General features: G+C 56.6%; 51 protein-coding genes (1 of these 51 only partly in view). 25 read left to right on the top strand and 26 right to left on the bottom strand.

The features are described 5' to 3' along the window. Window positions 1-369 precede the first annotated feature (369 nt). A complete protein-coding gene (locus ACR3E7_RS20255) occupies window positions 370-1146 on the bottom strand; it encodes an enoyl-CoA hydratase (RefSeq protein ID WP_480503836.1) in 777 nt (258 codons plus the stop codon). Window positions 1147-1183: 37 nt separating this feature from the next. Further along, window positions 1184-2161: an NAD(P)H-dependent flavin oxidoreductase gene (locus ACR3E7_RS20260; RefSeq protein WP_170783391.1), complete on the bottom strand. Its 978-nt coding sequence runs from the start codon at window positions 2159-2161 to the stop codon at window positions 1184-1186. A 480-nt stretch (window positions 2162-2641) separates the two neighbouring features. Here ACR3E7_RS20260 and ACR3E7_RS20265 point away from each other — a divergent pair, with 480 nt between their 5' ends. Then, a complete protein-coding gene (locus ACR3E7_RS20265; RefSeq protein ID WP_480503837.1) occupies window positions 2642-3511 on the top strand; it encodes a bifunctional allantoicase/(S)-ureidoglycine aminohydrolase in 870 nt (289 codons plus the stop codon). Here ACR3E7_RS20265 and bhcR read toward each other — a convergent pair. Next, window positions 3492-4340, bottom strand: coding sequence for an HTH-type transcriptional regulator BhcR (gene bhcR, locus ACR3E7_RS20270; RefSeq protein ID WP_170772054.1), 849 nt, complete (start codon window positions 4338-4340; stop codon window positions 3492-3494). The genes ACR3E7_RS20265 and bhcR overlap by 20 nt on opposite strands. Window positions 4341-4509: 169 nt before the next feature. Here bhcR and bhcA point away from each other — a divergent pair, with 169 nt between their 5' ends. The 4 genes from bhcA to bhcD all read left to right on the top strand — a co-directional run bounded on the left by bhcA (window position 4510) and on the right by bhcD (window position 8957). Continuing rightward, window positions 4510-5700: an L-aspartate--glyoxylate aminotransferase BhcA gene (gene bhcA / locus ACR3E7_RS20275; protein ID WP_480503838.1), complete on the top strand. Its 1191-nt coding sequence runs from the start codon at window positions 4510-4512 to the stop codon at window positions 5698-5700. Continuing rightward, window positions 5700-6668 carry a beta-hydroxyaspartate dehydratase BhcB gene (bhcB, locus tag ACR3E7_RS20280; RefSeq protein WP_480503839.1) on the top strand — a complete coding sequence of 323 codons (969 nt, stop codon included), beginning with the start codon at window positions 5700-5702 and terminating at the stop codon, window positions 6666-6668. Before bhcA ends, bhcB begins: the two co-directional genes overlap by 1 nt. A gap of 41 nt (window positions 6669-6709) precedes the next feature. After that, window positions 6710-7873 carry a 3-hydroxy-D-aspartate aldolase BhcC gene (bhcC, locus tag ACR3E7_RS20285; protein ID WP_170772052.1) on the top strand — a complete coding sequence of 388 codons (1164 nt, stop codon included), beginning with the start codon at window positions 6710-6712 and terminating at the stop codon, window positions 7871-7873. Between the two features lie 118 nt (window positions 7874-7991). Beyond that, window positions 7992-8957: an iminosuccinate reductase BhcD gene (bhcD, locus tag ACR3E7_RS20290; protein ID WP_480503840.1), complete on the top strand. Its 966-nt coding sequence runs from the start codon at window positions 7992-7994 to the stop codon at window positions 8955-8957. Between the two features lie 76 nt (window positions 8958-9033). On the opposite strand, the gene ACR3E7_RS20295 is transcribed toward bhcD, so the two are convergent. Then, on the bottom strand, window positions 9034-9519 hold the full coding sequence (locus ACR3E7_RS20295) for an ureidoglycolate lyase (RefSeq protein WP_170783383.1): 486 nt from the start codon (window positions 9517-9519) through the stop codon (window positions 9034-9036). Beyond that, window positions 9516-10928 carry an allantoinase PuuE gene (puuE, locus tag ACR3E7_RS20300; protein ID WP_480503841.1) on the bottom strand — a complete coding sequence of 471 codons (1413 nt, stop codon included), beginning with the start codon at window positions 10926-10928 and terminating at the stop codon, window positions 9516-9518. Before puuE ends, ACR3E7_RS20295 begins: the two co-directional genes overlap by 4 nt. Before the next feature lie 146 nt (window positions 10929-11074). Here puuE and uraH point away from each other — a divergent pair, with 146 nt between their 5' ends. Further along, complete coding sequence (uraH, locus tag ACR3E7_RS20305) at window positions 11075-11428, top strand: hydroxyisourate hydrolase (RefSeq protein WP_170772047.1); 354 nt, start codon at window positions 11075-11077, stop codon at window positions 11426-11428. Window positions 11429-11433: 5 nt separating this feature from the next. Here uraH and ACR3E7_RS20310 read toward each other — a convergent pair whose 3' ends face one another. Then, window positions 11434-12354, bottom strand: coding sequence for a LysR family transcriptional regulator (locus ACR3E7_RS20310; RefSeq protein ID WP_170783379.1), 921 nt, complete (start codon window positions 12352-12354; stop codon window positions 11434-11436). 99 nt (window positions 12355-12453) lie between these two features. On the opposite strand from ACR3E7_RS20310, the gene ACR3E7_RS20315 reads away from it, so the two are divergent. Continuing rightward, complete coding sequence (locus tag ACR3E7_RS20315) at window positions 12454-13686, top strand: urate hydroxylase PuuD (RefSeq protein ID WP_480503842.1); 1233 nt, start codon at window positions 12454-12456, stop codon at window positions 13684-13686. 59 nt (window positions 13687-13745) lie between these two features. Here the strand turns inward: ACR3E7_RS20315 and ACR3E7_RS20320 are convergent, their stop codons facing one another. Continuing rightward, window positions 13746-14654 carry a LysR family transcriptional regulator gene (locus tag ACR3E7_RS20320; protein WP_480503843.1) on the bottom strand — a complete coding sequence of 303 codons (909 nt, stop codon included), beginning with the start codon at window positions 14652-14654 and terminating at the stop codon, window positions 13746-13748. Window positions 14655-14807: 153 nt separating this feature from the next. Between ACR3E7_RS20320 and xdhA the strand changes: the two genes are divergently transcribed. The 7 genes from xdhA to ACR3E7_RS20355 all read left to right on the top strand — a co-directional run bounded on the left by xdhA (window position 14808) and on the right by ACR3E7_RS20355 (window position 23865). Next, complete coding sequence (gene xdhA / locus ACR3E7_RS20325) at window positions 14808-16271, top strand: xanthine dehydrogenase small subunit (RefSeq protein WP_170789244.1); 1464 nt, start codon at window positions 14808-14810, stop codon at window positions 16269-16271. A 14-nt stretch (window positions 16272-16285) separates the two neighbouring features. Further along, window positions 16286-18604: a xanthine dehydrogenase molybdopterin binding subunit gene (xdhB, locus tag ACR3E7_RS20330; RefSeq protein WP_480503844.1), complete on the top strand. Its 2319-nt coding sequence runs from the start codon at window positions 16286-16288 to the stop codon at window positions 18602-18604. A gap of 3 nt (window positions 18605-18607) precedes the next feature. After that, window positions 18608-19486, top strand: a complete 879-nt coding sequence (gene xdhC, locus ACR3E7_RS20335) for a xanthine dehydrogenase accessory protein XdhC (RefSeq protein WP_480503845.1) — start codon at window positions 18608-18610, stop codon at window positions 19484-19486. Window positions 19487-19529: 43 nt separating this feature from the next. Continuing rightward, window positions 19530-21131: a xanthine/uracil/vitamin C permease gene (locus tag ACR3E7_RS20340; protein ID WP_170783367.1), complete on the top strand. Its 1602-nt coding sequence runs from the start codon at window positions 19530-19532 to the stop codon at window positions 21129-21131. A 61-nt stretch (window positions 21132-21192) separates the two neighbouring features. After that, window positions 21193-22530: a guanine deaminase gene (gene guaD, locus ACR3E7_RS20345; RefSeq protein ID WP_480503846.1), complete on the top strand. Its 1338-nt coding sequence runs from the start codon at window positions 21193-21195 to the stop codon at window positions 22528-22530. Window positions 22531-22702: 172 nt separating this feature from the next. Next, window positions 22703-23452 (top strand): SDR family oxidoreductase, encoded by a 750-nt coding sequence (locus ACR3E7_RS20350; RefSeq protein WP_170772028.1) that lies wholly within the window; start codon window positions 22703-22705, stop codon window positions 23450-23452. Between the two features lie 17 nt (window positions 23453-23469). Beyond that, complete coding sequence (locus ACR3E7_RS20355) at window positions 23470-23865, top strand: ectoine synthase (RefSeq protein ID WP_480503847.1); 396 nt, start codon at window positions 23470-23472, stop codon at window positions 23863-23865. A gap of 55 nt (window positions 23866-23920) precedes the next feature. Here the strand turns inward: ACR3E7_RS20355 and ACR3E7_RS20360 are convergent, their stop codons facing one another. The 14 genes from ACR3E7_RS20360 to ACR3E7_RS20425 form a co-directional block, all read right to left on the bottom strand. Next, window positions 23921-24616 (bottom strand): RraA family protein, encoded by a 696-nt coding sequence (locus tag ACR3E7_RS20360; protein ID WP_480503848.1) that lies wholly within the window; start codon window positions 24614-24616, stop codon window positions 23921-23923. Further along, the gene (locus ACR3E7_RS20365; protein ID WP_480503849.1) at window positions 24613-25308 is read right to left on the bottom strand and encodes an alpha/beta fold hydrolase; all 696 of its coding nucleotides are present in this window, start codon (window positions 25306-25308) and stop codon (window positions 24613-24615) included. Before ACR3E7_RS20365 ends, ACR3E7_RS20360 begins: the two co-directional genes overlap by 4 nt. After that, window positions 25305-26429: a cobalamin-independent methionine synthase II family protein gene (locus tag ACR3E7_RS20370; RefSeq protein ID WP_170772020.1), complete on the bottom strand. Its 1125-nt coding sequence runs from the start codon at window positions 26427-26429 to the stop codon at window positions 25305-25307. Before ACR3E7_RS20370 ends, ACR3E7_RS20365 begins: the two co-directional genes overlap by 4 nt. A gap of 58 nt (window positions 26430-26487) precedes the next feature. Further along, complete coding sequence (locus ACR3E7_RS20375) at window positions 26488-27447, bottom strand: cupin domain-containing protein (RefSeq protein WP_480503850.1); 960 nt, start codon at window positions 27445-27447, stop codon at window positions 26488-26490. A gap of 148 nt (window positions 27448-27595) precedes the next feature. Then, window positions 27596-28585, bottom strand: a complete 990-nt coding sequence (locus ACR3E7_RS20380) for a nuclear transport factor 2 family protein (protein ID WP_480503851.1) — start codon at window positions 28583-28585, stop codon at window positions 27596-27598. Beyond that, window positions 28582-29625: a LacI family DNA-binding transcriptional regulator gene (locus ACR3E7_RS20385; protein WP_480503852.1), complete on the bottom strand. Its 1044-nt coding sequence runs from the start codon at window positions 29623-29625 to the stop codon at window positions 28582-28584. The genes ACR3E7_RS20380 and ACR3E7_RS20385 overlap by 4 nt, the downstream gene beginning before the upstream one ends. Beyond that, on the bottom strand, window positions 29625-30389 hold the full coding sequence (locus ACR3E7_RS20390; RefSeq protein ID WP_480503853.1) for an SDR family NAD(P)-dependent oxidoreductase: 765 nt from the start codon (window positions 30387-30389) through the stop codon (window positions 29625-29627). Before ACR3E7_RS20390 ends, ACR3E7_RS20385 begins: the two co-directional genes overlap by 1 nt. Continuing rightward, window positions 30389-31441 carry an ester cyclase gene (locus tag ACR3E7_RS20395; RefSeq protein WP_480503854.1) on the bottom strand — a complete coding sequence of 351 codons (1053 nt, stop codon included), beginning with the start codon at window positions 31439-31441 and terminating at the stop codon, window positions 30389-30391. Before ACR3E7_RS20395 ends, ACR3E7_RS20390 begins: the two co-directional genes overlap by 1 nt. Beyond that, a complete protein-coding gene (gene hisD, locus ACR3E7_RS20400; protein ID WP_480503855.1) occupies window positions 31438-32769 on the bottom strand; it encodes a histidinol dehydrogenase in 1332 nt (443 codons plus the stop codon). The genes ACR3E7_RS20395 and hisD overlap by 4 nt, the downstream gene beginning before the upstream one ends. An 11-nt stretch (window positions 32770-32780) precedes the next feature. Then, a complete protein-coding gene (locus ACR3E7_RS20405) occupies window positions 32781-33311 on the bottom strand; it encodes an ester cyclase (RefSeq protein ID WP_170755243.1) in 531 nt (176 codons plus the stop codon). Between the two features lie 4 nt (window positions 33312-33315). Beyond that, window positions 33316-34470, bottom strand: a complete 1155-nt coding sequence (locus ACR3E7_RS20410) for a carbohydrate ABC transporter permease (RefSeq protein ID WP_480503857.1) — start codon at window positions 34468-34470, stop codon at window positions 33316-33318. A gap of 1 nt (window position 34471) precedes the next feature. Beyond that, window positions 34472-35494, bottom strand: coding sequence for a carbohydrate ABC transporter permease (locus ACR3E7_RS20415; protein WP_170772004.1), 1023 nt, complete (start codon window positions 35492-35494; stop codon window positions 34472-34474). Window positions 35495-35561: 67 nt separating this feature from the next. Further along, entirely contained in the window at window positions 35562-36773 is a 1212-nt protein-coding gene (locus tag ACR3E7_RS20420) for an ABC transporter substrate-binding protein (protein ID WP_480503858.1), read from the bottom strand. 75 nt (window positions 36774-36848) lie between these two features. Further along, a complete protein-coding gene (locus ACR3E7_RS20425) occupies window positions 36849-37895 on the bottom strand; it encodes an ABC transporter ATP-binding protein (protein WP_480503859.1) in 1047 nt (348 codons plus the stop codon). A gap of 150 nt (window positions 37896-38045) precedes the next feature. Here ACR3E7_RS20425 and ACR3E7_RS20430 point away from each other — a divergent pair, with 150 nt between their 5' ends. Next, on the top strand, window positions 38046-39065 hold the full coding sequence (locus ACR3E7_RS20430) for a nuclear transport factor 2 family protein (protein WP_480504073.1): 1020 nt from the start codon (window positions 38046-38048) through the stop codon (window positions 39063-39065). Window positions 39066-39487: 422 nt separating this feature from the next. After that, complete coding sequence (locus tag ACR3E7_RS20435; RefSeq protein WP_480503860.1) at window positions 39488-40537, top strand: metallophosphoesterase family protein; 1050 nt, start codon at window positions 39488-39490, stop codon at window positions 40535-40537. 40 nt (window positions 40538-40577) lie between these two features. On the opposite strand, the gene ACR3E7_RS20440 is transcribed toward ACR3E7_RS20435, so the two are convergent. The 5 genes from ACR3E7_RS20440 to ACR3E7_RS20460 are packed head-to-tail and all read right to left on the bottom strand — an operon-like array spanning window position 40578 to window position 45670. Next, complete coding sequence (locus ACR3E7_RS20440) at window positions 40578-41504, bottom strand: hypothetical protein (RefSeq protein ID WP_170789261.1); 927 nt, start codon at window positions 41502-41504, stop codon at window positions 40578-40580. Window positions 41505-41507: 3 nt separating this feature from the next. Beyond that, window positions 41508-42815, bottom strand: a complete 1308-nt coding sequence (locus ACR3E7_RS20445) for a TRAP transporter large permease (RefSeq protein ID WP_170789262.1) — start codon at window positions 42813-42815, stop codon at window positions 41508-41510. A 4-nt stretch (window positions 42816-42819) separates the two neighbouring features. Next, on the bottom strand, window positions 42820-43356 hold the full coding sequence (locus ACR3E7_RS20450; protein WP_170771993.1) for a TRAP transporter small permease: 537 nt from the start codon (window positions 43354-43356) through the stop codon (window positions 42820-42822). 58 nt (window positions 43357-43414) lie between these two features. Further along, window positions 43415-44395: a TRAP transporter substrate-binding protein gene (locus ACR3E7_RS20455; protein ID WP_480503861.1), complete on the bottom strand. Its 981-nt coding sequence runs from the start codon at window positions 44393-44395 to the stop codon at window positions 43415-43417. Between the two features lie 33 nt (window positions 44396-44428). Next, window positions 44429-45670, bottom strand: a complete 1242-nt coding sequence (locus tag ACR3E7_RS20460) for an NAD(P)/FAD-dependent oxidoreductase (RefSeq protein WP_480504075.1) — start codon at window positions 45668-45670, stop codon at window positions 44429-44431. 94 nt (window positions 45671-45764) lie between these two features. On the opposite strand from ACR3E7_RS20460, the gene ACR3E7_RS20465 reads away from it, so the two are divergent. The 9 genes from ACR3E7_RS20465 to ACR3E7_RS20505 form a co-directional block, all read left to right on the top strand. Next, entirely contained in the window at window positions 45765-46463 is a 699-nt protein-coding gene (locus ACR3E7_RS20465) for a GntR family transcriptional regulator (RefSeq protein WP_480503862.1), read from the top strand. Beyond that, window positions 46463-47209 carry an aspartate/glutamate racemase family protein gene (locus ACR3E7_RS20470; RefSeq protein WP_480503863.1) on the top strand — a complete coding sequence of 249 codons (747 nt, stop codon included), beginning with the start codon at window positions 46463-46465 and terminating at the stop codon, window positions 47207-47209. The genes ACR3E7_RS20465 and ACR3E7_RS20470 overlap by 1 nt, the downstream gene beginning before the upstream one ends. Further along, window positions 47206-48333 (top strand): enolase C-terminal domain-like protein, encoded by a 1128-nt coding sequence (locus tag ACR3E7_RS20475; RefSeq protein ID WP_480503864.1) that lies wholly within the window; start codon window positions 47206-47208, stop codon window positions 48331-48333. The genes ACR3E7_RS20470 and ACR3E7_RS20475 overlap by 4 nt, the downstream gene beginning before the upstream one ends. Next, window positions 48333-50060 carry a thiamine pyrophosphate-binding protein gene (locus ACR3E7_RS20480; RefSeq protein ID WP_480503865.1) on the top strand — a complete coding sequence of 576 codons (1728 nt, stop codon included), beginning with the start codon at window positions 48333-48335 and terminating at the stop codon, window positions 50058-50060. The genes ACR3E7_RS20475 and ACR3E7_RS20480 overlap by 1 nt, the downstream gene beginning before the upstream one ends. Before the next feature lie 257 nt (window positions 50061-50317). Then, on the top strand, window positions 50318-51478 hold the full coding sequence (locus ACR3E7_RS20485; RefSeq protein WP_480503866.1) for a helix-turn-helix transcriptional regulator: 1161 nt from the start codon (window positions 50318-50320) through the stop codon (window positions 51476-51478). 212 nt (window positions 51479-51690) lie between these two features. After that, window positions 51691-53466: a di-heme-cytochrome C peroxidase gene (locus tag ACR3E7_RS20490; RefSeq protein ID WP_170789267.1), complete on the top strand. Its 1776-nt coding sequence runs from the start codon at window positions 51691-51693 to the stop codon at window positions 53464-53466. Window positions 53467-53514: 48 nt separating this feature from the next. Beyond that, window positions 53515-55800, top strand: coding sequence for a S8 family serine peptidase (locus tag ACR3E7_RS20495; RefSeq protein ID WP_480503867.1), 2286 nt, complete (start codon window positions 53515-53517; stop codon window positions 55798-55800). Beyond that, window positions 55800-56957 (top strand): trypsin-like serine peptidase, encoded by a 1158-nt coding sequence (locus ACR3E7_RS20500; protein WP_480503868.1) that lies wholly within the window; start codon window positions 55800-55802, stop codon window positions 56955-56957. Before ACR3E7_RS20495 ends, ACR3E7_RS20500 begins: the two co-directional genes overlap by 1 nt. Continuing rightward, window positions 56957-57671 carry the 5' portion of a trypsin-like serine peptidase gene (locus ACR3E7_RS20505; RefSeq protein ID WP_480503869.1) on the top strand. The gene runs 413 nt beyond the window's last position, so the window shows 715 of its 1128 coding nt (coding positions 1-715); its start codon is at window positions 56957-56959; its stop codon lies off the right edge, out of view. Before ACR3E7_RS20500 ends, ACR3E7_RS20505 begins: the two co-directional genes overlap by 1 nt.

Genomic DNA, 57671 nt, shown 5'->3' on the forward strand with positions numbered 1-57671 from the left:
GGAGCATGTCAGAAGGCCATTTCTGAGTGTTTACTCCCGCCGTTGCTTCACGATCCTCTGGAAGTAATGGACGCCGCCAGTATTGAAGAAACGCGCCAAGAGCGCGCGACTAACTCGCGCGCTCTTATGACTAATGGACGGCGTTCGCTCACATTGCCTAAACGTCGGAAAACGCGTGCCTCAGCGACTGCAAACACGAAGATGGTACGGATCAATTTAGTTCACAGGCTCGAGTGGTCTTTCCGCCTCACGCCTGTAGACGGTATCTACAGATCCCGGATTGCGCTCAATTCGCCATGACGACCCAAGTGTCCGAAGCCGACGCGAAGCACTTGGGTCGGAAATTTAAGACAAACAATCTTGGACTGACTATTTGAAGACCGGCTTTCGGTTTTCTGCAAACGCCTGAAAGGCTTCCTGAAATTCGCTATGATCAAGCTGAGCAGCAAAATCCGTCAACTCTTCGGTGACCCTTATCCAGACATCACCCGTAAGAGGGCGGCGCAGAAGCGCTTTGGTTTTCATCAAAGCGTTCGGTGGCAATTCACCAAGCTCGGAAACCGCGGCTGAAACCGTGTCTTCCAGATCCTCGGCGGCGACAACCCCACTGACAAGCCCGGTTTCAAGCGCAACTTGGGCAGAGAACATCCGGCCCAGAAGCAAAAGTTCCGCCGCTTTGGCCTGCCCCATCAGACGCGGCAGGATGTAGCTGGCCCCGGCTTCGGGTACCAGACCAAGGTTGACAAAAGGCAGACGGAATCGCGTGCCTTCGGCCGCATAAATCAGATCACAATGCATCAGCATTGTTGCGCCAACCCCGATGGCCACTCCTTCTACCTGTGCGACAATCGGCTTGGGGAATTTGATCAGCGCTTCAAGAAAAGCCACGACGGGCGGATTTTCACCAGAGGCCGAGTTGTGAAAATCGCTCACCATGTTGCCGCTGGTGAAATCACCGTCTGCACCGCGCAGCCAAACCACTCGAATTTCAGGGTCTTTGGCTGCGGTTGTCAGGGCTTCGGCCAGACCAAGATACATCGACCGATCGATCGCATTTTTTTTGCCGGGGTTCGACATCGTTATACGCAGGGTAGAACCCAGTTTCTCGGTCGCGACACCTTGCGTGGCTGTATTTTCGTTCGTCATTTTCGTTTCTTTCGCAGGTTTATTTTCGGGTTGTCTGTTAGGCAGCGTTATAGCCAGCCAGGCGTTCGCTGATGATCTGATCAGCCTCGGACATGACGCGGTCCAACAGCTCCTGGCAGGAAGGCACGTCATTGATCAGGCCAACAACCATGCCGCAGGACCAAGCACCGCTATCCATATCCCCGCCCTGCATGATACCCGGGTAGACACCGGCCACTTCGTCGATGATGTCTTCGAACTGAATTGTCTCACCCTTTTCTTTTTCCTTGGCCAGAATGCGCTCGACCGCCGGGTTGGTCATGACCCGTTCCGTGTTGCGCAGCGGGCGCATGACAAGGCGCGTGTCCAGTTCGGTCGCCGCGACGATGGCGTCCTTTACGTTCTGATGCACAGGCGCTTCCTTGGTGGCAACGAAACGCGTACCCAGATTGATACCCGACGCCCCCATAGCCAACGAAGCCACCAGTGAGCGGCCATCGGCCTGACCGCCGGACGCGACGAAGGGGATCTCCAACTCATCAGCGGCGCGGGGCAACAGGATCATGTTGGGCACGTCATCCTCGCCCGGATGCCCGCCGCATTCGAACCCGTCAACAGATACGGCATCGCAGCCGATTTCCTGCGCCTTGAGAGCATGGCGAACCGAGGTACATTTGTGGATCACCTTGATCCCTGCATCCTTAAGATACGGCATAACCTGTGCCGGGTTGCGCCCAGCCGTTTCTACCACTGTGACGCCACCGTCGATGATCGCCTTGATCAGAGCCGGGTAATCCGGCGCGTTGACGGTTGGCAGAAACGTGACGTTCACTGCAATAGGTTTGTCGGTCATATCCTTGCAACGCGCGATCTCATTTGCCAGATCGGCGGGCGTTTTCTGTGTCAGTCCAGTGATCGTTCCCAGACCGCCAGCATTTGAAACGGCGGCTGCGAGTTCGGCAAACCCGACATAGTGCATCCCGCCCTGAATGATTGGGCGTTCAATGCCAAAGAGTTCGGTAATTTCGGTTTTCATGGCCTTGGCCTCCGTGATGAGTCTGTTGTTGGCACCGCCTCTCAGGTGCCTCAGTTTTTGCGATTGGGGGCGGCGCCGCCGCCCCTTACCCCAGTTTTGATGCACCTAGCCAACCTGAACGTCAGATGAAAACAGGTGTTCGGCCAGCGTTTCCCCGACCTTTGAAACCGTTGCTCCGTTCTGTCCCGAAAGTGCTAAAGGTGCGTGCATCCTGTACGCCGTTTTTCTATTCGCGATACGGTGAGTCATACCGGATTCTGGCGGAAAGCATGGCGTGACGTGGGGTCGAACTGGATTGCCGGTTCACTAGACGTCGGATCAGCCGGGTGTACTGTCACGACGGGCCAGAGAATGCCGCTTCACCTGAAAACCCTCGCGATTGTCAAATTTTTCAAGATAGAGCTGTCGTTCCCTTGTGTCTGGTCGGAAACCTACAACCAGAGCATATGTTAACAGGCACGGTTTTCTTCAGGAGCACACATGAGCAATACGTATTTCGCACCAAAAGGTGGGCATCCCGGACAAGACCAGTTGCTGACAGATCGTGCCGTGTTTACTGACGCCTATGCCGTCATCCCTAGGGGCACGATGCGGGACATCGTCACCAGTTTTTTGCCCTTTTGGGAAGACACGCGACTGTGGGTCATCTCGCGCCCGCTGAGCGGCTTTGCCGAAACCTTTTCGCAATACATCATGGAAGTTCAGCCCGGCGGAGGCTCTGACCGGCCCGAGACCGATCCCGAGGCGCAAGGCGTCTTGTTCGTGGTCGAAGGCAACGCGACATTGCACGCTGGCGGTACCACCTATCAGCTCACCCCCGGTGGCTATGCCTATCTGCCTCCTGAAACCGATTGGACCTTGCGAAACCACGGTGAGGGCACTTTGCGATTTCATTGGATCCGCAAGGCGTACGAAGCTGTAGAAGGGCTGGGCACACCTGATATCCTTGTTCTCAACGAAAACGACATTGCGCCAACACCGATGCCGGGCACGGATGGCAAATGGGCGACAACGCGATTTGTAGACCCAAACGACTTGCGACACGACATGCATGTGACCGTCGTGACTTTTGAACCCGGCGCGGTCATCCCCTTTCTTGAGACGCATGTGATGGAACACGGCCTGTACGTTCTTGAGGGCAAGGCCGTTTATCGCCTGAACAATGACTGGGTCGAGGTCGAAGCCGGGGATTATATGTGGCTGCGCGCCTTCTGCCCTCAGGCATGCTACGCAGGTGGGCCAGGGAAATTCCGGTACTTGCTATACAAGGACGTGAACCGCCACATGGCGTTGCGGACTGGACCCGCAGCGTTTCCACGACATCAGCGCCTTAGGTCCGCGGCAGAGTGACGACACCCCCGATCGCCTGCGTCAATTGATGGGCTGCCTCGATGACGGGGCGGCTTAGTCGCTCGATCTCGGCTTCGCTCACACGGCTTGTTGGCCCGGACACCGATATCCCGGCCACCGCCTCTCGATTGATATCGAACACGGGTGCTGCAATGCATCTCATGCCCGTGTTCTTTTCTTCGTTATCAATCGCGTAGCCCTGCGATCGGATGGCTACCAGATCCTCTTTCAGTGCATCCGGCTGCGTAATCGACCGATCCGTGAAAGCCTGCAACTCGGCGGCGGCCAACAAGCGATCCAGCCGATCTTCATCCATATAAGCCAACAGAGCCTTCCCAATACCCGAAGCATGCATCGGGGACAAAGTGCCCGGAGGAAAAAATGCACGGATGCTGGCGTGTGTTTCCACCTGGCTCAGAAATAGCACCGCCCCTTCTCTCTCGACGCCCAGATTGGCGGTCTCTCCAGTCGCTTCCATCAGCTTTCGCATGACGGGCCGTGCCCGATCAACAAGGCTGGTTCGTCTAAGAAACCGCGAGCCTATAACAAAGGCGCGCGGGCCAATATGCCAGACTTGTTCATCACGATCGAATTCGACAAGCCCCCTGCCCTCCAGCGTCACCAGAATACGATAAACCGTTGCTGGGGACTGCTTCATTTCATCGGACAGCGTCGTCAGAGCCTTCCCTTGCGCTTCGCTCAGATATTCGAAAACCTCCATCGCCCTATCCAAGGACTTGATGGTATTTTGCGCGGTCTTGTCATCCCATCCTCGGGGTCTTCCCCTGGCTTTGCGACGGGACTCAGGCTCATTGTTCCGGAAATCCATAAAATACCTTTGATCTGTTTTGAAAGCTTAATTCATGATATGAAAAATGTAAGCTTCTGACAACTATAAGATAAATGTCATTATCTGTATTTTGAAAAGTGTTTTCAAAATAATTTCCCGACGAACGCCTTGGTCGTATTGTTTGGTCAACGACGGAAGGAGACCACCCATGAGCTTTCAAAACCCCGTTTTCATTCCGGGTCCGACCAATATCCCCGAGAGCCTGCGCAAGGCCTGCGATATGCCCACGATCGACCACCGCTCGCCGCTGTTTGGGCAAATTCTGCATCCCGCGCGTGCCAGTGTTCAGAAAATCCTGAAAAGCAAAAGCGCCGAGGTTTTTATCTTTCCCTCCAGCGGGACCGGCGGCTGGGAAACCGCTTTGACCAATACCCTGTCAGCCGGCGACAAGGTTCTTGCAGCGCGCAACGGTATGTTCAGCCATCGCTGGATCGACATGTGTCAACGTCACGGGTTGAATGTGAAAATCGTTGAAACCCCTTGGGGCCAGGGCCTGCCCGCCGACCACTACGAAGAGATTTTGACCGCGGATGCGAACCACGAAATCAAGGCGGTTCTGGCCACGCACAACGAAACAGCAACAGGCGTAAAATCGGATATTGCTGCCGTGCGCAAAGCATTGAACGCCGCCAAGCACCCCGCCATGCTGTTTGTCGATGGAGTTTCGTCCATTGCATCCATGGATTTCCGCTTTGACGAATGGGGCGTAGACGTTGCGGTGACCGGATCGCAAAAAGGATTCATGCTGCCCGCCGGGCTTGCCATTGTAGGCTTTAGCAAAAAAGCGATGGAAGCGACCAAAACCGGCACCCTGCCCCGCACGTTTTTCGACGTGCGTGACATGGCCAAGGGTTACGTCAACAATGCCTATCCCTACACGCCCGCCGTCGGGTTGATGAACGGTCTCAATCAGGCTTGCGACATGTTGCTGCGTGAAGGTCTAGAAAACGTCTTTGCCCGCCACCACCGCATAGCTGAAGGTGTTCGCGCCGCCGTGAGCGCCTGGGGTTTGGAGCTTTGCGCAGCCAACCCATCGGTGTATTCAGACACCGTCAGCGCGATACGCACGCCGAACGGCTTTGATGCAACAAACATCGTCACCCATGCCGCCGAAAAATATGGCGTTGCTTTTGGTGTCGGGCTCGGCGAGGTCGCCGGTAAGGTGTTCCGTATCGGGCACCTTGGCAGCCTGACCGATGTCATGGCGCTGTCCGGCATCGCCACAGCTGAAATGTGTATGGCCGATCTGGGACTGAACATCCAATTGGGCTCGGGCGTTACGGCTGCACAGGAATATTATCGCGGTCATCCAGCCGTCGCGCAGAAGGACGCTGCATAATGAAGGATTGCACGATGTATATCCCGACCTACGAAGATATGCTCGACGCCCACAGCCGGATCGAGCCCTACATCCGCCGCACCCCGGTTCGAACCTCGGACTACCTCAATGAACTGACCGGGGCGCAGTTGTTCTTCAAATGCGAGAACTTCCAGGAACCCGGCGCCTTCAAAGTGCGCGGGGCTACCAATGCCGTGTTCGGCCTTGATGAGGAACAGGCAAAGAAGGGCGTCGCGACACATTCGTCTGGCAATCACGCCTCGTGCCTCTCTTATGCTGCAATGAAGCGGGGCATACCGTGCAATGTTGTCATGCCGCGCACCGCGCCACAGGCAAAAAAGGACACGGTTCGCCGCTACGGTGGAAAGATAACGGAATGTGAACCCTCTACCTCGTCGCGCGAAGCGACATTTGCCGAGGTTCAAGCAGCGACGGGCGGCGATTTCGTTCACCCGTATAACGATCCAAGGGTGATCGCCGGGCAAGGCACATGTTCGCGTGAATTCATAGAACAGACGGATGGCCTGGATGCTGTTGTTGCCCCGATCGGAGGTGGCGGCATGGTGTCTGGGACGTGTCTGACTCTTTCGACCTTAGCGCCCGAGACTGCAATCATCGCAGCCGAACCCGAGCAAGCCGACGACGCCTATCGCAGCTTCAAAGCAGGGCACATTATCGCCGATGATGCTCCAAAGACAATCGCCGACGGTCTTCTTGTCCCCCTGAAAGATCTCACGTGGCACTTCGTGTCGAACCACGTTTCCGAAATCTACACGGCCACGGAACAGGAGATCATCGACGCAATGAAGCTGACGTGGAAACACCTTCGGATCGTGATGGAGCCGTCCTCGGCCGTTCCATTGGCCACGGTACTGAAGAATCCAGACGCGTTCAAAGGCAAGCGGGTCGGTCTGATCATCACCGGTGGCAATGTCGATCTAGACAAGCTGCCCTGGCTGACTGTGTGACCACCCCCGACAGACATCAATCCCGATATAGGAACACGGAAATGAAAGACATGACCAATCTCGACGAATTCGAAGTCGGCTATGACATTCCGGCCAAGCCCGGAATGGATGAAGCCGATATCCAGACCCCTAGCCTCGTGCTGGATCTCGATGCACTGGAACGCAATATCAAGAAAATGGGCGACTATGCAAAAGCGCATGGTATGCGCCATCGCGTGCACGGGAAAATGCACAAATCTGTGGACGTTGCAAAACTTCAGGAAAGGATCGGTGGCGCCGTTGGTGTTTGCTGTCAGAAAGTTTCCGAAGCGGAAGTTTTCGTTCGCGGTGGCATCAAGGATGTTCTGGTATCAAATCAGGTGCGTGACCCCGCCAAAATCGACCGTCTTGCCAGCCTGCCAAAGCTGGGCAGCCGCATCATCGTCTGCGTGGACGATGTGGACAATGTCGCAGACTTGTCTGGCGCGGCCGTCGATCACGGGACGCAATTGGAAGTTTTTGTGGAAATCGACTGCGGTGCCGGGCGTTGCGGTGTCACGACAACCCCAGAAGTGATCGAGATTGCCAAAGCCGTAGTAGACGCCGAAAATCTGAAATTCACGGGCATCCAGGCCTATCAAGGCGCGATGCAGCATCTCGACAGCTATGAGGCGCGTAAAGAAAAGCTCGACACGGCGATTGCCATGGTCAAGGACGCCGTTGAAGGGCTGAAGGCGGAAGGCATTGAATGCGAATTGGTCTCGGGTGGCGGTACCGGATCTTATTACTTCGAATCCAACTCGGGCGTGTATAACGAGTTGCAGTGTGGGTCTTACGCTTTCATGGACGCCGATTACGGCCGTATTCTGGACAAGGACGGCAATCGCATCGACCAAGGAGAGTGGGAGAACGCCTTTTTCATCCTGACAAGCGTTATGAGTCACGCCAAGGCTGACAAGGCAATCGTCGATGCCGGCCTCAAGGCACAGTCGGTTGATAGCGGCCTGCCGGTCGTCTATGGGCGCGACGATGTCGAGTATATCAAATGTTCGGACGAACATGGCGTCGTCATGGACACGGACGGGGTACTCAAGGTCAACGACAAGCTCAAGTTGGTTCCGGGGCACTGTGACCCGACCGCGAACGTGCATGATTGGTATGTCGGCGTGCGCAACGGCAAGGTTGAAACCGTGTGGCCCGTATCTGCCCGCGGCCACGCGTATTGATGCCCGACACCCAATAGCAGGCAAATCCGGCTCAAAAAGCAGCCCGACAAGTCGCCCGTGTGCGTTCGCTTCCTTCCAGAGACGCACACGGGCGCGTGAATTCTGAGTGGAGAACAACATGTTGATCGTACCCGAGCGCGAAATCGGTGACCTGATGACCCGACAAGCCGCCTTTGACGCCGTCGAAAAGGTTTTTGCTGCAATGGCCGCTGGCGATGCCTACAATTTTCCCGTTGTTCGGGAAGCCATCGGGCACGAAGATGCGCTTTATGGCTTCAAAGGCGGCTTTGACCGCGCCGGCCTTACGCTGGGTTTGAAAGCAGGGGGCTATTGGCCGAACAACCTGGAAAAGCGCGGGCTTATCAACCACCAGTCCACCGTTTTCCTGTTCGATCCCGACACCGGCAAACCTTCGGCCATGGTGGGTGGCAATCTTTTGACCGCACTGCGCACTGCGGCGGCATCCTCTGTGTCGATCAAGCATCTCGCGCGCGCGGATGCAAAAGTGATCGGTATGATCGGCGCCGGCCATCAAGCCGCCTTTCAGCTGCGCGCAGCACTCGAGCAACGTGCATTTGAAAAGGTCATTGGCTGGAACTACCACCCGGAAATGCTGCCCAACATTGAAAAGGTCGCCAATGAATCAGGCGTTCCATTCGAAACTGTAGAACTCGACGGAATGACCGAAGCAGATGTGATCATCTCAATCACCTCGGCCTTTTCTCCTTCGCTCATGGCCAACCATGTCAGCCCTGGAACGCATGTCGCCTGCATGGGCACCGATACCAAGGGAAAGCAAGAAGTTGAAGCCGCGTTGTTGGCAAAAGCATCCGTCTTCACGGACGAGGTTGCGCAATCCATCACAATCGGCGAGGCGCAGCATGCCGTGGCCGAGGGCTTGATCAAGGAAAGCGATGTGGCACAGCTGGGCGCGGTTATCAACGGCACGAATTCCGGCCGGATATCGGACGATCAGATCACCCTGTTCGATGGCACCGGAGTTGGACTTCAGGATCTAGCGGTGGCCGCGTCCGTTGTAGAGTTGGCCGTAGATAAAGGGATCGCTATCGACGTTGATTTCTGAGGGTCAAGGGAAACATCCGACACAGAACTAGTTGCACAAAAAGCTTGGCCACCGGTTCTTTTTCCGGTGGCTTTTTTTAGTCCATGATCATGAACGGCTCGGGGAACCAATATTCCTCAAGGTTGGGCCCGCTGCCAATTCTGTCCACGACCGCAAATAGACCCGGATCGTGAAGCGGGGTCAGCACGCCATGCCAGGTGTTGCGGTGGTAGTTCACGCCCTGCCCCGGCGTTGTTTTGAAAGCCTCAGGCCTACCGGGGATGCCATCTTCATCACGAGCGACGACTACGACAAAGGGTTTGTCCGACAATGGCAGAAACGCCTGACTGCCGTCCGGGTGACGTTCAACCATTTCCAGCTTAATCGGAAGGCTGAAAGCCTTGGACTGAAACACGCTGATCCCGGCGCGACCGCCGTTGAAATCAAGCAAGGCACGGTCGTGATATCGAGCACAATTGCCTTGATTGATGTATTTGTCCGCGTTGCCAGACACCTCGATGACATCACCAAAGGGCGCGAAAACTTGCGACGTCAAGGGCCGGAGTTTCAGCGCAACCGTCATCCCGCAAATTTCTCGATCAAGCGCAGTTCTGCAATCCGCTCGACCTGGCGGCAGGCTTCGGCAAACTCGGTGTCCCGGTCGCTGTCGATGCGGCGATGGAATGCGTCAAGGATGCTTGCCTTCGTGTTGTCTTTGACCGCGATGATGAAAGGGAAACCAAACTTGGTGGTATATGCCTCATTCAGCACGGTGAACGTTGCGCGCTCATCATCGGTTAACATATCCAGACCGGCCCCGGCCTGTTCGGCGGTGCTTTCCTTGGTCAGCCGTCCAGCGGCAGCCAGCTTGCCGGCCAGATCTGGGTGGGCCGTCAGGACATCAAGCCGTTTCTCGGAAGGTGCCGTTCGAAAAACCCGCGCAAGTGCGTTGTGGACGCCAGCTGCATTGTCATGGGTTGGCCCCAGCTCAAGCTCATGTGCGCCTTCCGCAATCCACGGGCTGTGTTCAAACACTCCACCAAATTCGGACACAAAGGTAGACTGGTCCATTTCGGACGGGGTCAGGCGTTGCATGGGGGGGTGTTCCTTTGCCCAGTGGTCGGCAATCTGTTCGCGCGTTGCGAACCAGACGCCATCATGTTTCTTGAAATAGTCCAGCGCACGTTTCAGTGCCATCGCGCGACCTGGCCGACCAATCAATCGACAATGCAATCCAATCGAAAGCATTTTCGGCGCCCCTGCCTCACCTTCGGCATAGAGCATGTCAAAACTGTCTTTCAGATAGCTTTCAAACTGTTCGCCATTTGTGAAACCTGCCTGGATCGCAAAACGCATGTCGTTGCAGTCCAAGGTATATGGCATGATCAACTGATCTTTGCCTCCGGCCTTGGTCCAATATGGCAGATCATCCGCATAGCTGTCAGCGATATACGCAAAGTCGCCTTCCTGGGCAGCCAGATCGACCGTATTCATCGAACAGCGGCCCGTATACCAACCGCGCGGAGGCTGGCCGGTAACTTCAGTATGCAAGCGGATGGCTTCACGGATTTGAGCACGCTCTTCCTCCGGAGCCATATCCTTATGTTCAATCCATTTCAGCCCGTGACTGGCGATCTCCCATCCTGCATGCTTCATTGCCGCAACTTGCGCAGGAGCACGCGCCAAGGCAGTAGCAACCCCATAAACGGTTATCGGCAGATCCTGCAAAAGGTGATGCACACGCCAGAATCCCGCGCGACTGCCGTATTCATAGATCGACTCCATATTCCAGTGCCTCTGCCCCACCCACGGGGCGGCACCGGTGACCTCCGAGAGAAACGCCTCAGAGGCGGGGTCACCATGCAATATGTTGTTTTCACCGCCTTCTTCATAGTTCAATACGATTTGAACCGCGACTTTGGCACCATTTGGCCAGTTCGCTTTGGGCACTCGCCCAGCGTAACCGGTCATATCTCGTGGATAAGGCTTCACGTCAGTTTCCTTCTACTTGAATTGATCAATACCCCAGATAATTCGAGATATTTTTCAAAAAATACGAAAAACAGCTTCGGACAGTCTGCCTTTGCCCATTGGCAAGAAATAAGATTAGTAACTGGGTGACTTGAGGAGTAGCGCAAATGACTGGTTACCTAACCACCCACGTCCTAGATACCGCGCGGGGCTGCCCCGCCCAAGGGTTAAAAATCGAGCTTTTCCGCATCGACGGCACAGATCGCAGTTTACTGAAAACATTGGTTACCAACGATGACGGCAGAACTGACGAACAAATATTGCCCGAAGCTGAGTTTTCGACAGGCGAGTTCGAGTTGATCTTTCATGCAGGCGCATATCTCGACGCGTCCGGTACCCCGCCCGAGGACCCACGTTTTCTAGATGTGATACCCATTCGCTTTGGGATGTCCGAACATTCGCATTACCATGTGCCTTTGCTTCTTTCACCCTTCGGGTATTCAACCTATCGCGGCAGCTGAGTAGTTTACCGAGAAGTATTGGCCGCAGCTATGGATGATCCAATACGTTCAATGATGAACTCCATGAAAAGCCGCGTCTTGGGGTCCTGCATGCGACGATGCGTGAACAGGCACGCCATCTGAATCGGTTCCGGGGGTGTTTTTTCGGCCACCGGGACCAGTTTTCCCGACTTAAGATGCTGGAAAATTTCAAATATCGGTTTCAACGCGATCCCGTGACCAGCAAGAGCCCAATCGGTTAGCACGTCACCGTCATCTGACTCATAGCGTCCCGAAACGCGAAACCGCTTTGGCCCGGAAGAGGTTCTTAGCAGCCATTGAAACTCAGTCGCGCCCGGAAAGCGCAGGCTCAGACACTCGTGGTTGTCGGCGATAATGTCATCACCGCTTTCAGGCATTCCGCGGCTTTTGATGTATTTCGGAGATGCACAGAGAACCCGCTCCACATCAGCTATCTTGCGAATACGCAAGTTGCTGTCTTCCGGCTGACCAAGGAAAAACGCCAGATCCAGCCCTTCGGTCGTCAGATCCACCTTTCGATCTGTCAGCCTGAGCCTTACATTCACCTCTGGATATTCAGCTAGAAACTTTGGCACTTGCGGCGCGATCAAGCGGCGACCGACCCCCAACGGGGCGGCAACATAAAGTGACCCTTTCAGGTTTTCTGTAATATTAACGATCTGCGCTTCTGCTCTTTCGACCGCCTCAAGAATTTCAGCAGCCCCCCGGTAGAACGATTTTCCCTGCTCGGTCGGGGTCAGGCTTCGTGTGGTGCGCTGAAACAATCGCACGCCCAGATGCTCTTCCAGTTGGGATATTCTTGCCGATGTCACAGCTGGAGAAACCCTCAGATCGCGACCTGCCGCAGACATGCTGCCCAACTCGTAAACCCGGACAAAAGTTCTGATGTTATCTAGGTATGACATTTTTTTGCATTTTTTGATACTGCTTGGTCTTTGCTAGCAATACCAGAACAAATCGGACTCGCATAGAGTGCCGGAAAAAGGATACTGAGGAGCAATGCCATGTATGACCTAGCCGTAATCTGGGAGTGGGTCGCCTTTTCTGTCCGCTGGCTGCACGTGATCACTGCGATGGCGTGGATTGGGGCGTCTTTCTATTTTATTGCGCTTGACCTCATGCTTAAACCGAACGCTGCGCTGCCGGATGGTGCCTATGGAGAAGAGTGGGAAGTCCACGGGGGCGGGTTTTACCACACCGTCAAATATCTGGTCGCACCCGCCAGCATGCCCGAGCACCTGACCTGGCACAAATGGCAGAGCTACACGACATGGCTTTCAGGAGCGGCATTGCTGATGATCATCTACTGGGTCGGAGGCGAGTTGTTTCTGCTTGATCCTACCAAAGTGGATCTGGCGCTGTGGCAGGGGATCTTGATCTCTGGCGGGTCACTGACAATTGGCTGGCTCCTTTATGATTACATGTGCAAATCCAAGTTAAGCGATCATCCCACCCTTCTCATGCTGCTCTTGTTTGTGATCCTCGTGATCATGTCCTGGGGCTACAATCAGATTTTCACCGGACGCGCGGCGCTGTTGCACCTTGGTGCGTTCACAGCCACCATCATGACGGCCAACGTGTTCTTTCAGATCATGCCGAACCAGCGAATTGTGGTCGAGGACCTCAAGGCAGGTCGAACACCGGACGCCAAATACGGTAAGATCGCGAAGGTTCGTTCCACCCACAACAACTATCTGACATTGCCTGTCGTGTTTCTGATGCTGTCAAACCATTACCCGTTGGCCTTCGGGACCGAGTATTCGTGGATCCTTGCCAGCCTGATTTTCCTGACGGGCGTGACCATACGGCACTACTTCAACACGATGCACGCAACTGGCAAGGGGCCGCATTGGACCTGGGGTGTTTCGGTCATTCTTATGGTCGCGATCGCCTGGTTGTCTTCCGTTCGATCCGGCGAGACCTGGGAAGACGCAGAAGCGCGCGAACTGACGCCGTACGAGCAGAAATTTGCCTCAGCCGCCGGATTCGAGGCCGCATATGACACCGTGCTGGGCAATTGCTCTATGTGTCACGCTCGAGAGCCCGTCTATGGCACGATGAAATGGGCGCCCAAGAAGGTCTACCTTGAAACACCCGGCGACGTCGCCCGACAGGCCGACCAGATTTATCTTCAGGCAGGGATCAGTCACGCGATGCCGCCGCCATCCGCGGTTCAAATGGATGATGAAGCGCGCAAGACGATCATAGCATGGGTAAAGGAAGTCAGGGCTCAGTAAAACCAGACAGTACCAACCAGCGAAGGCGAAATCAGTCTAGTTTCTGATCTCGCTTGTTTTCAGTGAGACACGAAAAATCGCTTACTGTTCTGCGCGATATGTTCGACGAACAAACGCACCTTGGGGTCCTGAAGCTTTTTGTGCGGGTACAAACACCCAAAAATCGTCGGCACTGGGGGCGTCTTTGGAAGGACCTCGACCAACTTTCCATTCGCCAGGTATTCCCGCACGTCAAATCGGGGCTTGTTGACAATCCCCTTTCCTGCCAGCGCCCAATCCGTCAGCACGTCCCCGTCATCGGCGTCGTACTTGCCGCGGACTTCCAACTTTCGAGGACCCATATCGGTATTGAGAGTCCAAAAATATTCGGGCGATCTGGGATAGCGCAGCAATAGGCAGTTATGCGTCGGCTGTAGCAGGTCGTCTGGAGTATTGGGCACGCCGAAGTTGGACAGGTAGTCAGGCGACGCGCAAAGGACACGGTCGCAATCCGCGAATTTTCTCAGCTTCATGGTGGAGTCGCCGGGCTCTCCTATGAAGAACGCGATATCCAGGCCATCGGCCATTATATCCACTTTGCGGTCGGACAGGCGCATGCGAACCTCTGTTTCCGGGTACAGATCCGAAAACTCCGGGACCAGCGGCGCAACGATTCTACGACCGACACCCAATGGTGCGGTGATGCGAATTGCACCTCGGGGGGCGTCGGAAAAGCTGGCCACCCGCGCTTCGGCATGATCAAGCGCCAGCAGGACCGCTTTGGCTTCCTCATAGAATACGGAACCAACTTCGGTCGCCGTCATCGAACGGGTTGTTCTGTTGAACAGCCGCACGCCCAAATGGTTTTCCAACTCTTTCAACCGCTTGCTAGCCACCGCCGGGGTCAACCTCAGATCGCGCCCGCCGGACGTGATGCTTCCCAGTTCCATCACTCTGACAAAAACCCGCAAACTTTCGATATATGACATTCAACCCTCCCGATGCGGTCAGATTGCGCTGAGGACCTGCTTTTTTCAATGATCTGTTGAAAGTATTTTCCATTTCCGACGATTTTAAGACTCAATCGTTGACTCTATGGTCCCCCGGTCACCTCCAAGCAGGCAGGGAGTAGGGAGAGCTTCATGACGTTTCGTACCGACATTCGTTTTGTCCTGAACGGCAGGGATGTGACCGTTCCAAGCGTGTCAGCAAACCAAACTCTGTTGGACTTTTTGCGACTGGAGCAACGGCTGACCGGCACAAAGGAAGGCTGCGCCGAGGGCGATTGCGGCGCATGCACTGTACTTGTCGGACGGCTTGGAAAGGCAGGTCTTACCTACGTGCCAGTTAATGCCTGTATTCGCTTTCTTGCGTCTGTAGACGGGTGTCATGTTGTGACGGTTGAACACCTTTCCGGACCCAATGGACGCCTGCATCCGGTTCAGCAAGCCATGATCGACCATCACGGCAGCCAGTGCGGCTTCTGCACACCGGGCTTTGTGATGGCCCTGTACGCGCTTTGGATGAAAACGCCAGAACCGAGCAAAGAACAGGTCGAAACTGCCCTACAGGGTAATCTTTGCCGCTGCACCGGATATGAACCGATTGTACAAGCCGCGATAGCCGTCAGTCGCTATGGCACCCCAGCATCGGATCATCTGAATACCGAACGTGAAACCATGACATTGCGCCTGGCTGCGCTGAAGGACGGATTGCGGGTCGTTTCTGGCCCAGAGGATAACCTGAGTATCCTTCCTGCCTCTGTCGATGACCTGGCCGTCTGTCTGCAAACCTATCCAAAAGCCACGATCATTGCAGGGGCTACCGATGTTGGTCTTTGGGTCACCAAGTTTCTACACAAAATTGGGCCGGCGATCTTTATCGGTCATCTTGAAGACCTGCAAACAGTTGAACGACAGGGTTCCTTCCTCCTGATAGGAGCTGGCGCAAGCTACACCGATTGCCAAGAGCACCTGTCCAAGCACTTGCCACACCTTTCCCGGTACTGGGATCGCATTGCAGGATGGCAAGTGCGGAATATGGGCACGGTCGGCGGCAATATCGCCAACGGGTCGCCCATCGGGGACACGCCACCAGTGCTGATCGCGCTCGACGCCGAGATCACATTGCGTCGCGGTTCGGATATCCGGGCATTGCCACTCGAGGCATATTTCCTTGAATACGGCAAACAAGACCGCCAACCGGACGAGTTTGTCGAAAGCATACGCGTTCCTCTGCCGAAACCCAATGATCTGGACGCGGCCTACAAGATTTCCAAACGCCGCGATGAAGACATTTCATCGGTCGCGGTCGGTATCCATATTTCGGTCGCGGACGGCATCATCAGCGATGCGCGCCTTGCATTCGGTGGCATGGCCGCCACTCCTAAGCGGGCCTCTGCCACGGAAACAGCTTTAAATGGCCAGCCTTGGTCCCGCGAAAGCTTTGAGACCGCCGCTGCGGCACTGGCGCAGGATTTCTCTCCGCTCACGGATTGGCGCGCATCTTCAGATTACCGAATGCTGACCGCGCAAAATCTGCTGCTCAGGTTCTTTCTTGAAAACGACGCCGAAACAACTGGCCCTTCGCAGCTGGCCTGTGTCTGACAAGGAGACCCACAATGAAAGACAACGTTTCCATTATTGGCGCGCCGCACACAAACGTTAACCACGACAGCGCAGTCAAGCATGTCACCGGACGCGCCGACTATACAGACGATATCGCGCTGCCCGAGGGCACTTTGCACGCGTATCTCGGTGTCTCAGACGTAGCACATGCCAAGCTTATAGGCATTGATTTCGCAGACGTTCTGGCAGTGCCCGGCGTGGTCGGGGTGATAACTGCAGATGACGTGCCAGGGGTCAACGACATCAGCCCGACACATCTGAATGATGAACCCGTTTTTCCGACCGACACTATTCAGTTTCACGGCCAGCCGTTGTTCGCAGTGGTCGCCGAGACCCGTGACATCGCGCGGCGCGCAGCGGAGTTGGCAAAGATAGAATATAAGGCCTTGTCGCATGCACTGGATCCGATTGCGGCGCAGGAAGCCGGGTATCCGCATGTAACAGCACCGCTCAAGCTGGAGCGCGGCAACGTAAACGCGGCACAGGAAACGGCCCCAAACAGAATCAAGGGTCGGATGCGGGTTGGTGGGCAGGATCATATGTATCTTGAAGGCCATATCGCCTTTGCCCTTCCGGGTGAGGACGATGACGTGGTCGTGCATTGCTCGACGCAGCATCCGTCGGAAGCACAGCACATGGTGGCCCATGTGCTTGGGGTGCCTTCCAATGCAGTTGTGGTCAATGTGCGCCGCATGGGCGGTGGTTTTGGCGGCAAGGAAAGCCAGATGAACCTGTTCTGCGCCGTGGCTGCCATAGCTGCGAAGAAGTGGAACCGAGCGGTCAAAATCCGGCCCGACCGGGATCAGGACATGACCGCCACAGGCAAACGCCATGACTTTGTGATCGACTATGACGTTGCCCATGACGACGACGGCCGCATTCAGGCCGTCGATGGCTGCTTTGCCGCGCGCTGCGGGTATTCGGCAGACTTGTCAGGGCCAGTCACCGACCGGGCGTTGTTTCATGCGGATAACGCGTATTTCTATCCAAATGTGCGCCTGAACAGTCGCCCGATGAAAACCAACACGGTATCCAATACCGCCTTCCGCGGGTTCGGAGGGCCTCAGGGCGTGATCGCCGCTGAGCGGATGATCGAAGAAATCGCCTATGCCACGGGGAAAGACCCGCTGGATATTCGCAAGCTTAATTTCTACGGCTCAGGGGAACGCAACATAACCCCATACCATCAGAAGGTTGAAGACAGCATTCTCGACCGGCTGGTCGGAGAGTTGGAAGAGACATCGCAGTACCGCCAACGCCGTCAGGACATCATCGCGTTCAACAAGACCTCTGCTATTCTGAAGAAAGGCATCGCGCTGACGCCGGTCAAATTCGGCATCTCGTTTACGGCCACATGGTACAATCAGGCCGGGGCGCTGGTGCATGTCTACAACGATGGATCGATCCATCTGAACCATGGCGGCACCGAAATGGGGCAAGGCCTGAACACCAAGGTCGCGCAAGTTGTGGCCGAGGCCTTTCAGGTCGATTTCAGCCGGATCAAGATCACCAAAACAACCACTGAGAAAGTTCCCAACACCTCGGCCACTGCGGCGTCAAGCGGGACGGATCTGAACGGTATGGCCGCCTTGAACGCGGTTGAGCAGATCAAAGACCGTCTGGTGAAATTCGCCTCCGAAACCTGGGGGGTCGCGCCTAACGAAGTGGTCTTCCTCGCCAACCAGGTACATATCGGTCAAGATGTTCTGCCCTTCGAGGCCTTTATCAAACAGGCTTATCTAGCGCGCGTGCAACTGTCCGCAGCGGGGTTCTATAAAACCCCAAAGATCCATTGGGACAGAGCAAAAGGACAAGGCCGCCCGTTCTATTACTATGCCTATGGTGCCTCCTGTTCCGAAGTGACGATTGACACGCTGACAGGTGAATATCGGGTTGAACGCACAGATGTGCTGCATGATGTCGGACGTTCACTGAACCCGGTTCTCGACAAGGGTCAGGTTGAAGGCGCCTTTCTTCAGGGCATGGGCTGGCTAACCACCGAGGAGCTTTGGTGGGATGATGCCGGTCGCCTGCGCACCCATGCACCTTCGACGTACAAAATTCCGCTCGCATCGGATCGCCCGCGCATCTTCAATGTGAAGCTTGCCGATTGGTCCGAGAACCGCGAATTGACGATCAAACGGTCCAAGGCTGTTGGCGAACCACCATTCATGCTGGGAATTTCGGTGTTCGAGGCGCTGTCGATGGCGGTCGCTTCTGTCGCCGATTATCGGGAATGCCCTCGTCTGGATGCTCCGGCCACGCCGGAACGTGTGTTGATGGCCGTTGACCGTTTGCAGAAAAGCACTTGAGCCATGAACTCTGCCTTGTCCCTGAAAGAGTTTTTGTCCGCACAGCGCAGCGTGATCTGCATCGCGCTAACGCGCGTACGCGGGTCCTCGCCGCGCAATGAGGGGACAGAAATGTTCGTAGCCCCCGAGGCGCTTTGGGGCACCATAGGCGGCGGGCAATTGGAATTCATGGCCATCAATGCCGCGCGGAAGATGCTGGCTGATGGGGTTCTGCATCAAAAGATGGATGTGCCGCTGGGGCCCGAGATCGGCCAATGCTGTGGCGGACGGGTCGAGTTGAAACTGAACCGTATGCGCGCATCAGATAGGCACTCTGCTACGAAACGGGCGGCGCGTCATGATAAAACTTTGCCCCATGTTTATGTGATGGGCGCCGGCCATGTCGGACGTGCACTGGCCAACCAGTTTCAGCATTTGCCTGTGCGTTGCATTCTTGTTGATACAAGACCCGAGGAAATCGAACTTTGCTCGGCGAATGTCGAAACTCGCTTAAGCGCAATCCCGGAATTCGAAATTCACGGTGCACCCGAAGGCAGCGCATTTGTCGTCCTGACCCACGATCACGGGCTGGATTTCCTGCTTACAACTGCAGCTCTTGAACGTCAGGACGCCGCCTATGTAGGCATGATTGGATCTGCGACAAAGCGGGTAAAGCTCAGGAATTGGGCGCATAGACACTGTGACGGACAGTCCATCGAACATTTGAGATGCCCCATTGGGGCCAGCGGTAGCCGCGACAAGCGGCCCAGCATCATCGCCGCCTTCGTGGTATCCGAGGTGATGGCTGAACTGACCTCTGAAACTGCCGCGACCGCCCCGACCGGGGCAAACCAAGCGCCCCTCGTGGGCCACTATCACAACCGGAAAGGGAGATTGGCCTGACACTTGTCGGGCTATTCCGGTCATATCAGAGGAGGAAACCGTCATGGACGGGAGGACCTACGAATATAAGCTGTTTACGCGCAGCGATTTCAGCGCTTTTTGGGCGCTTTTTACTGACAACCTGGTAAACTTGCTGATCCTGTCTGGGGTCTGTCAATTCGTGTTCCAGATGCCGGCCGACATCGTGTATGGCCGTATCGTTCCAGGTGCGGCGATTGCAATTTTGGCCGGGGTCGCTGTTTACACCTATCTTGCCAAGTATGCGGCAACCTTAAAAGGCGAAGATGTCACCGCGTTGCCTTACGGCATCTCGACACCGGTCATGTTCGTTTACCTTTTTGGTGTGATCGGGCCGATTTATTGGGCGACCAACGACCCAATGCTGGCTTGGCAAGTGGGCATCGGCGCCGGTTTCATGGGGGGCATCGTCGCGGCATTGGGTGCCATCGTGGGACCTTACCTCAAGCGCATTACCCCACGCGCGGGGATGTTGGGCACGCTTTGCGGGATTGCCTTGGTCTTTATCGGCTCCGTACCGCTAGCCGAAGTTTTCGAAAACCCCATCATTGGTTTCACATCGCTGTTGTTCATTCTCTGGGGTTTGATCGGTCGTTTTCGCCTTCCGGGCAACGTTCCGGCCGGGTTGGTTGCGATTGCTGCCGGTACGGTCATTGCCCTTGTTCTGGGCGAGTCCAAAATTGACACAAGCGGTATCGGATTCTACCCCCCAATCCCCTATATCGGAGACCTGATCGCCGGTGTGCAGTACCTGTTCGCCAACCCGGAACTGTTCCTTGTTCTGATCCCAGTGCAAATTTACAACTTCATCGAAACCATGAACAACGTGGAATCGGCCGAAGCGGCCGGGGATCACTATCCGGTTGGGTTGTGTCAGGTGACCGATGGTGCAGGTACGATGCTGGGGGCTGTGTTCGGTTCGCCGTTCCCTACCACCGTTTACATCGGTCATCCGGCGTATAAGCGACTTGATGCACATGCAGGATATATCGTGGGCGTCGCGGTCGTGATTGCCGCTGCTGCCTTTGTCGGTTTTCTGTCTTTCCTTGCAGGGTTGATCCCAATTGCCGCTGCAGCACCGGTATTGGTGTTTGTCTCTGTCAGCCTGATCACCAATACCGCCTGGGCCGTAAAACCGATGCACATGGCAGCCGTATCTTTCGCGATCTTGCCGCACATTTCGGCATTCTTGATGGTCAAATGGGGATCACTGATGAATGCACTGCGCAGCTCAGGCGTCGAGGGGCTTCCTTCGCTTGGTGACGAAGGCTTAACGGCCGCACTTCTCATGGAAGGGGCGCATTACGAGGGGCACCTTGCCCTGAGCCAAGGCGCGATCATCACAGGGCTGATCTGGGGTGCGATAGTGGCTGACGTAATTGATGGCCGCTTTCGGATGGCCGGAGCGTTCGCTCTGGCAGGTGGCCTTATGTCCTCGGTTGGGATCATTCATGCATACACGTTGCAGATGCCTCAGTTTGACGGGATCACCGTCGGCTACCTGATCGTCGGAACCTTCCTTTACGTGTATCCGATGCTCGCACCGAAAGGAGATCTGGAGCACCGCGTGATCGTCCCGGATGAACCTGACTTCATCGACGACAACACGCCGGCGCAGCAGGCCTGATCCGCATTGGGGCAGCCGCGCGGGCTGCCCCATCTCACCCCTCCTATAAACGAGAATTTTCATGACTCAGAGATTGCTGCGTGGTCGTCTGCTGACCTTCCATCGTGAGCCTCAGAACGGCAAAGACTTGAGCGCCTACACCTATCTTGAAGATGGCGCCCTGTTGATCGAAAACGGGATTATTCAGCAAACGGGCCCCTATGCCGAGCTGAGTGCAAAAGCCGTAAACGTGCCAGTGACGGATCACCGCCCGCATCTGATGATGGCCGGTTTCATCGACACACATATTCACTTCCCCCAGGTTCAAGTGATCGCCTCTTGGGGGGCCCAGCTCTTGGATTGGCTCAACAACTACACGTTCCCGGAAGAAATCCGGTTTGCGTCCGACGAACACAGCACGCTTATGGCGCGAGCGCTTTTCGATCAGCTTGTCGACCACGGCACAACGACTGCGGTCGCCTATTGCTCGGTCCACAAAACGTCGGCGGATGCATTTTTTACCGAAGCGACCAGGCGGAACATGCGCATGATAGGCGGCAAGGTTCTGATGGACCGGAATGCGCCCGACGGTTTACGGGACACGTCACAATCCGGCTATGATGACACAAAAGCCCTGATCGCCGATTGGCACGGCAAAGGTCGCAACGGCTATGTTATCACACCCAGGTTCGCAATCACGTCAACGCCGGATCAAATGAGGATGGCCCAGGCATTGGCGCGGGAACATCCCGATTGCCACATCCAGACTCATTTGTCGGAAAATAAGGATGAGATCGACTATACAAAGCAGCTCTATCCGCAAGCGCGCGATTACCTGGATGTTTACCAGTCCTTTGGACTGTTGGGGCAAAAAACACTTCTCGGGCATTCCATCCACCTCGAGGCACGTGAGATCGCAGCAATTGCAGAAACCGGCGCGCACCCTGTTTTTTGCCCGACCTCAAACCTGTTTCTAGGTAGCGGCCTGTTTGACCATAAAGGTCTGAGCATGCGCGGCATTTCAAACGGGATTGCGACGGATGTTGGTGCAGGCACCAGCTATTCGATACTGCAAACCCTCAATGAAGGATATAAGATCCTTCAGTTGCAAGGTATGGCGCTGCATCCGTTACAGGCGTTCCATTGGGCAACCCGTGGAAATGCCCGCGTTCTGGGCCTTGAAGACAAAATCGGCAGTCTCGATCCCGGAACCGAGGCGGATATCGTCGTCCTGAATGCGCGCAGCACACCGGCTATGGCCCTGCGTATGGATCGCGTTGACAGCCTTGCTGAAGAACTGTTCGTCTTGCAAATGATGGGCGACGATCGCGCGATTGAGGAAGTCTATATTTCAGGGTCACCCAGCAAGACCGTCCCGAAACAAGAAGCCGCTTCCACTCGCGCCCAAGTCACCACCTAGCAGCGCCCGAAACGAAAATCCAAGCTGTCCGCTGACCACTGTGACGGTCACATGGTTTTGGCGGACAGCGGCACTGCATCGAGAATTCCGTAGGGGTCCCAGTTTCTGCCGAGTTAGACTGGCCACGACTCAGAATACCCTCAAACACCTGTGCTTTCGGAAAGGATGAACCATGCCCGAAGTCAAAGTTGCGCTGATGACCGGTACAGGCCAAGGCATCGGTCGAGGTTGCGCCATTGAAATGGCCAAGGCTGGCTACAAGGTCTCGTTGATGTCCCCGTCCAATCGATCGATCGAACTCGCACAAGAGCTTGGGGGAATAGGCCGTCGGGGCTCTGTGTTGGATGTCGATGATCTGCAAGCGATGGTCGACGACACCATGCACGAATATGGACGTATCGACGCAATTGTTAGCAATATGGGCCACGGGGGGTCAGTGCCCCAAGCCATCAAAACGGTTGGGTTCGATCCCGACTTTGACGGGCCACTTCTAGAACTCAGCGACGCGCTGTGGCACGAAAGTTTGGACATGTATGTGCTGAACGTCGTCAAGATTGCCCGTATTGTCACGCCCATCCTGATTGAACAAGGTGGCGGCGCCTTCGTGAACATTTCATCCATGAACACGATAGAACCCCGCGCGCCCTACCCGATGAGCATGCTGCGCGGTGCCTTGCACAGTTTCTCAAAACTGTATGGCGACCGATATGCCCGTCACAATATTCGCATGAACAATCTGCTGCCAGGCTTCTGTGAGAACGTAAACCTGTCGGACCGCGCGCGTCGGGAAATCCCAGCTCAGCGGCCCGCAACCTTCGAGGAAATTGGACAGGCTTGTGTATTTCTTGCCAGCGAAGGGGCCCGGTATATTAATGGTCAGAGTATCCTGTCTGATGGCGGGATGAACCGCGCGGTACGCTAGGTGCAAGGCTGGAAAAGATGATCGTCAAGACACTCGAAGACATTTTGGGGACAGAACGGGATGTCTCTGGTCCGGGATGGAACAGCCGAAGATTGCTGCTGGCCTCTGACCGCATGGGATTTTCGCTGACCGACACAATCATCAAAAAGGGCGCGGCGCTTGAGTTGGAATACACCCACCATCTAGAGGCGTGTTATTGCATCGAAGGTCAGGGGCAGATCAGGGCTGCTGATAGCGAAACCTGGCAATCCCTTGAACCCTTCACCCTGTATGCACTGGACCGGCACGATCGGCATGTGGTGCAGGCCACTGACGCCGACCTTAGACTTGTCTGCGTTTTCACACCACCGCTCAGTGGGCAAGAAGTGCACCGGGACGATGGCAGTTATGCCCCGACCGAAAATCTTGAATAAGGCAGGTACTAAGCAGAGGACCTGCCAGCCGGAACCGCCCAGTGCTTTCTGTCAATCAGACCCTCGCTTTTTCGAATGCACTCCAGGCAGTTTCGAAGGCTTCAAAATCAAATCCCGGCTGTCGGGCGGCGTCCAGGATGATACGCTCGGTCGACAAAAGATTTTGAATGGCGGCTTCCAGTTGATCAATAATGTCTTCCGGCACAACCAACGCCCCATGTCGATCGGCGTGGACCAAATCGCCGGGGCACACCTCAAGTCCAAAGATTGAAACCTGCGTGTCAATCTCGCGGACATGGACAAAGCCGTGACTTGGTCCGACGGAGCCTGCGATGACCGGAAATCCCTTAGGCATGTCCCCAAGATCACGCATGACGCCATTGGTCAGGACGCCCGACATGCCGAACCCTTTATGAACCGTTGTATTGATCTCACCCCAATATGCACCGACGCATTCGGGATAGTCCGTATCCTCGACCACCGCGATGAATGGGCCGGGCGGTTCGGCCATATATTTGTAGTAGGCCATGCGACGTGTTCGAATGACCTCTGGCGGCTCATTCGGGGGGTGAACTGCAGCTATCTTGGCCGTACGCGCGTAGCCAACGATCGCGGGTTCTTCAGGAGCGGAGCAGAGCATTGTACCGCGTGTAAACCTGTTGAATCCGCGCTGGCCCTGCGCCACTTCGATGGCGTTGCAGACAGTCGGCGTATCGACCTTACGAAGCAAAGACAAAAGAGACGGTGTCATGTGTTCTCCAACCAGCTCGAAAGGGCTTCTGTTGTTTCGTTTGGCTGTTCCAATGTAGGCAAATGACCTGCACCATCGACGATTTTCAATGTGCTGTTTGGCAAGAGATCATCCATCAATTGATGGCGCTCGATCGGGCATAGCCCGTCTTCTCGCCCACACAGAACCAATGTCTGTCCGCGATAGCTGGATAAAACCGCGCGCTGATCCGGTCGATTCATTAGTGCTAGCGACTGACGCAGAAAGACGTCCGCTCCCAGATCGACGGCCATTTCCATGCAAAGATCCAGTATGCGGCCCTGACGAGAACTCTCGGCAAGATAGTTGGGTTTCATTTCCTCGCGCATCACTTGCTGCAGGCGACCTGCACGCACCGCTTCCATTTGCGGCCCGCGACGCGCTTTCACTTCAGGCAACTCGGCCAACGGATTTGTATCGAGCAACGCCAAACGTGCGACACGGTCGGGGGCTTGACGCAGCACCTCCATAGCCACAATCCCGCCCATCGACAGGCCCGCCAGTGCAAAGTGCGGTGGGGCATTTCCCAAGATGTCAGCTGCCATTGCCTCGACGCTATCGTGTTGGCTTAGCGGAAAGGTCATGACCGGCAAAACACTGGACAATGTTTCGATTTGAGGGCCAAAAAGCCGCGCGTCACACATCATGCCGGGCAAGAAGATCAATGGGGTCATAAGGAAACCAGCTTTGCGCCCTCTGACAGTGCGGACAGTTTGGCATAAGCAATCTGCGGATCGACCGCGCCGAAGCCTGCAAATGTTCCGAAGCCACAATCGCTGCCAGCAATCACCCGGTCGGCCCCTACAATCTGGGTAAAACGTTCGATCCGCTGGGCCACGAGTTCGGGATGTTCAACGAAGTTGGTGGTCGTGTCGACCACGCCCGGGATCAGAACTTTATCATCGGGAATCTCGGCCTTGCGGTCACGAAATACTGTCCATTCATGTGCGTGGCGCGGGTTCGAAGTTTCGAACAATACATAGCGTGATTTGGTCGCCATCAGCGCGCCAAACACTTTGTCCATTGCGATGTCGCAGCAATGCGGACCCTCGTAGTTGCCCCAGCAAATATGAACCCTCACGCGCTCTTGCGGAACGTTTTGAAGCGCATGGTTCAGAGCCTCGACATGCATATCCGCAATCTTGACGAACTCGTCGTCTGAAAGGTCGGTGAACAGCATGTGGCGGGACAAAGCCAAATCCGGACAATCCAATTGCAGATCCAAACCTGCGGCGACAATGGTTTCGTACTCCTCTTTCATAACGTCGGCCAACGCCGTCAGATACGCTTCGCGCGACGGATAGAAATCATTTTGCAAAAACAACGAGATTACACCCGGTGAGGCCGCGTTCATAAAGCCATGTTCGACCCCGTGCTGCGCCATAGCCGCTTTGAGGTTGGCAAGGTCTTTTTCCAGCTCTCCCTGCCCTTTGGACCGAACCTCGCCAGTGCACATTGGCCGTGCGTATTGCGGCGTGCCCCCACCCTCAGCCAGCCGTTGAAGAAAGCTGGGAAACATCTTCAAATCTGCGGGCGCGTTGCGGGGGCTGTCACCTGAAAATCCAAAATACCGATCCTTGACATAGGTCGCGTATGAAATTTTCGACGTTTCACCGTCACTGACTATGTCCACGCCGGCTTCGACCTGTTTACGAACCGTTTCGGAGACTGCATTTGCCATGCAAGCGTCAAAAGCATCCCCGACATAAGGCGTGTCGTTTTCGCGGGCGAAAATGAAATCCACAACGTCCTGCGTTCGAGGCAGAGACCCAACATGGGTGGTTTTGATCGTCATCAGAGCCTCCTGATATTTTTGCGCGCATTTTTGGCCTGCGCGTCTATGGTGTCCACGCTCATCCTATCCAAGTGGGGCCCGCCGGATCATCCGTTGCTGTGATCTGATAGAGACCCGCCTGCCCTGTCATCGAAGGGTGCACACAATAGGATTCACCAGGCAGGACCAAAGCCGTGTCACCGGTGGACAATGTGGTTTCATGATCGTTGATCGAAATGCGCCAGTGGCCGCTTGCAGGCATAAGAACGACGGCATATGCTGCAACAGTTGGTTCGGTAACAGAAGACCCTCGTCCAAGGAAATCGACCTCAAACCCAGGTTTGTCCTTGATTATTCCATTCTCACCGATCACCCGAACGGGCTTTTTGGCCGACAAAGCCATTAGGTCCCAATAGCGCGCAACATATTTGCCTACGACATCCTCAACCGGAACTTCGGGGTAGTCCTTCAATTGCTCTTCAGTCAACAGAGGCATCGGATGCACATTGTGTGGCAGTTCCTGCCCCTTTTTGGAATCGTACAAAACCCCATTGTCACCCAGCATCAAACCATGTGCCTGCGCATCTTCAATAACCTGAGGGGCCCAGGTCACTCCGCCGCCTGCATCGTCGCCGCCCAGGATCGACATGATCATCCCATAGTCCTGACCGACATTTTCGAAACCTCGGAAAATACCCGTGGGAATATTGAAAATATCGCCTTCTTCGGCAATGAATTCACCCGCTGTGCCATAGCGGCCCCAGAAGAACCGCCAGCGCCCTTTGGCGACGAAAAAGACCTCGGCTGTGGTATGGCTGTGCAGTGAATTCCGGCATTTCGGAGGCTGCCCTGCAGCACCAATGTTAAAGCCAATCTTATCGGTGATATGGACATGCTGATCGGGGCTTTCGGACACGCCACCGCCGATGATGGTAAAGTTCTCTTTCTGATCGCTGCCCGGAGTATGGGCGTCGATGAAGGCGGTTTTGCAGGGCTGCAGTTCGCCGTAGCGGACGATGCGTTGTTGGATTGTGCTCATGATGGTCTCCTTGAAAATGGGGGTGATGGGATCAATCCCGTCCCCCGGGAGGTCGGCTGTTCAAACGCCGCGCGCGCAGCGAGGCGCGATGCGTGTGAAAGCGCCGCGCCGCCTGACTGGCATTCAGGGAGAGGCACATCGCAGCCACTCAGTCCTCCTGTCCCTGTAGCAGGATCTGTTTCCAGACCGAGGTCTCGTCGAACAAGGTGTATTCCCGGCGCAGCTGCGGCTGGTCGGCGATCAACTCGCCGAACTCACCGTGGCTGATGCCCAGAACATAGACCTGCGCACCTGTTGGCGCGCCAAAGACACCCCAGCCATCATGCTTGCCCCACAGGCTCCAGCGGATCGCGGCGCGAGGGGGCATATTCGGGTCATCGCGGCCAATCTGGTGTTCGATCTTGAACTCTGCGTTGGGGAAACTGGCGCGCAAACCCATCCAGAACCGATCCACTGAGTCCCAGCCGTGACCGGTAACCCCGCCTACATACTCGGACTGAACAGCGCGGTCGTATTCGGTTTCGATTGCGCCCAAATCGGCATTCATGATCCGGGTCAGGATATCGGCGTAACGCTGCCCCCATTCATTGTCGTTGCCGGTTCCCTTGTAGGGACCGGGCTGGTCGATCTCGGGTGTCAGCGGTTTGACGCAGTTCTCAGGTCCACCTTCGCGCGCGATCAAATCGGCGGCGTATTCCTTGGGGTCCCAACCCATCTGACGCACGATCGCCCCCTGATCGCGGATCAGCCACTCGTCATTGATCTGATTGTCGATGGCGTGGCAGTCGGCGAGAATCCGATAGCGCAGTTTGATTCCGGTCGCTTTACCGTAAACACCTTCGGCCAAATGTGTCGCGGTCGAGATGATCCGGTGCGAACTTAGCATCCCCTCTTCCGGAGTACCGGACCAGATAACATCCTCTCCAAGCAATTGACGGTCGGGAAATTCGGCCAGAGTCGCCATGGTCGCGCCGATGACGTTCTGGTTGCCCAGCACCACCGACCCGGGCGAGCGCACGACGATATCCTTGCTATAATAGTCATGCAGCGTGACGATGCCGCGATCTTCCCAGATCTCTTTGGTGATCCCGATGATGTAGTCCGGAAAATCCCGAAATTTCGGATCAAAGCCCTTCATGTCTCAGTCCTTTGTGGTTTCCACCCTTTCGGCAAACGCGCCGAGGTCCGCACGATCAGGGGCCCGTCAATGGCCACTTTGCGCGGTTCGGCCGTGGCCGGGGCGTCGATATGGTCAAGCAAAGCGGTGACGGTTTCAGCCACCATCAGATTGGCGCGCTGGCGGATTGTCGTCAGGTTATAGGCGGGCCACCCGGCGGGCGGCACGTCGTCATAACCGATGACCGAGACATCCTCGGGCACGCGCAGGCCAAGTTCAAAGCGGATCACGTCCATCACCGCCAAAGCCATGTGATCATTGGCCACAAAGACCGCGTCAGGTCGTTTATCAGGGGCAACATCAAACATCCGACGGGCGGCGGCGCGGGCGTTTTCGGTGTGGAAATCTCCGACATCATGGGCGAACACATCCTGCCCACCTTCAGCCAGGGCCGCACGGAACCCAGCCTCGCGGTCACGCTGCGTCGAGGCGCCCTGCCAACCCGCGATATAGGCGATACGCTTATGTCCTCCGGCCAGTAGAAACTGAGCCACTTTGCGCCCGCCCGCATAGTTGTCCGAGGCCACCGTGGTGATCCCATCAATATCCTGCGAACGGTTGAACAGCACCACCGGAACACCGGCCTGCTGACAGCGCGTGGCGATATCCGACGACATCGGAACCGAGGCCAGAATGACCCCGTCCACCTGATAGTCCAGAATCTCGTCCATCACGTCGTCAATATTCCCGGCCGAGCGTGAGGCCATGAAAATCAGCACGTGATAGCCCTGTTCCTGCAACGCATTGGAGAGCTTTTCCAACGCCTCAGGATAGAAGTAGTTCTCAAGATACCCCACCACCAAACCGATGATGCGGCTTTTGCCCGACACCATGGCGCGAGCCAGAACATTGGGCCTGTACCCCAGTTCAGCGGCGGCTTTGCGCACTTTGTCTTCGGTCTTTTTGCTGACGGATGCACCGGGCGTAAACACCCGGCTGACCGCCGATTGGCTGACACCGGCCAGTTGCGCAACCTGCAGGGATGTGACCTTTTCAGCCATCAGTCCGCCGTCCACCCGCCGTCAATCAGCATCGAGGTGCCGGTCACCAGCGCCGAGGCGTCTGAGGCCAGATAGGTGACCGCCCCCATGATGTCTTCGACTTCGCCCACGCGATCGAGCTTGATCTTCTCCATGATCCAAGCGGCACGTTCGGGGTTATCAAACGTGGATTGTGTCAGTGGCGTGCGAATGAAAGTCGGGCAGACGGTGTTGATGCGGATGCGCTGTTTGCCCCATTCGATAGCCATCGCTTTGACCATGCCCTCAAGCCCGTGTTTGGTGGCGCAATAAAGCGCCCGGTCCACGCCGCCCACATGGCCCATCTGGCTTGAGATATGAATGATCGACCCCGGCCTGTCCGCCGCCAGCAGCGCCTTGGCCGCATAGGACGACAGGAAATAGGCCGAACGCAGATTGACGCTGGTAACTGCGTCGAAATCTTCAGGCGTGGTCTCGACAGCCGGGCTGTGGCGGGCGGTTCCGGCGGAGTTGACGACCACGTCAAAAGTACGGCCTTCGAACAGCTGTTTCAGCGCCTGCAAGTCACCCTGATCCACCACGGTGGCCTCGGCCGACCAGCCCTGCGCCTGCAGTGCGGCGACTGTCTCAGCCAGGCGATCCGCCCCGCGCGCAGCACAGACCACATGCGCCCCGGCCTCGGCAAGCGCCACGGCGCAGCCCTGACCGATGCCCGAGGAGGCACCGGTAACCAGCGCGATTTTACCGTTTAGCGAAAACGAGGGGGTGCGGGGCAGGTCAGTCATCAGCTCATTCCATCCGGTATTTCAATTCGGTCCATATTCCGAGCCTTGTTGAATTCCCGCAGACGGGCGAACACGTCAACTCCCAGTTGGCGATAAGCGTCCAGAAGATCGACCAGAACCCAGTTTTCGCGGATCAGGCCATTCTCGAGCCGCCAGAAATCCAGGCTGCGCATGGTGATCCGCTGGCCCGACGGCGCAATCCCCATCCAACCGTCATGGGTCACCGTCTGGATCATGTTCGGCCAGCCGGTGACGGCGGCATAGTCGCCATCGCCAAAGAAGTGATAGGTGATGTCATCCACATACTGCCCGCGATCCGGCATTCCGTTCAGAAACGGAATCTGGTGCCAGTTGCGAAACCCAGCATAGCCGCGCCCGGTTCCGATCCCGGCGGGGCCGTACCAGTTCATGCGGGGATGCCAGAACTTTTCCATTTCCATCACCTCTGGCCCACCTTCTGATGGGTGTTTCTTGAGGTGATCCAGCATGTCGATGATGTGCTGGCATGTCTGCTGGCCTTTATCGGCATCATATGGCCCCGGCACCAGACCATCCTGTGTCGCGGGGCCCGGAACATGCCATTCATGCCCAAGACTGGGGGCCATGGGCCAGGCGTTGGCCTGCATCATCACTTCGGGGATGTCCCACAGCGCCTGCATCTCGACGATCTTGCCGTCGCGGAAGCGATAGAATTCATGGAACCGCATTGTCACCTGATGGCCGGTCGGCGGGATATCCAGCCAAGGCCCGGTGAAGGTGCCGGTATAATAGCCGCCGCAACCGACCCAATCCGCGCCGTGTTCATCCGGCCCGGCCATGACGATGTAGTCGCGCCGCTCCAAATCAAGCCATGCGTCCAGCAGACCCTTAAAGGCGGTGTCATAGAAGGCATCGCTGCCGGTGCTGTCGCCAAACGGATGGCACAACCGAAACAGGGCGTCCGGGGCGCTGACCCTGGCCAGCGCCTGCCGCACACCCGTTTCGGTAAAGTCATACATAGCCGCCCTGACCGGCGCGATCAGGGCTTTATGCTGCGCATGAATATCACTCATTCGGCGGCGTCCCGATAGGGGGCCGCCTCGCCATAGGGCACGTTGATCCCGCCATAGCGGCGGACGCGGACGTTGCATTGCTCGGCATGACCCACAAAGCCTTCCAGCATACACAGGCGCGAGCCATATTCGCCGATCAGCGTCGCCGCCTCATCAGTCAGAACCTTCTGATAACTGTGTGTTTTCAGGTATTTTCCCACCCAAAGCCCGCCGGTATAGCGCCCGGCCTTTTTGGTGGGTAGCGTGTGGTTGGTGCCAATCACCTTGTCACCGTTCGACACATTGGTGCGCGGCCCAAGGAACAGCGCGCCGTAGCAGGTCATGTTCTCAAGGAACCAGTCATCGCGGTCGGTCATCACCTGAACATGCTCAGAGGCGATATCATCGGCGACCTGCAGCATCTCGTCATAGGAGGCACAGACGATCACCTCGCCATATTCTTCCCAGGACACCTTGGCGGTGTCGGCGGTGGGCAAGATGCCCAGCAGGCGATCGACCTCAGCCAGAGTATCTTCGGCCAGCTTGCGCGAATTGGTCAGCAAAACGCAGGGGCTGTTATAGCCATGCTCGGCCTGACCCAGCAGGTCGGTGGCGCAAAGCTCCGCATCCGCTGCAGTCTCATCGGCGATCACCATGGTCTCGGTCGGGCCGGCGAACAGGTCAATCCCCACGCGGCCAAAGAGCTGGCGCTTGGCTTCGGCCACAAAGGCATTGCCGGGGCCGACTAGCATGTGCACGGGATCAATGGTTTCGGTTCCCAGCGCCATGGCGCCAATGGCCTGAATGCCCCCCATGACGTAAATCTCATGCGCGCCGCCCAGATGCATGGCTGCGATCACTGCCGGGTTCGGTTTACCCTGAAACGGAGGTGTGCAGGCGATGATCCTTGGCACACCCGCCACGCTGGCCGTCGCCACCGACATATGGGCCGAGGCCACCATCGGGAACTTGCCGCCGGGCACATAGCAGCCCACGGACTGCACCGGGATGTTCTTGTGGCCCAGAATGACGCCGGGCAGGGTTTCAACCTCGATATCTAGCATCGAGTCGCGCTGCGCCTGCGCAAAGTTGCGCACCTGTTCCTGCGCGAATTTGATATCGTTCAGCTCGCGCTCGGTCAGTTGGCCGATCAGCTCGTCGATCTGATCTGGCGACAGGCGAAACGAGGCGGGGGAATAGTTGTCGAACTTCTCGCTCAACTCGCGCACGGCGGCATCACCCCGGGTTTCGATGTCCTTCAGCGTGGCCTCGACCACGGCGCGGGTCTTGGCGTCATCCTCGGCCCGGTCAGCGTCGGACTTACCGCGTTTGAGATACTCGATAGCCATAATTCTGATCCTTACTTGTCGGGGCGAGGGGCGGTTTTCTCACCTCGGTCATAGGCTTCCCAGCCCTCGCCGTTGAACAGATCCACACCCAGCTGCGCGGCCACATGGGCGAAATCCACGTTCACCCAGTTGTCGACGATCTTGCCATCGACCACTTTCCAGAAATCCATGTAACGGATTTCAACCCGTTTGCCGGTGGGGGCGATTCCGAGGAATTCGCCGGAATGGGTGGCCTCTTGCCGGCCAAAGGCGGCGGCCCATTCGCCCATGTAAAGACGCGCTTCGTCAATGCAGGTCTTGTCGGAAAACGCCGCCTGGAAGGGGCGCTGCCAGTTGTCCTGAAACTCTTTCAGGCCAGTTTTGGTGCCACAGCCCTGATTACCCAACCAGCGGAATCCTTGCGAGAAGAACTCGCCGATATCATCAATGCGGTGGTCATTCAGACCATCGACCATCGTCTCGATCACACGTCGCGTTTCATCCGTTTTGGACATGTCCGTATCACGGGTCAGAACGGCTTGTTCCGGGCGGGAACCCTTCATTTCTTTATCCTTTTACTGCGCCAGCGGTCAGGCCACTGACGATTTGGCGTTGGAAGATCATCACAAGGAAGAACAGCGGGGCGATGATCGACACAGCAGCTGCCACGGCAACCACCTGATCGGTCGTCGTTGTCTCGCGGTTGAACATGCCCGCAATGGCAGGGACCATCGTCTGGTTCTGCGCATCAAGCAGCAGCGAGGTCACCAGAAAGTCGTTATAGGCCAGCAGGAAGCTGAACAGCCCGGTAGTAATCACCCCCGGCCACATCACCGGCATGATCACCCGGCGGAAGGCCTGAAAGTGGTTGCAGCCATCGACCCGCGCGGCCTCGTCCAATTCGGCAGGGATGTTTTGAAAGAACGAGCGCAGCATCCAGATCGTGAACGGCTGGTTGATCGCCACCAGCACCGCGATCACGGCGAAAGGTTTGCCATAAAGCGTCGGTGCATTCTCACCCAGAATAGGCGCCAGCCATTCGGCTGAATTGATGAAGACCGGCAGATAGCCTGCCACCAGAACCGAATGTGGCAGCGCGCGAAAGATCAGCGCGATCAGCAAAATCCAGAAAGCCAGCGTCGAGCCCGATCGCGCCAGCCCATAGCCCGCCAGCGTGCCTACGGTAAGCGACACGGTCACCACTCCGGCGGTAACGATCAGCGAGTTCTTGAAGTTGTTGGAAAAGCCCCGGTCGACCCAAACGGTTTTATAGTGCTCGGTCGTCATGCCCAGCACGTCACGACCCAAGGGGCCAAACAGCGGGTTCAGCACATTCAGAACCGCCGGAAGAACCACAAAGAATACCAGCAGGAAGGCGATCAGGGCGACAAGCACTCCGACCACCCAACCGAACCATTCCTGGCCCGGTGACGTGTATTCCTTGATCTTCGCGGGCAGCACTTTGGTCACGACAATGGCCGCGCCCCAGATCACTGCGATGCCAAGGATGATATCCAGAACCGACAACCCGTTGCCTGTGGCCAGCGTCGCGGGGCCAAAGATCACGTTCAAGGCGTTGCTGTCATAGGCGTCGACGGGGGATTTGACGCTCATGATCGCGATCCAGACGATCGGGAAGGCGGCGACAAGGCACCAGAACGCGAGGAATATGTTCGAGGTCAGCCGCAGGCTGAGCGGTTGGCGAAGCGCGCGCGAGGACATATCAGTGGCCTCCTTTATGGTCGCGCCAAGTACGGCGCAGCGGCAGGATCAGAAGAAGGACGATCCCGATCATGGTCAGCATCGCGCTGGCCGAGGCCCGGCTGATCGACCGGTTGCCCGCTTGATCCGGCACGAGGAAGTCGAAGGTCAGCCATTGCAGTGAGATGACGTAAGCCTGGCTGGAGAAACCGACGATCTCTTCGAACACCCGGTAGGCGTCCATCAGGTGGATCATCGACACGAAGATGATCAGCGGCATCAGGTGCGGAATGACGATGTACTTCATGCGCTGCCAGCGGGTCGCTCCGTCGATCACGGCGCTTTCCAGACTGTCCTGATTGACGGTCTGCAACCCGGCATAGAACACCACGGCCGCAAACGGGGCCACGTGCCAGACGCGGTAGAACATCATCAGGATTTCTATCGTCCACGCCTGCGCAAACAGAGCTATGTCGCGGTTCAACCACCATTCCAGCAACGCCGTCAGAATGCCGTCCCCACGGAACAGCCAGTTGATCGACAGTGCGCCGATCACCGGCGTGATGATGAAGGGCAGCAGCGAGATGAAGATGACCGGCCCGCGGATCGACCCCGCGGCGTTGTTGATCAAAACCGCGATGCCCAGCCCGAACCCGATGACCAGAGGCAGCGTGATCAGCGTGAAGGTCAGAGTGAACCGCAGCGCCTTCCAGAAGTTGATGGTGGACAGGACCGACCAGTTGCCCTCGGTGATCGCGCGCCACGCGCGTTCAGGCTCCAGCACATTGCGATAGCTTTGAAGGCCGACATATTCGGTCCGGGTGATCACCTCACCATGTTCATCCAGCTTGGGCTGCGATTTCAGCTCGGTCACGCAGGTCTGGGTCAGGAAGCCGGGTGTGCAGGTTTCGACCTCGACCGTCTCATAGACGGGTTGGGTGATATAAAAGCTCTGCTTGAACACGCTAACCAGCGGGAACGCGATAAAGAGAAGCATCATAAAGACAGAGGGGCCAACAAAGGCGGCAAATGTCCGGAAATTCATGGCTCTGCCTTTCTCATGGTTCTCGGGTGGGAAAAGAGGGAGGGCACGGGGCCCTCCCCAGAGAGGATCAGTTGCTGATCAGACCGGCCTCTTTCGCGGCGGTGATGTAATCCGCCTCGATATCGGCCAGCGCGGTTTGCGCATCTTTAGCACCGGTCAGGTAATCGGCCAGACCATTGCCCAGCGACGTGTGCATAATGCCCATGGGACCAGACGCAGGATATGGTTTAGCACCACCTTCTGCCGAGGCCGCAGCGCCCGCAGCCAGCTCACCCGGTGTGTACGCCGTGCTCAGCCAGACAGCGGTGTCGTTGTTTGCGCCAACCATCTCGGCATCGATACCTTCCATCACCAGACGGAAGGCCGCGTCTGCTTCTTCTTCGCTCATGTTCGAGGCCAGGACGATGCCGTCCCACCAAACGGTCGTGGCTGGAACCGAGGACCCCATCGGCGCAGAGGCCATGGTGACCTTGCCGACAACTTGGCTTTCAGCCTCATCATTCATGGCAGCGGCCCGGCTGGCCCACAGGTTGGCCATGGCAATCTTGCCCTGTTGGAATTGCTGCTGGACATAGGTTGAGTCCGAGACGAGGTATTCCGGGTCCATATAGTCCGTCATCGCTTTCAGCATTTCCAGCGCAGCTACGCCTTGCGCATTGTTGATTGCGGGCATGTTGCCATCACCAAAGAATGCGCCACCTTCGCCCAGATACATGTTGACGAATTCCTGACCAAGGTTCCAACCGGTCTTAAAAGTGCCCCCGATCGGATAATCCATTACACCGGCTTCTTTGATCTTGGCCGCTGCATCTATAATCTCGCCATATGTCTTTGGTTCTTCGATGCCCAGATCAGCCAAAACATCATTGCGATACATCAGGTGCTGCGCATTGACCATGAAAGCGATTGCCATTGTCTTGCCATCGACTTTGATCAGCTGGTTCGGCAGCAGGTTCTGGCCGTATTTTTCGACCAGATCATCCAGAGGCCGGATTGTGCCTGCGTTCAGCAAGGGCACGAGGGTCGCGTTGGATACGCCGCCGATTTGATAGAGCGACGGGTTGGCAGCGAAAGCTTCGGGCTGCTTCTCGCGGAATTCCTGATCCAGCGAAGCGCTGAAGTTGCCGCATTCGGCCATCGCGTCCGTCACCGCTTTCCACGCTTCGAAACCCGCTGATAGCGACTTCAGCGGCACTTCGTTTTCATAAGAACAGGCCGCTGATGCACCGCTTGCTGCGATGGCCATGGCCCCTGCCAAAAGGATCGTCTTGAGTTTCATGCGTTTCTCCCTGTCAGGATGGGTCCGTCGTCGACGTCCGGACCGCTGCTATGCCCGTATGGGCTGTTATGGGGGTTACTCCCCGATCCGCGCACCGCTTCCAGCTTCGAAGAGGTGACAGATTTCTGTTGGCACTGAGAATGAGACATTGTCCCCTATCTCGGCACGGAAAGATTTGTCGGCCTTGACCGACACCAAAGCTCCACCGACCCGGACCGAGATCATGGTCGCGTCGCCCAGCAGCTCCAGCGTGTAGATCGGAGCGGTGATCTGGCCTGCGCCTTCAGCAAGGCTGGCATCCTCGGCCCGGAACCCCAGAGTCATAGGGCCATCAGGCGCGCTGACCGGAATTTCAACATGTTCAGCTCGGAATACGCCGCCTGTGACCTCTCCTTCCATCAGGTTCATGGCCGGCGAGCCGATGAAGCTGGCCACGAAAGTATTCGCGGGACGGTCATAGATTTCGGTCGGACTGCCGACCTGTTGCACCACGCCCTGTTTCATCACCACAACACGGTCGGCCAGAGTCATCGCCTCGATCTGGTCGTGGGTCACATAGATCGTCGTCACCGCCAACTCATGACTGAGGTTCTTGATCTGCGCCCGGGTCGAGACCCGCAGCTTGGCATCGAGGTTCGACAGAGGCTCGTCCATCAGGAAGACATTCGGTTCCCGCACGATGGCGCGGGCCAGCGCCACACGCTGCCGCTGACCGCCCGACAGTTCGGCCGGTTTGCGATGCAGAAAATCGTCAAGCTCGACCATAGCGCTGGCGCGGCGCACCTTGTCGTCATGGGTCGCTGGATCGATGCCACGCACTTTCAGCGGAAAGCGGATGTTTTCATAGACGTTCATGTTCGGGTACAAGGCATAGCTTTGGAACACCATCGCCACGTCACGGTCCTTGGGTTCCAGATCATTAACGACCTTGCCGTCAATCAGAATCTCGCCCTCGGTCACGTCCTCAAGCCCGGCGATCATCCGCATCGTGGTGGTCTTACCACAGCCCGACGGGCCCAGCAGCACCAGAAACTCGCGATCTGCAATGGTCAGGTCGAAATTGTGAACCCCAATGAACGAGCCCCATCGCTTACCCACGTTGCGTAACTGAATTTCCGCCATGGTGCCCCCACAAAGATTCGCTTGCATACGTTTGCAAAACTGTAATTCGCATATATCAAATCAGGCAAGACATTTTTGCATACGTATGCAAGAATATTGGAAAAAACGCCCGATCAAAAGATTCGCGCGCCTCGCAACACTTTGACAGTAATGGGAAAAATCGTGAGCTTTCAGACCCAGAAAAAACTTGTCTATGCGTTTCAAACGGCCATGGATACCGCAACAGAGCATGACATCCCAAAGGTGATGAGCCAATTCAGTACGACGGATTTGAAGTGGCGTGGTTTTCATCCCTTCAACGAAATCACCGGTGCTGACCAGGTTGCCCGGCAGTTCTGGCAACCTTTGAGGGCGAGCCTCGCCCACATGCAGAACCGTGTCGATATCCTGTTCGCGGGGCACAACTCACTACATGACCCAGACGACGTATGGGTCGTTTCCATGGGGCATTTGATGGGGTTGTTCGACAAACCGTGGCTGGGTATCCGCGCGACCGGCAAGATGGCGTTCCTGCGGTATTGCGCATTCTACAAAGTCTCAGGCGACAGGATTGTCGAAACAGCGATGTATTTCGACATTCCGCATTTGATGGTGCAGGCCGGGCAAAATCCGTTTCCGCCGCAAACAGCAGCGCATTTGGTCCAACCCGGGCCGTTGACCCATGACGGCCTGCTGTGGAACGAGCAACCCATTGAAGAAGGCAATAAGACACTGGCGCTCATCAATGCTATGATCTCGGATCTCGGGCAGTGGAACAGCGGAATGACATTGCAAGAGGAATTGGCCCGAACCTGGCACCAGGACATGATCTGGTGGGGGCCCGAGGGTATTGGCGCGACCTACACAATAGACCGTTATGCCAAACAACATTCCGGGCCCTTTCGTGCAGGTTTCACAGAACGCTCAAAGACAGAACATGTCTGTCGGCTGGCCGAAGGAAACTACGGCGGCTTCTTTGGCTGGCCAAACTTCACTGCAATACCGTCAGGAGGGTTCATGGGCATGCCATCCACTGGCAAGCCGGGCGAGTTTAGGGTGATCGACATTTATCGGCGCGCCGATGATAAACTGGCCGAAAACTGGGTGTTCATTGATTTGCTGCATTTTTGGAAACAGCAAGGGGTGGACGTTCTTTCTCGGACAACGGGGATCAAACAAACCGGAGGATGAATGTGGACTTGCGCCATCTCAACCCCATAGAAACGGTGTAGAAAACAAGTATTTCCGGAAGTCGCGCACAAAGCGTGTATGGGTTTACCAACAAAACATCGGTCTGCTATGCCCGCTGGATGCATTCGATATTGCTTTGAAGCTGAGGGCGAGGTCGCCAGCCAAGTGAGTGATCCGCACTAGACTTTTCAATCCCCTATCGTACTGTTGCCGCATTGTTTGGTCGGGGTATCCGTGTGTCGGTCAGGGTCGTATCACTCGTCTTACTGGCGTGGAGTTGGCTGTTGTGCGCGATCTCAGCTGCTTCTGGGGAAACTCTGTCTCATTGGGTGCAACTTGGACCGGATCGCGAAATAGTTGTCCGTGTTATCTCGGCGTCGCCAAAATGTCCTTTGCTACAAGTCGAAGGCCGTTCTGTCGCCATGCAGAAAAGGGCAACACCATCGGCCCAGTTCCCGGGCCACGTTTGCGAGCATCGGGCTCAGGAAACCCTTGGTCGGATATCTGTGGACACAAAGGTGCTTCCAACGCTCAGCCCGACCGTAGAACGTATCGCTGTCATTGGTGATACCGGCTGCCGCATTCGCGGAAACAGGGCCCAGGCCTGCAATGATCCGAGTGCCTGGCCCCTGACGAAAATTGCAGAGGAAGTCGCGTCCAGATCGCCGGATTTGATCATTCACGTCGGCGATTATCTGTACCGGTCTTCGGAATGCCCGGACGCGGAAAAATGCGGCGGCTCACCCTTCGGAGACACGTTTCAGGCCTGGTCTGCCGACTGGCTAACCCCGGCGGAACAGCTGTTCCAGGCCGCGCCGTTTCTTTTCCTCAGGGGAAATCACGAAAATTGCGGACGTGGAGACAAAGGGTGGTTTCGGTATTTCGCAGACGGCCCGGTGCCGTCAGATTGCCCAGCAGTTTCCCAGCCATGGATCACATCTTTCGATGGGTTGGATCTGATCGTATTTGATTCCTCCGCCGGTCCCGCGCCCCATAGCAGCCCCGACTTGCTACCGGAATATTCGCAAATGGCGCGCGATCTCATCGCAAGAACCAATGGCGAAGGCTGGCTTCTGACACATCGCCCGCTTTGGGCGAACATGCGCGCATTTGGGGAGCTGATTAACGGGGATGACACCCAGCGCGCAGCCTTTGGCGGTGCCATGCCCCAGGCCGTCACCCTCATCCTGTCGGGTCATATTCATGCGTTTCAAGCCATCGACCTGTCGGACGGTCCGGTTCAAAGCATCGTCGGCAACAGTGGCACGCAGCTTGATCCAATGCCCACAGGCGTTGCAAGGGATATCGAAATCGCCGGACACTTGGCAGACCTTGTGGTCAACAATGGCGAATTCGGTTTCTTGATGTTGACCAAGGGCACTGACAATACATGGCTGATGGAGGCCATTGGGGACACCGGGCAGGTTCAAATTCGGTGCCAGTTGGCCGAAAGCAGGCTCACCTGCATTTAACAGGCAGTCACTCTATGGCCTTGTTGGAAACCCACAGGAGTTACTGAATCAGCCCACGAAAACGTGCCAGCAGGATAGGCGTCAGATACATCGGGATTTGGTAACACCCCACAAAAATCAACAATGGGGCCGCTGCCTCTTCCGGCAAAACGATCAGGAACAGGGCAATATTGCGATTGCCCGCGTAGATCGCCGTTGGAATGGACATGTCCAACCGTGCCCAGTTTGAAACCAACAATGCCCCGCTGACGAGGACGAAATTGATGGCAAGCGCTGCCATGAGCCAAAGAAGCAGAGCCAGAGGTTCGGTTTGCAAAAGCGGGCCTATCGCGCTCATCAACCCGACCACGACGACGCCCAGCAACAGGGCGGAACACCCGTCCAAGGCACCCTGTTCCCTTGGCTGCCCCATAACGGGCAACAGATGACGAATGGCAAATCCGATCCCGACCGAAACAAGGATCGCTGCAAGAAGGCCAAGGGACAAGCTGATTCCACTCAAAACCCCTCCACCAGCAGGGTCGAGGATAAGGAACACCGGAAGGGCCGTGATCGGAAACAACGCCGTTCCGATGACCAAAATCCGCATTCCCGGTGCCGGGTCCTGACCCATCATGATCGCGAAATTCGGAGCACCCGTCAGTGAAGGCGCAGCCAGCATCAAGGAAACCGCCATGGCCAAGGGGAAGTGCAATAGGTCCAGCGCCGCCAAGGTTACAATCACGATCAGCGGCAACACCGCTTGCAGAGCCACGATGCGCAGCACTGTCGCAGTCAAATCACTTTGGACACCCAACGCCTGTTTGGCGCCTACACGAATGCCGGTGACCAGCAGCAGCAAAACCACTAGAACCCCGATCCACGGACGCAGAAACTCGGCAAGGCCTGGGGCCAGCAATCCTGCAATTAGCCCGGCAATCAGGCAGTAGCGGCCTTGCTGCCCCAGCCAACCAAGCGCTGAAACCACCTGTCAGGGCGCCTGTCGCATGGTTTCAGGCAACCACATGGCAACATCCGGGAACCAGATCAGAACAAAGCACATCAGCACCATGATCATGAACATCGGAAACGCGGCACGGGTGATATAGCCCATCTCATGCTCTGTCATACCCTGCAAAACAAACAGGTTGAAGCCGATCGGCGGCGTGATCTGCGCCATCTCGACCACGACGACGACGAAGATACCAAACCAGATCAGGTCGATCCCCGCCTCGCGCACCATTGGCTCGACCACGGCCATCGTCAGAACAACCGAAGATATTCCGTCCAGAAACATGCCCAGCACGATGTAGAACACCATCAGGATCATCAGCAACTCGAAGCGCGATAGCTCCATCGCGGCGATGCCGTCCGCCAAGGCGCGCGGCAGGCCGGTAAAACCCATTGCCAGCTTCAAAAACGCAGCGCCCGCAAGGATCAGCGCAATCATGGCCGAGGTCCGCGTCGCCCCCATCAAACTTTCCGTAAAGGTGTTCCAATTCAGCGACTTCTGACTGGCCGCAAGAACCAAGGACCCTATGACCCCGATGGCTGCAGCTTCGGTCGCGGTGGCGTAGCCCGCATACATCGACCCGATCACCACAAAGATCAGACACATGACCGGGATCAGAAAACGAGAGTTCTTCAGCTTTTCACCAAAGCTCATGAACGTTTCCTGTTTCGGGTTCCAGGCACCCGAGAACCACGAATACAGCGCCACATATCCCATGAACATCAGCGCCAGACACAGACCCGGAAACACCCCGGCAAAGAACAGTTGCGTGATGCTCTCATTCACGGTGACGCCATAGACGATCAAAGCCAGCGAAGGAGGGATCATCAGACCCAGCGTCGCAGCACCCGCCAATGTCCCAATTACGATCCGCTCGGGGTAGTTGCGCGCCCGCAGTTCCGGGATGGACATCTTACCAACCGTGGTCAGCGTCGCGGCAGAGGACCCTGACACAGCCGCAAAGACCGTACACCCCACAATATTGGTATGCACCAATCCTCCGGGCAGCCGCGCCATCCAGGGCGACAAACCGCGGAACATGTCTTCGGACAGTCGCGTTCGGAACAGGATCTCTCCCATCCAGATAAACAGCGGCAGCGCTGTCAGGGTCCAACTTGAGGATGATGCCCAGATTGTGGTGATCATCGTGTCGCCTACCGGGCGGGTCGTGAACAGCTCCATCCCGACCCAGGCCACACCCATCAGCGCCAGGCCAACCCAGACGCCTGTGCCCAGAAGAAGAAACAGGACGAACAGGAATAGAGAGATTGCATAGATTTCTTCCATCGCCCTACTCTCCGAAACTCTGATCGACGAGATCACGCTGAATCCGGTGATCGCCCCGGAAAATGACGTGTACGAGGTGATCGGTCAGCGAGATGGCGAGAATGCCGCCCCCGACGACCATGACAGATTGCGGAATCCATAATGGCGTCGCATCCTGTGCCTGGCTGACTTCGTTGAATTTCCAAGACCAGTACGTGAACCAATAGGCGTAATACACAAAGTACCACATCACCGCTGCCGCAATGGTGAAGCACCAGATTTCCAGCACCCGACGAAACGCCTGCGGGACAGCGTTCAACAGGATCGAAACCCGGATATGCGCGCCCCGGTTCAACGCATTGGCAAAGGCAAAAAAGCTGGCCGCTGCCATCGCATAGCCCGCGTAGTTCGCCGCGCCGGGAAAGATTTCACCCGTCCAGCGCGCCACCATCTGCGCAACGATCAGCAACAGGATCGCAATCAGGCATAACGCGGCCAGTACACCGGCCGCAAAATAGAGAAAATCGAGAAAGCGGCGCAGGCCGCGCAAGGCACCCGTCATAGGTCGGTCTCCGGGGCAGAAAAGGCCCGGACCAGTGCAGAGGTCCGGGCGAAGGTACTTATTGCGCTGCGTTATAAGCGTCCAGAATGGCCGCACCGGTATCTCCCGCCGCTTCCAGCCATTCGGCGGCCATGGTTTCACCCACGCCCCGCAGATCGGACATCAACTGGTCACCCGCCGGAGCAACCGTCATGCCGCCTTCGGCCAGACCTGCCAGGGTGAAGCCGGTATATTCCTTGGCGCGCCATGTCCCCGCGTATTCGGCCAACTCGGCACAGGCCTTGATCACGTTCTTGTTCTGATCAGAAACGCCGTTCCAAACGTCGTTATTGATCAGCATGTAGTTGCGCGGCAACCACGCGTCGACGGAATAGAAATGGCTGAGGCTTTCCCAAACTTTCCGGTCATAACCCGTAGCCCCAGACGACACCATCGACTCGGCCACGCCTGTCGCGAAGGCTTGACTGATCTCAGCCGCTTCGATGGACACGGGCAGCATCTTGGTCAACTCGGCCATGCGGGCTGTTGCATTGTTGTACGAACGGAACTTCAACCCTTCCATATCAGCGATGGAATTCACTTCCTTGTTAAAATACAGCCCCTGCGGCGGCCACGGTACAGAATAGAGCATCGTCATGTTCTGCTCGGCTAGCAAATCCTGCACGTGCGGCAGCGCCACTTCGTACAGTTTCTCATGCTCGTCAAACGAGGACACGAGGAAAGGAACCGAATCCCAACCGAAGATGGCACTTTCATTCTGATGTCCGGACAGCAGACGCTCACCAATCGGCACCTGGCCGGTTTGAACAGCGCGTTTGATATCGGCCCCTGCATAAAGCGACCCGGAAGGGTGCGTGGTAATCTCGATCTCACCGCCGGTTCCGGTGGTCACACATTTGGCAAATTCCGCACCGGTTACTGAATGAAAGTTCGAGCCCGAATACGCCATGGGCAGATCCCACTTTTCCTGTGCAGCAGCGGGAAGCCCCAACACGGTCGCCGTGGCAATGGTTGCACAAGTTGTCGAAATTTTTGTCATTTTAGTCTCCCTGATAGTCAAAACTTCGCGGCTTCATGCAAAACGCATGGGATCAAATGCACCGATGTCGGTGTTGACTGGTTGGCCCGCGACAAGACCTGCGACGATCCTTCCCGTTTTCGGGGCACCGGTCAATCCAATGTGGTGATGGCCAAAAGCGGTAAACACCCCGGTTTCTCGCACCTCTCCAATCAGAGGCAAGCTGTCCGAGGGGGCCGGACGATGTCCAAGCCAGGGCACCTCTGCCTTGTATGTCAGGTTTGGAAAGGCCGCCTTGGCCTTACGACGCAACAGGTTCAGGGCTGCATCATTGGGGCCTGCGTCCAATCCGCCGAACTCGACCACTCCGGCGCAGCGCAAGCCCGCAGCCATTGGCGTTGCCACAAATTTCCCGCTGGCCACCATGATGGGATGGGACGGGCCACTTTCGGCGTCTTCGAATATGATGTGATAACCGCGCTCGGTCTCAAGTGGAACGTCCAAACCCAGCTTCTGCATCAATGGCTTCGACCAAATACCTGTCGCTAGTATTAGCTGATCGCAAGGATGCGGTCCTGCCGATGTCAAAACAGCGGACACCTTATCGTCCGTTATCTCGACATCCTTGATCTCGGCCTGCTGAATTGTACCGCCCGCAGATTGGAACACGTCTGCCAGAGCTTTTACATATCCACCGGGGTCCCGGACATAGCCATGATCGGCCATCGTTGCCAACAAACCGACCGAGGGCGCAAGGTTTGGCTCAAAATCTCGCAGCGCACTTCCTTCGCGAATGATCGGTTCAAATCCCGCATCCCGGCGCAGACCCCAAGTGTAGCTGTCCGCCTCGAAGGCCGCTCGGTCGGCATAGGCAAAGGAATAATCACTCTCCTGCACCCAATCCGAGGCGGTTGTACCCGCGACCAGAGACTTGTGTTGCTCGACACTGTCGGCGACGATTGTGGTCAACCCGCTGGATATGCGGCGGGTGTCGCTGTCATTTGCGGTGCCCAGATACTTGATCAGCCATGGCAGCAATTTCGGAAAGTATCCCCAGCGCATAAACAGCGGAAAGTCCTGGTTCATCAGCATCTTAGGCGCTTTTCGCACCAATCCCGGTGCCGTCACCGGCGCAACCGAACAGGCGGCGATCACGCCTGCATTGCCATGAGACGTGCCCTCGCCCGGCGGAAGCCGATCTATGATCGTCACGTCTGCATCAGAAAAGCGGCGTAGCCAGATACCTGTCGATACGCCGACAATTCCCGCACCTGCTATGATGATCCGTTTTGGAATGGTCTCACCCTCTTTCTGTATACAGATCAATGCACAGTATTGCCTTCAAAGCAAGCCTTGCGTATTTTAGCTGCAAATCTCAGGGAAAACGGTTGTGACACTCGCAGTTTCCAATACCGAAGACACAGTCAGCACAGTTTATGCGCAGCTGCGATCCATGGCCGCCTCTTTTGCGTTCAAACCGGGCGAGCGGATCAACGAATCCGCACTGTCCCGCGACCTTGGAGCCAGCCGCACCCCCTTGCGCGAGGCTTTGAACAGGCTGGTGGCCGAAGGGTTCGTCGATTTTCATGCCGGGCGTGGATTTTTCTGCCGGGCCCTGACCGATGAGCGGATTACCCATCTGTACCAGGCGCGCATGGCAATAGAGTGTGAAACAGCACGCCAAGCAGCACTACGCGCCGGGTCCGACGCCCTAGACGACATCAACGCCTCGCTGGACAGTACAGCAGACGAATATGCCACGTGCTCGGATCCCTTGCGGTTGTTGGAGCTGGACGAGGCGTTTCATATGAGCCTTGCGCGATTGGCGGATAATCCCGAACTGACGCGGCTGCTGACAACGATTTATGACAAGATCCGATTTGTGCGCGCGGCAGACCTGCGCAGCTTGCAGGCCGCTGGGCGGACCACAACCGAAAGGCATCGCATCATACTGAATCTGGTCCGGAATGGGGACGCAGAGGGCGCAGCGAAAGCGATGCGCCAACATATCGAAAACCGTGCGCAGCATGCGTCAGCCGCCGTGCGCCTTGCCTTCGCAGATCTTTATGCCCCGCAGGATACACCCTGATGACAACATTTGGCGGTAAAACCGTATACGGAGCATCGGTCGGCATCCTGATGCTAAACACCCAATTTCCCCGCATTCCGGGCGATATCGGCAACGCCGGCACCTGGCCCTTCCCGGTGCAATACAAGATTGTCTCAGCGGCCACGCCAGACAATGTGGTCCGCGGCGATGCAACCCCGCTGCTGGGTGCATTCATAGAGGCCGGACAAGAACTGGTGGCCATGGGCTGCGATGGCATTGCCACAAATTGTGGCTTCCTCGTCCCGTTCCAAACCAAACTTTCGCGCGCGCTTGGGGTGCCTGTTGCATCATCCTCGCTGCTTCAGGCCCCGCTGATCCGTCAATCCCTGCCCGCCGATCAGGAGCTGGGTATCCTGACGATCTCGTCCGAAACGTTGACCACCGCCCATCTTGATGCCGCCGGCATCCCCGAGGGAACTCCGGTCGCCGGCACGGGTGCCGGGTCTCATTTCACCACGCACGTGTTGGGCGATGCTGCAGAGATCGACTTTGAACAGGCGCGCATGGACAATGTTCGCGCAGCCCAAAAGCTGGTCTCGGACCACCCCAATATCGGCGCGATCCTTCTTGAATGCACCAATATGGTCCCCTACGCCGCCGATATCCGCCGGGCGACGGGGCGTCCCGTTTTTTCCATCTACACCTACCTGCTTTGGTTCCAGTCTGGCTTGCTGCCACGGCGGTTCCCACCGCATCTTGACGATATCCCGCAGGACCAGCCATGAGCGACCATCGCATCATCGACCTGCGTGTCCATTGCGTTCACATCCCGGCGCAGGCCGTCCACTCCCACGGTTCGGGCGATGTGGGCGGTATAAACGCAGCCCTGTGCGAATTAACCACAGATAGCGGCCTGACCGGATGGGGTGAGGCTTCACCCTGGCCCGTCTTTACTGGCACGCTAGAGGCCGCCGCCGCCGCGCTGCATGTGCATCTGCGACCGCACGTCGTTGGTCAGGATCCATGCCAAGTAGAGCCGACCATGACGCAGGCGGATCGCGTGCTGGTTGGTCATCCCGAAGCCAAAGCCGCTCTTGAGTCGGCGCTCCTGGACCTGACCGGTCAGATCACCGGGTTGCCCATTGCCGAATTGGTCGGCGGTAGGCATCGCGGCGAAATACCGTTGAGCTTTTCGGTTGCGAATCCCGATTTCGGGGCCGACCTCGAAGATATTGCCCGCTTGTGGAGCGATGGGGTGCGCCTGTTCAAACTCAAGACCGGGTTCGCCGATCATGCTTTCGACCTCATGCGGCTGGAACACCTGCGTAACACATATGGCGAGGCAATACGCCTGCGGATCGACTATAATCAGGGGCTTCTGGCCTATGACGCCATCCGCCATATTCGCGACCTTGAAGCTTTCCGCCCGGATTTCGTCGAACAGCCGGTCCGGATGCATGAACGCGAGGCGTTGGCCCAGATCACACGCGCCGTCGATGTCCCCATCATGGCGGACGAGGCCGTGTTCAACGTGCATCAGGCGCTTCAGGGCGCCGGTGATCGCATTGCAAACATCTTTTCTTTAAAGACCGCCAAATCAGGCGGCATCCGGCGCTGTATCGAGATCGCCGCGATCGCCCGCGCGGTGGGGATTGATGTCTACGGAGGCTGCATGTTCGAAACCTCGATCGCGCACATGGCAGGCGCCCATCTTATGGCGGCCATCCCCGACCTGACGCTGGGGTGTGAGTTCTACATGTCCACTTACTATGCCCAGGCCGACATTGCGCAGTCGCCCTTCCCCGTCCGGAACGGTCATGTGCAGGTTCCCAAAACGCCGGGGCTGGGCGTCGCCCCGGACCCCGACATGTTGGGGCGGTATCGCACCCAGCTTTTGAAGGACACATGATGGCCGAATTAATACGAATGAACGGCGCGCAGGCTTTGTTGCGGATGCTTGAGCTGCACGATGTGACCCATGTGTTCGGCTTGCCCGGCGAGACAACCATTGGTTGGTACAAGGAATGGCGCGCCAATTCGGACATTGAATTCGTCCTCACCCGCGACGAACGCACAGCCTCATACGCGGCCGAAGCCTATGCCAAGATCACCGGCAAACCCGCCGTGCTCGAAGCACCAAGCCCCGGCGTCACCCATTGCAGCCCCGGCATCACCGAAGCGTTTCTCAGCTCGGTGCCGGTGATTTTCTTCTCGTCCGATATCCCGATCAATCAGGACAAAAGGCACGGGCTGACCGGGGTCGATCAAACAGCACTGTACGATAGCATCTGCAAGGAATCCTTCACGGTCACGAACGTCCGAGAAATTCCGTTTCAGCTGCGCCGAGCGTTTCGCGTCGCGACCTCGGGCCGCCCTGCCCCTGTTCATATCCGCATCCCGATCAACATCTTCGGTGAAGAGGCCGACCTGAACGACCTTTATGCCGAACCGGAATACGCAGCCTATCCGGCGCACCGGCCCGTAGCCGATCACGGCAAGTTGCGGGGCGCCATCGACGCGTTGCTTTCGGCCAAGAAACCCGCGATTGTCTGCGGCCAGGGTGGGCTGATCTCGAAGGCAGGTGACGTCATTTTGGAACTGGCCGAGCTTCTGCAAATTCCGGTCGGCACGACCACGCCTGGCAAGGGTACTATACCCGAAGATCACCCCCTGGCCTTACGGGTCATCGGTGCGCGTGGTGGTATGGAGTATTCCAACCAATATGTGCACGACGCCGATCTGATCTTTTTCATCGGGTCCAACACCGACAGCGCCGCGACCGATCATTGGAAACTGTATGGCGACCCACAGAACAAGACCTTTCTGCATCTCGACATCGCCGAGGCCCATATCGGCAATAACTTCCCGGTCAAGATAGGCCTTGCCGGTGATGCCCGTGCCAGCCTGGCCTATATGCTGGAAATCCTGAAATCCGAGCATCCGGGCTTGACCCGTCCCCGTATTGATCTGACCCAGACAAAGCGCACTGCGCTAGACAAAGTGTTCAACGCGAATATCCCGATGCCAGAGGGAACGATATCGCCCGTGAAGCTGTCGCAAGTGTTGGACAGGATCATGCCTGCCGACGCAATCGTCACCTCCGAACCCGGCGTCAGCGCTATTTACCCTTCTGCCCTGCTGACCTTCCGAGAGGCCGGCCGTCGCTATATCACCAATTATTCGATGGGCGCGTTGGGCTATGCCATTCCTGCGGGTCTTGGCGCGTCTTACGCCACCGAAGGTCCTATCATCTCACTAACGGGGGATGGGTCGATCGGGTTTGTTCTGGGAGACATGGAAACCATAAAGCGGTCAGGCAAGAATGTGACCATCATCCTGAACCGCAACGACAGTTTCGGTTGGATCCGGGGCGAGGCCATCTTGCTGGATGACGTCGACGCACCCTGGACAACCGATTTCGGCGCCGTGGACTATCTGAAAGTGGCTGAAGGCTTCGGCTTTGAGACTGCCCGCATCACATCCGAAGACGAGATCGAGCCGATCCTGACACAGGCGATATCAAATCCTGGCGCGAATTTTATCGAAATCATGGTCCCAACGCAGGACAAGATCATCCCCTTTGTCCCGAATTGGGTCCGCGTGGCCCGAACGAAAAATCTGCCTCATTTCTATTGATGGCCCGGGACAGCTACAAAAACTGCTCCTTGTGAATCGCCCCAGCCTTCCAGAGGGGCGGCCAGCAGATCATCCTCGAGAAGGTGCTGTCAATTCCACGACAGGCCCACAAGCTGCATGTCGGAAGGTAGCCCATGCGTCATTGCACAGCGCCGGACACAAAGAGGCCAAGTTTCTGATCTAAGTGAAGATTAAGGCCATTCTGGCCACTGGTGCATTGTTGCGACAAAACTGTTCTATGAGTTAGGTTATCTGGCATGACATCCTTACAGAGTGACCTGATACAAGCCATCTACGACACCGTTGTCGCCCCCGAGGGCTGGCAGGACGTGTTGGACCGGGTGGCTGAGGCGGTGGACGCACGCGGCTGCATCATGTTCGACCTCGTCGAAGATCCTTATGGGAAACAACAGCTTGTCGCCCCTTTCATGTCGTCGCGATATGATCCGGCGGCAGTCGCGGGCTATGCCGAGGCATTCGCCAAATGGGAAATTGAAGACCAACGGCTTTTTGCTCGTCATTCCTCGATGGGTGACCATATAGACGTCATTGGTGAGGAAGTATTGGCCGAAACGCCCGAGGCCGTCGCCCGCCGTCCCAATGCTCAGGCAATGGCCGAATTCGGCATCATGCATCGTGGCGGCGCGTTGCTCAGCCGTGACCAACCGATGCGCGATCGGTTTTCCGTCCAGTTTTCGCGCCGCCACGGCCCATTGGGACAATCGGACAGAGCAATTTTATCAACCCTTCTGCCCCATATGGCAAAGGCCTGCGAATTGGCGCGACCCGTTCGACAATTTAGGTTGAGGTCTCAGGTTCTGGTTGACGCAATCGACCAGTTAAGGATCGGGATTTGTCTGGTTCGCGCGAATGGAACGGTGCTGGTCCACAATCAGGAGTTTCAGCGCCAGCTGGAAGAGGTCCGACTATTCCGCGTGACGCCCGAAGGCCGGTTGGAACCCCAGGCCGAAAAACACGGCGACTGGTTTCGTCGCATGACCCGTTCCGCAGGAAAACATGGCCGATTTGGTGCCCGACCCCGGAAAGAAGCCTTGGCTGCCGAAGATGAAACCGGACCTGTTCTGGCGGTTGAGATCGTGCCGCTTGCGTCGGATCGTGTTCTTGGCGAGCCTATTGAAAATACATTCATGGTTTGCAGTCTCGATACAAGCAGCGGCTTGGAACTCAACCAAGAGATGATCGACAAAGTACTTAAGCTGACCCCGTCGGAAAGCGCTTTGGTTACGCTTCTGGCTGAGGGCATGACAAACCGCCAGATCGCTGAACGCCGAGACCGTTCTACTGACACCGTCAATGCACAGGTTAAGACGCTCCTGTCTAAGACGAGTTGCTCTAACAGAACACAACTTATACGGCGCGTTTCCAGTATTGGCGGGCAATTTTTGACCAGCCGTTAACCCATTTGGGCGATGCGCCCGATAGAAATTAGCGGCCAAATGAATTGGACTAGGTTGGAGGAGCAATTACCATGTCTATTTCACTAGTTAATTATTTTCAGGGACCAATACTAACCGCTGTGAGTGTAACGGTTGCTACTTCTCTGGCTTCTCCGACCTGGTCACAATCAACTCTGCCGAAAATCGCAACATCGTGCTCACAAGGGGATGCGATGTGCCTTGATCAGGGCTGGAGTGATGAGCGCCGCCAATGGTGGTACACGACATCGCAGGGATCTCGCCTGTTGCCGCTGGACTGGGCCTTGGCGCTAAAGTCGGCAAGTGGCGAAGATGAACTGTACAGCTCGGAAAGCCTTGGCGCATTCGGGTACCTCCCCAACCCGTATTCGCAGGACAACCCGTATGGATTGCCAGTCGGCTTTGCCGTGGACCATGACTCATCTGAAGATGCCGACCTGATGTGCGACCGTTTTCCAACAATGTGTAGCGCTGGCACAATGCGCGCACCTTGGGTTGGAATGAACTGTTCGGCCTGTCACACGACGGAAATCACCTTTGACGGGCAGCGCGTTCGCGTTGAAGGCGCGCCGACGCTGGCGCGGTTCGACGATCTGGTCAACAGCACGCAGAGCGCGCTTGAAGCGACGATTGCCGACCCAGATCGGATGCATGAATTCGCGCGCTTGGTGCTGCACGGCCCGGTGAATGACCAGACCAAAGCCGGTCTGGCAACTCAGTTGCAGGAACAAATCGACTGGATGGCGGCGCTACACGACATCAATCATTCCGATGTCACAGCCGGGCCCGGCCGTTTGGATGCCCAGGGTCACATCCTGACAAAAGTGTCGATGGTCATCGGCGCAGAGACGCCGTCAAATGCGTTCTCTGCCGATGCACCGGCCAGCTATCCGTTTATCTGGAACACACATCAGCAAGCCAAGTTGCAATGGAATGGAATTGCCGAAGCCAGTGAGCCGATCCAGGTTTGGGGACGTGACACCGAGCTGACAGCACTAGTCAGGAACGTTTCCGAGGTTATTGGCGTGTTTGCTCATATTGAGGCCGATGACGGCTGGGCGATACGCGGCTATGACAGCAGCGTGCGCGTGCGCAACATGGTTGGATTGGAACGCCTGTTGTCGCAGATGACATCCCCCGTTTGGCCCCAGGACGTGCTTGGAGAGATTGATGCGCCCTTGGCGGCAAGGGGCAAAGATCTGTTCGAGGCGAATTGTAGGGGTTGTCATGCGCATCTCGATCCCACAGATCTGGAATCGTCCGCGCAGATCGAGATGTTTGGCCTTGATGAGGCGGGGACAGATGTTTTCCTAGCTTGCAATACCTATCTTCGCACAACCGACGCAGGGAACACTGCCGGGCAACGCAGCATTCCTCTGAAGGGCGAGTGGATCGAAGAAACGGACGCGATCCACAAGATGCTGACCAATGCCGCCAGCGGGGCCATTGTCGGCAAGCTGGGTGAACTGGCCGATGCGGTATTTTCGCAAGTTGAACCAGAGGATGGGCGGGTCGGTTTCAGCGGCACGGGTGACAGTCCAATCTTGCCCGGTGTTGCGGACGAGGAAAAACGAGCCCAGGCAAAGGAATGTCTGAACACTGATCACCAGCTACTGGCTTACAAGGCGCGCCCTCTCAACGGGATTTGGGCCACTGCCCCCTATCTGCACAACGGATCGGTTCCCACACTTTATGATTTGCTTTTGCCTGCCGTGGCCCGCAACGTCGGTGAAGAGGTGACCGTCGCCGGTCCAGTACGCCCGGAAGAATTCGGTATCGGCTCTCGCGAGTTCGATCCCGTTAAGGTAGGCTATGTCAGTGATGTGCAAAATGCACCCTGGGTGTATCGCGTGCGCGATTCCGCCGGAAATATTATTCCGGGAAATTCAAACGCCGGTCACGATTACAACAATTCTGATCTGACCGACGACGAACGTTGGGCTATCGTGGAATATCTCAAAGGGCTGTAGGTGCCCATGAAGCTCCACGATCCTGACCAAGATCAAGGGAGAGATGGCATGTTGCATGGAATAACTCGCGCGTGTTCATTGGGACTTGTTCTAAGCGCAGTAGCGACCTGTGCTCTGGCCGAGATGCAAGACCAAGAAGTCTTCTGGACTGCACCAGCGGCAACCGGAGTTGAAGCTCAGCGCGCGCAGGAAGACCTTTATCTGAATCTGTTCAACACGGGCCGGCTTCGCTTCAAGTTGGTCCCGATGGGGGACCATAAGCGTCTTGAAGACGTGATGCGGGATCAGGGCGCTTGGGTCGGACCGATGACTGAGCCGGTAGCCGCGATGCTTTGCGCGGTCAACGGATCAGGTTGCAATCTGACCACAGCGCCAGTTGCCCAGGCACAGATAACCGACCACGGTGCGCATGTAGCCGGAATAGTAGGCGTCGGTCAGAACTGGACAGTCGGGAAGAACGATCTTGTCTGGATTCCCGATGTTGAAATCGTGCAGGTTTCGACCCCTGCCCCGGCCGAAAATGACGCTCGAGTCGAGATCAGGGGATTAAACGTCCAAAACCGGTGCCTGAGTGCAGATTATTGCGTCAATGACTACCAGCCCGATATACCTGGTTGGAATGTCAAAGGTCGCCTGCGCGAAGTTGTGGTGGCCACCCGCGACGCCGAAGGTCAGGGGCGCGCTCTGAAACTGATACCAGAGTTGAACGCACGTATTGAGCTGAGCGAAGACCCGTTACCCGACTACCAGTCAATCAAGTCTCAGAACAGCCTGCCCTACGATTTCCGCGACCCCTCTTTTCTGAAACTGGATGCTGGAATTGGGGCGGGCATTGTCGGTACCTTCTCAATCGAATCCCAAAGCACAACGTCGGATTCAAACGTCCACGCCCTGAGCGGCTACCAGCGTGAGCCGCTATCTGAGCACAGCCAAAAACTGTTTGATCATTTCTGCAACACGCAGCTGCACGGTAGCTGCCCGGATTTGTCCGACAAAAACCTGGACGGCCTTGTTATCGGTGTGATGGATCAGACACCGGAACATCGCCATTGCGATCTTGATATCAATGCCAAGGTTCTGGTCGACAACGAATTCGTTCCAACGCAAGCCTCCGGAGAAGCAGACGATGATGCGGCATCAACTGACACAGCCGTCGGGTGCGATACCATGCGACTGGCCGGGCAGGTGCAGGGCATTGACCACGGAACTCATGTCCTAGGCATCATTGCAGCACCCCAAAACCAACGGGGCATAAGTGGGCTGCTGGGTGGGTTTGAGGACCTTTCTTATCTTCTCATACCGTTCAGTGAAACCGATGGCGTGCTCATCGACGAAGCCAAGGCACGCCAATTGGCCGATGCAATCGACAGTGCCGGATCCCTAAACGTCAGCGTCATCAATCTGAGCTTTTCCTACAACCTTAGGAACATAAGGCGCGCAGATAAGATTGGGGAAGCGATCAAGAAATGGCACCCCAGCATTCTGTTCGTTGTCGCCGCCGGCAAGGGCGGAAACCTGTTCACAGCGCCACCGGTCTCGTTCGGACAACCAGACGAGCTGCCGCCCTGTCTAAGCCCGCCAGCTTGCTATGCCAGTCACGTCGAGAACATCATCGGCGTGGTTGGATTGGAAGCGGATCAGGACAATCTGAAGTTGCTCCACAATCTAAGCGACCCAACACAGTTTCGAACAAACTACGGGGCTTCTGTTTTTGACATCGGTGCGCCGGCTCGGGATATCCTGTCGACCGTTGGTGTGGATGGATTCGGGCCGCTGTCGGGAACCTCGCAAGCGGCACCGCAAGTGACGGCAGCCGCCGCGCTTTTGAAGAAAATCTCAGGCGCGAACCCGATCCAGGTCCGCCAACGGCTGACCTATACAGCGCGTATGTCGATGGATTCCATCGACAAAATCAACGGCGGTGCCTTGGACGCCACCGCTGCATTGCGCATTGACAAGGACTGGTTGCACATGGCCGACAACTGCAAGGTTGCGGGCGAATTCATCACGCTTGTCCGTGTCCTTGACGGAACGCCGCAAGAGGGCAGTTTCGATATCGTCCCCAACGACCAAGGCCCGTGGAGATATGTTCCGAAATTCGACATGCGCCGCATCCACTGGAATGCCGACGAAAACAAGGGCGTGTTTTTCTTTCGCGACGGACGCAATTTTACACGAATGGTCGCCTCGTACCTGTCTGCGCAAGGAAAGCAACATTTCTTGCGGATGCGAGTCGACCGGGCGTCCGAGGATTGCGCCGACAGCGTCAAGCCAGGTAGTGTGGCAGAGTTTCAATTATCACAAGTCGTCGACTATATTTCTCAGATGGACTGATGAGAGTGCGAGTCGCCTTCATAGCAGCTGTCCTGGGCGTTCTGGGCTACGAAGTCGCCGCCCAACCTTATGTAGGCAGCATAGTTGAAGACATCTCGACACCACTCGCCTTTCCGCCTGATCAAGACGGGCTGACCTGCACAGGGTTGGTGTGGAACTTTCGCGTGGACGCGCCCGTACTTCCGGGCAACATCAAGCAACCCGAAATGAGGGTCCATCTGAACAATTTGGTTTTGCCCGACAACGACGCGTTTCACATCGAAATCGCAGACACATCGGGCAATGTCGTCGAAACGCTGGATCGGGCCGTTTTGGCGGGTCGCTCTGATATCTGGACCCTTTCAATCTCAAGCATTGCCGCAGAGGTATCGGTATTTGGTTGTGACGCCCTGACAGGGTTGGCTTTCGAGATCGACCAAATTGCATTTCCCTTTGAGGATTTGGAGCTGGAATCCCTTTACGGAACCAGCGATCTGATCGAAACGAACAGCTATACCGGCGCCGACAGCGATCTTGTTACCGAAAGCGCTAGCTCCGTCGCGCGCCTGTCGGTTATCAAAGACCGGACGGAAACCTATTGCACGGCGTTCCGGATAGGTCCTGATCTGGTGCAGACCTCAAGTCATTGCATTTCAGATGAAACGGACTTTTGCGAAACCACTCAGATCTGGTTTGACTATCACAAAAACGAATTTGGCCTACCCATTACTGGCCAAAAGGTCCGATGTCTTGAAATCGTCGACAGTGCCGCCCCCACCCAGGCGGATACGACCATTCTGCGAGTTCATCCCGAGCCGCATGCGGCCTACAAAATTGCCAGTTTCACGCCCGATTCACCGCAAGAAGGAGACCCACTGTTTGTGCCGCAACACCCCGGAGGGCTTCCCCAGAAGCTTTCAATCGTCGACTGCGTTCGCCAGGAAGATATGCGCACTCAGACACATCCCAACGCCTACGGCCACACTTGCGATACACTGCGAGGATCGTCAGGTGCCCCCGTTTTCAATCTGGCCGGAGAAGTCGTTGGCCAACACCGCGCGGGCCACACTAACCCCGAGGTCACAAATTGCCTGAACCTTGCGACACTTCCCCATTTGCTCGACCTGTCCACTGGCGTAACCGGGCAGACCACGACAGCAAGCGCAGAGGCCTGTTGATGCCTAGACCAAACACTCCAACCGACGTATTGCTGTCGCTTGTGCTTGTCGCAGTATGGATTGCCTTTCCCGGCCCAACGGTGGCGCAACCCGTCTCCAAAGAAAACCCCAACGCAGATCAGCAAGCGATGGTCGATCACTGGACACGGCAGGCTCTGTCTGACGCAGTGAACGCCGGATTGCCTGTCCCGCAAGCCAACTATGAGGATCTTCTGCTGGCAGAGCCGCATCCGAGAGAAGCGTCTCAGTTGCTCGATGGACGGTTCACTGGCGAGACCGATCAGATCGCTCCGCAGGATGTCAATATCGCAGACCCGAAATCGGTTGCGTCCGTGCAAGAGGAAGCCGCGGGCATTGCCTCGGACGGTGCGTTTTTCTCTAGTTCTCGTCTTGTCCCGATGGATGCCAGGTTTCACTATCCCTACAGATTGAACGGTAAGTTGTACTTCACCAAATTCGACGGCAAGAATGAGGTCTGTTCAGCAGCGGTTCTACGCCCGAGACTGCTCTTGACCGCAGGGCATTGTGTGCATTTCGGGCGCAATAAAAGCTCGGGGTTCTACAAGAATTTCAAATTCGTACCTGCGTATCACGAAGGCCACGCGCCCTATGGTGAATGGTATTGGACCTGGGTTGGCACAACCCAAAGCTGGTCAGAATCCCGTCGAAAATTTCCCAACAGCGCAGATTTCGCAATCATCGAAGTAGCCGATC

Source organism: Ruegeria sp. BK1 (assembly GCF_056535645.1).

What these genes read in the sequence shown, in the direction of transcription:
- ACR3E7_RS20255 (WP_480503836.1), bottom strand. Translation starts at nt 1,146, where the DNA reads ATGACGAACGAAAATACAGCCACGCAAGGTGTCGCGACCGAGAAACTG.
- ACR3E7_RS20260 (WP_170783391.1), bottom strand. Translation starts at nt 2,161, where the DNA reads ATGAAAACCGAAATTACCGAACTCTTTGGCATTGAACGCCCAATCATT.
- ACR3E7_RS20265 (WP_480503837.1), top strand. Translation starts at nt 2,642, where the DNA reads ATGAGCAATACGTATTTCGCACCAAAAGGTGGGCATCCCGGACAAGAC.
- bhcR (WP_170772054.1), bottom strand. Translation starts at nt 4,340, where the DNA reads ATGGATTTCCGGAACAATGAGCCTGAGTCCCGTCGCAAAGCCAGGGGA.
- bhcA (WP_480503838.1), top strand. Translation starts at nt 4,510, where the DNA reads ATGAGCTTTCAAAACCCCGTTTTCATTCCGGGTCCGACCAATATCCCC.
- bhcB (WP_480503839.1), top strand. Translation starts at nt 5,700, where the DNA reads ATGAAGGATTGCACGATGTATATCCCGACCTACGAAGATATGCTCGAC.
- bhcC (WP_170772052.1), top strand. Translation starts at nt 6,710, where the DNA reads ATGAAAGACATGACCAATCTCGACGAATTCGAAGTCGGCTATGACATT.
- bhcD (WP_480503840.1), top strand. Translation starts at nt 7,992, where the DNA reads ATGTTGATCGTACCCGAGCGCGAAATCGGTGACCTGATGACCCGACAA.
- ACR3E7_RS20295 (WP_170783383.1), bottom strand. Translation starts at nt 9,519, where the DNA reads ATGACGGTTGCGCTGAAACTCCGGCCCTTGACGTCGCAAGTTTTCGCG.
- uraH (WP_170772047.1), top strand. Translation starts at nt 11,075, where the DNA reads ATGACTGGTTACCTAACCACCCACGTCCTAGATACCGCGCGGGGCTGC.
- ACR3E7_RS20310 (WP_170783379.1), bottom strand. Translation starts at nt 12,354, where the DNA reads ATGTCATACCTAGATAACATCAGAACTTTTGTCCGGGTTTACGAGTTG.
- ACR3E7_RS20315 (WP_480503842.1), top strand. Translation starts at nt 12,454, where the DNA reads ATGTATGACCTAGCCGTAATCTGGGAGTGGGTCGCCTTTTCTGTCCGC.
- ACR3E7_RS20320 (WP_480503843.1), bottom strand. Translation starts at nt 14,654, where the DNA reads ATGTCATATATCGAAAGTTTGCGGGTTTTTGTCAGAGTGATGGAACTG.
- xdhA (WP_170789244.1), top strand. Translation starts at nt 14,808, where the DNA reads ATGACGTTTCGTACCGACATTCGTTTTGTCCTGAACGGCAGGGATGTG.
- xdhB (WP_480503844.1), top strand. Translation starts at nt 16,286, where the DNA reads ATGAAAGACAACGTTTCCATTATTGGCGCGCCGCACACAAACGTTAAC.
- xdhC (WP_480503845.1), top strand. Translation starts at nt 18,608, where the DNA reads ATGAACTCTGCCTTGTCCCTGAAAGAGTTTTTGTCCGCACAGCGCAGC.
- ACR3E7_RS20340 (WP_170783367.1), top strand. Translation starts at nt 19,530, where the DNA reads ATGGACGGGAGGACCTACGAATATAAGCTGTTTACGCGCAGCGATTTC.
- guaD (WP_480503846.1), top strand. Translation starts at nt 21,193, where the DNA reads ATGACTCAGAGATTGCTGCGTGGTCGTCTGCTGACCTTCCATCGTGAG.
- ACR3E7_RS20350 (WP_170772028.1), top strand. Translation starts at nt 22,703, where the DNA reads ATGCCCGAAGTCAAAGTTGCGCTGATGACCGGTACAGGCCAAGGCATC.
- ACR3E7_RS20355 (WP_480503847.1), top strand. Translation starts at nt 23,470, where the DNA reads ATGATCGTCAAGACACTCGAAGACATTTTGGGGACAGAACGGGATGTC.
- ACR3E7_RS20360 (WP_480503848.1), bottom strand. Translation starts at nt 24,616, where the DNA reads ATGACACCGTCTCTTTTGTCTTTGCTTCGTAAGGTCGATACGCCGACT.
- ACR3E7_RS20365 (WP_480503849.1), bottom strand. Translation starts at nt 25,308, where the DNA reads ATGACCCCATTGATCTTCTTGCCCGGCATGATGTGTGACGCGCGGCTT.
- ACR3E7_RS20370 (WP_170772020.1), bottom strand. Translation starts at nt 26,429, where the DNA reads ATGACGATCAAAACCACCCATGTTGGGTCTCTGCCTCGAACGCAGGAC.
- ACR3E7_RS20375 (WP_480503850.1), bottom strand. Translation starts at nt 27,447, where the DNA reads ATGAGCACAATCCAACAACGCATCGTCCGCTACGGCGAACTGCAGCCC.
- ACR3E7_RS20380 (WP_480503851.1), bottom strand. Translation starts at nt 28,585, where the DNA reads ATGAAGGGCTTTGATCCGAAATTTCGGGATTTTCCGGACTACATCATC.
- ACR3E7_RS20385 (WP_480503852.1), bottom strand. Translation starts at nt 29,625, where the DNA reads ATGGCTGAAAAGGTCACATCCCTGCAGGTTGCGCAACTGGCCGGTGTC.
- ACR3E7_RS20390 (WP_480503853.1), bottom strand. Translation starts at nt 30,389, where the DNA reads ATGACTGACCTGCCCCGCACCCCCTCGTTTTCGCTAAACGGTAAAATC.
- ACR3E7_RS20395 (WP_480503854.1), bottom strand. Translation starts at nt 31,441, where the DNA reads ATGAGTGATATTCATGCGCAGCATAAAGCCCTGATCGCGCCGGTCAGG.
- hisD (WP_480503855.1), bottom strand. Translation starts at nt 32,769, where the DNA reads ATGGCTATCGAGTATCTCAAACGCGGTAAGTCCGACGCTGACCGGGCC.
- ACR3E7_RS20405 (WP_170755243.1), bottom strand. Translation starts at nt 33,311, where the DNA reads ATGAAGGGTTCCCGCCCGGAACAAGCCGTTCTGACCCGTGATACGGAC.
- ACR3E7_RS20410 (WP_480503857.1), bottom strand. Translation starts at nt 34,470, where the DNA reads ATGTCCTCGCGCGCGCTTCGCCAACCGCTCAGCCTGCGGCTGACCTCG.
- ACR3E7_RS20415 (WP_170772004.1), bottom strand. Translation starts at nt 35,494, where the DNA reads ATGAATTTCCGGACATTTGCCGCCTTTGTTGGCCCCTCTGTCTTTATG.
- ACR3E7_RS20420 (WP_480503858.1), bottom strand. Translation starts at nt 36,773, where the DNA reads ATGAAACTCAAGACGATCCTTTTGGCAGGGGCCATGGCCATCGCAGCA.
- ACR3E7_RS20425 (WP_480503859.1), bottom strand. Translation starts at nt 37,895, where the DNA reads ATGGCGGAAATTCAGTTACGCAACGTGGGTAAGCGATGGGGCTCGTTC.
- ACR3E7_RS20430 (WP_480504073.1), top strand. Translation starts at nt 38,046, where the DNA reads ATGGGAAAAATCGTGAGCTTTCAGACCCAGAAAAAACTTGTCTATGCG.
- ACR3E7_RS20435 (WP_480503860.1), top strand. Translation starts at nt 39,488, where the DNA reads ATGCAGAAAAGGGCAACACCATCGGCCCAGTTCCCGGGCCACGTTTGC.
- ACR3E7_RS20445 (WP_170789262.1), bottom strand. Translation starts at nt 42,815, where the DNA reads ATGGAAGAAATCTATGCAATCTCTCTATTCCTGTTCGTCCTGTTTCTT.
- ACR3E7_RS20450 (WP_170771993.1), bottom strand. Translation starts at nt 43,356, where the DNA reads ATGACGGGTGCCTTGCGCGGCCTGCGCCGCTTTCTCGATTTTCTCTAT.
- ACR3E7_RS20455 (WP_480503861.1), bottom strand. Translation starts at nt 44,395, where the DNA reads ATGACAAAAATTTCGACAACTTGTGCAACCATTGCCACGGCGACCGTG.
- ACR3E7_RS20470 (WP_480503863.1), top strand. Translation starts at nt 46,463, where the DNA reads ATGACAACATTTGGCGGTAAAACCGTATACGGAGCATCGGTCGGCATC.
- ACR3E7_RS20475 (WP_480503864.1), top strand. Translation starts at nt 47,206, where the DNA reads ATGAGCGACCATCGCATCATCGACCTGCGTGTCCATTGCGTTCACATC.
- ACR3E7_RS20480 (WP_480503865.1), top strand. Translation starts at nt 48,333, where the DNA reads ATGGCCGAATTAATACGAATGAACGGCGCGCAGGCTTTGTTGCGGATG.
- ACR3E7_RS20485 (WP_480503866.1), top strand. Translation starts at nt 50,318, where the DNA reads ATGACATCCTTACAGAGTGACCTGATACAAGCCATCTACGACACCGTT.
- ACR3E7_RS20490 (WP_170789267.1), top strand. Translation starts at nt 51,691, where the DNA reads ATGTGCCTTGATCAGGGCTGGAGTGATGAGCGCCGCCAATGGTGGTAC.
- ACR3E7_RS20495 (WP_480503867.1), top strand. Translation starts at nt 53,515, where the DNA reads ATGTTGCATGGAATAACTCGCGCGTGTTCATTGGGACTTGTTCTAAGC.
- ACR3E7_RS20500 (WP_480503868.1), top strand. Translation starts at nt 55,800, where the DNA reads ATGAGAGTGCGAGTCGCCTTCATAGCAGCTGTCCTGGGCGTTCTGGGC.